The organism is Halocynthiibacter sp. (assembly GCF_049608145.1).
Taxonomy (GTDB): Bacteria; Pseudomonadota; Alphaproteobacteria; order Rhodobacterales; family Rhodobacteraceae; genus Halocynthiibacter.
Window position 1 is genome coordinate 1 of record NZ_JBMYXF010000013.1, and the last position, 56,723, is coordinate 56,723.

At 53.6% G+C, this 56,723-nt stretch carries 56 protein-coding genes (1 of these 56 running past the window's edge); 28 read left to right on the top strand and 28 right to left on the bottom strand.

Features of this window, described 5'->3' with window-relative positions:
* Window positions 1–158 precede the first annotated feature (158 nt).
* The 3 genes from ACPGUT_RS06140 to ACPGUT_RS06150 all read left to right on the top strand — a co-directional run bounded on the left by ACPGUT_RS06140 (window position 159) and on the right by ACPGUT_RS06150 (window position 2,281).
* A complete protein-coding gene (locus tag ACPGUT_RS06140; protein WP_423989560.1) occupies window positions 159–626 on the top strand; it encodes a YbaK/EbsC family protein in 468 nt (155 codons plus the stop codon).
* 111 nt (window positions 627–737) lie between these two features.
* Window positions 738–1,172, top strand: a complete 435-nt coding sequence (locus ACPGUT_RS06145; protein WP_423989445.1) for a DUF2852 domain-containing protein — start codon at window positions 738–740, stop codon at window positions 1,170–1,172.
* A gap of 266 nt (window positions 1,173–1,438) precedes the next feature.
* Window positions 1,439–2,281 (top strand): arginyltransferase, encoded by an 843-nt coding sequence (locus tag ACPGUT_RS06150; RefSeq protein ID WP_423989447.1) that lies wholly within the window; start codon window positions 1,439–1,441, stop codon window positions 2,279–2,281.
* A 96-nt stretch (window positions 2,282–2,377) separates the two neighbouring features.
* Here ACPGUT_RS06150 and ACPGUT_RS06155 read toward each other — a convergent pair whose 3' ends face one another.
* From ACPGUT_RS06155 to ACPGUT_RS06165, 3 genes are all read right to left on the bottom strand, one after another.
* Window positions 2,378–4,732 carry a TRAP transporter large permease gene (locus tag ACPGUT_RS06155; RefSeq protein WP_423989449.1) on the bottom strand — a complete coding sequence of 785 codons (2,355 nt, stop codon included), beginning with the start codon at window positions 4,730–4,732 and terminating at the stop codon, window positions 2,378–2,380.
* A gap of 16 nt (window positions 4,733–4,748) precedes the next feature.
* Complete coding sequence (locus tag ACPGUT_RS06160) at window positions 4,749–5,672, bottom strand: TRAP transporter small permease subunit (RefSeq protein ID WP_423989451.1); 924 nt, start codon at window positions 5,670–5,672, stop codon at window positions 4,749–4,751.
* A 129-nt stretch (window positions 5,673–5,801) separates the two neighbouring features.
* The gene (locus ACPGUT_RS06165) at window positions 5,802–6,884 is read right to left on the bottom strand and encodes a TRAP transporter substrate-binding protein (RefSeq protein WP_423989453.1); all 1,083 of its coding nucleotides are present in this window, start codon (window positions 6,882–6,884) and stop codon (window positions 5,802–5,804) included.
* A gap of 302 nt (window positions 6,885–7,186) precedes the next feature.
* On the opposite strand from ACPGUT_RS06165, the gene ACPGUT_RS06170 reads away from it, so the two are divergent.
* The 3 genes from ACPGUT_RS06170 to ilvN all read left to right on the top strand — a co-directional run bounded on the left by ACPGUT_RS06170 (window position 7,187) and on the right by ilvN (window position 11,088).
* Entirely contained in the window at window positions 7,187–8,236 is a 1,050-nt protein-coding gene (locus ACPGUT_RS06170; protein WP_423989455.1) for an alcohol dehydrogenase family protein, read from the top strand.
* 511 nt (window positions 8,237–8,747) lie between these two features.
* Window positions 8,748–10,514, top strand: coding sequence for an acetolactate synthase 3 large subunit (locus ACPGUT_RS06175; protein WP_423989457.1), 1,767 nt, complete (start codon window positions 8,748–8,750; stop codon window positions 10,512–10,514).
* A gap of 13 nt (window positions 10,515–10,527) precedes the next feature.
* On the top strand, window positions 10,528–11,088 hold the full coding sequence (gene ilvN / locus ACPGUT_RS06180) for an acetolactate synthase small subunit (protein ID WP_423989459.1): 561 nt from the start codon (window positions 10,528–10,530) through the stop codon (window positions 11,086–11,088).
* 100 nt (window positions 11,089–11,188) lie between these two features.
* On the opposite strand, the gene ACPGUT_RS06185 is transcribed toward ilvN, so the two are convergent.
* Window positions 11,189–11,671 carry a hypothetical protein gene (locus ACPGUT_RS06185; RefSeq protein ID WP_423989461.1) on the bottom strand — a complete coding sequence of 161 codons (483 nt, stop codon included), beginning with the start codon at window positions 11,669–11,671 and terminating at the stop codon, window positions 11,189–11,191.
* Window positions 11,672–11,972: 301 nt separating this feature from the next.
* Here ACPGUT_RS06185 and ACPGUT_RS06190 point away from each other — a divergent pair, with 301 nt between their 5' ends.
* Window positions 11,973–12,752: a helix-turn-helix domain-containing protein gene (locus ACPGUT_RS06190; RefSeq protein WP_423989463.1), complete on the top strand. Its 780-nt coding sequence runs from the start codon at window positions 11,973–11,975 to the stop codon at window positions 12,750–12,752.
* A 48-nt stretch (window positions 12,753–12,800) separates the two neighbouring features.
* Here the strand turns inward: ACPGUT_RS06190 and ACPGUT_RS06195 are convergent, their stop codons facing one another.
* Both ACPGUT_RS06195 and ACPGUT_RS06200 read right to left on the bottom strand, forming a co-directional pair.
* On the bottom strand, window positions 12,801–13,406 hold the full coding sequence (locus ACPGUT_RS06195) for an acyl-homoserine-lactone synthase (RefSeq protein ID WP_423989465.1): 606 nt from the start codon (window positions 13,404–13,406) through the stop codon (window positions 12,801–12,803).
* Between the two features lie 111 nt (window positions 13,407–13,517).
* Window positions 13,518–14,126, bottom strand: a complete 609-nt coding sequence (locus ACPGUT_RS06200; protein WP_423989467.1) for an autoinducer binding domain-containing protein — start codon at window positions 14,124–14,126, stop codon at window positions 13,518–13,520.
* Between the two features lie 125 nt (window positions 14,127–14,251).
* On the opposite strand from ACPGUT_RS06200, the gene ACPGUT_RS06205 reads away from it, so the two are divergent.
* Window positions 14,252–14,752 (top strand): autoinducer binding domain-containing protein, encoded by a 501-nt coding sequence (locus tag ACPGUT_RS06205; RefSeq protein ID WP_423989469.1) that lies wholly within the window; start codon window positions 14,252–14,254, stop codon window positions 14,750–14,752.
* Window positions 14,753–14,891: 139 nt separating this feature from the next.
* Here ACPGUT_RS06205 and ACPGUT_RS06210 read toward each other — a convergent pair whose 3' ends face one another.
* From ACPGUT_RS06210 to ACPGUT_RS06250, 9 genes are all read right to left on the bottom strand, one after another.
* A complete protein-coding gene (locus ACPGUT_RS06210; RefSeq protein WP_423989471.1) occupies window positions 14,892–15,809 on the bottom strand; it encodes a LysR substrate-binding domain-containing protein in 918 nt (305 codons plus the stop codon).
* A gap of 13 nt (window positions 15,810–15,822) precedes the next feature.
* Window positions 15,823–17,025 carry an NAD(P)/FAD-dependent oxidoreductase gene (locus ACPGUT_RS06215; RefSeq protein ID WP_423989473.1) on the bottom strand — a complete coding sequence of 401 codons (1,203 nt, stop codon included), beginning with the start codon at window positions 17,023–17,025 and terminating at the stop codon, window positions 15,823–15,825.
* Window positions 17,025–17,837 carry an NAD-dependent epimerase/dehydratase family protein gene (locus ACPGUT_RS06220; protein ID WP_423989475.1) on the bottom strand — a complete coding sequence of 271 codons (813 nt, stop codon included), beginning with the start codon at window positions 17,835–17,837 and terminating at the stop codon, window positions 17,025–17,027. Before ACPGUT_RS06220 ends, ACPGUT_RS06215 begins: the two co-directional genes overlap by 1 nt.
* A gap of 9 nt (window positions 17,838–17,846) precedes the next feature.
* The gene (locus ACPGUT_RS06225; protein WP_423989477.1) at window positions 17,847–19,463 is read right to left on the bottom strand and encodes a hydantoinase B/oxoprolinase family protein; all 1,617 of its coding nucleotides are present in this window, start codon (window positions 19,461–19,463) and stop codon (window positions 17,847–17,849) included.
* 3 nt (window positions 19,464–19,466) lie between these two features.
* On the bottom strand, window positions 19,467–21,554 hold the full coding sequence (locus ACPGUT_RS06230; RefSeq protein WP_423989479.1) for a hydantoinase/oxoprolinase family protein: 2,088 nt from the start codon (window positions 21,552–21,554) through the stop codon (window positions 19,467–19,469).
* On the bottom strand, window positions 21,551–23,224 hold the full coding sequence (locus ACPGUT_RS06235) for a thiamine pyrophosphate-binding protein (protein ID WP_423989481.1): 1,674 nt from the start codon (window positions 23,222–23,224) through the stop codon (window positions 21,551–21,553). Before ACPGUT_RS06235 ends, ACPGUT_RS06230 begins: the two co-directional genes overlap by 4 nt.
* Window positions 23,225–23,287: 63 nt before the next feature.
* Window positions 23,288–24,037 carry an SDR family NAD(P)-dependent oxidoreductase gene (locus tag ACPGUT_RS06240; protein WP_423989483.1) on the bottom strand — a complete coding sequence of 250 codons (750 nt, stop codon included), beginning with the start codon at window positions 24,035–24,037 and terminating at the stop codon, window positions 23,288–23,290.
* A 1-nt stretch (window position 24,038) separates the two neighbouring features.
* The gene (locus tag ACPGUT_RS06245) at window positions 24,039–24,776 is read right to left on the bottom strand and encodes an SDR family oxidoreductase (RefSeq protein ID WP_423989485.1); all 738 of its coding nucleotides are present in this window, start codon (window positions 24,774–24,776) and stop codon (window positions 24,039–24,041) included.
* Window positions 24,777–24,867: 91 nt separating this feature from the next.
* Window positions 24,868–26,286 (bottom strand): FAD-binding oxidoreductase, encoded by a 1,419-nt coding sequence (locus ACPGUT_RS06250; RefSeq protein WP_423989487.1) that lies wholly within the window; start codon window positions 26,284–26,286, stop codon window positions 24,868–24,870.
* A gap of 215 nt (window positions 26,287–26,501) precedes the next feature.
* On the opposite strand from ACPGUT_RS06250, the gene ACPGUT_RS06255 reads away from it, so the two are divergent.
* Both ACPGUT_RS06255 and ACPGUT_RS06260 read left to right on the top strand, forming a co-directional pair.
* On the top strand, window positions 26,502–26,990 hold the full coding sequence (locus tag ACPGUT_RS06255; RefSeq protein ID WP_423989489.1) for a DUF4112 domain-containing protein: 489 nt from the start codon (window positions 26,502–26,504) through the stop codon (window positions 26,988–26,990).
* A 124-nt stretch (window positions 26,991–27,114) separates the two neighbouring features.
* Entirely contained in the window at window positions 27,115–27,240 is a 126-nt protein-coding gene (locus ACPGUT_RS06260) for a hypothetical protein (protein WP_423989491.1), read from the top strand.
* Window positions 27,241–27,318: 78 nt separating this feature from the next.
* Here the strand turns inward: ACPGUT_RS06260 and ndk are convergent, their stop codons facing one another.
* The gene (gene ndk / locus ACPGUT_RS06265) at window positions 27,319–27,741 is read right to left on the bottom strand and encodes a nucleoside-diphosphate kinase (RefSeq protein ID WP_423989562.1); all 423 of its coding nucleotides are present in this window, start codon (window positions 27,739–27,741) and stop codon (window positions 27,319–27,321) included.
* Between the two features lie 320 nt (window positions 27,742–28,061).
* On the opposite strand from ndk, the gene ACPGUT_RS06270 reads away from it, so the two are divergent.
* The 3 genes from ACPGUT_RS06270 (at window position 28,062) to ACPGUT_RS06280 (ending at window position 31,528) form a co-directional block, all read left to right on the top strand.
* Complete coding sequence (locus tag ACPGUT_RS06270) at window positions 28,062–28,985, top strand: LysR family transcriptional regulator (protein ID WP_423989493.1); 924 nt, start codon at window positions 28,062–28,064, stop codon at window positions 28,983–28,985.
* Between the two features lie 52 nt (window positions 28,986–29,037).
* The gene (locus ACPGUT_RS06275; RefSeq protein WP_423989495.1) at window positions 29,038–30,888 is read left to right on the top strand and encodes an ABC-F family ATP-binding cassette domain-containing protein; all 1,851 of its coding nucleotides are present in this window, start codon (window positions 29,038–29,040) and stop codon (window positions 30,886–30,888) included.
* A 61-nt stretch (window positions 30,889–30,949) separates the two neighbouring features.
* A complete protein-coding gene (locus tag ACPGUT_RS06280; protein ID WP_423989497.1) occupies window positions 30,950–31,528 on the top strand; it encodes a retropepsin-like aspartic protease family protein in 579 nt (192 codons plus the stop codon).
* A 62-nt stretch (window positions 31,529–31,590) separates the two neighbouring features.
* On the opposite strand, the gene ACPGUT_RS06285 is transcribed toward ACPGUT_RS06280, so the two are convergent.
* Together ACPGUT_RS06285 and ACPGUT_RS06290 are read right to left on the bottom strand one after the other, a co-directional pair.
* Window positions 31,591–32,049, bottom strand: coding sequence for a DNA polymerase III subunit chi (locus ACPGUT_RS06285; protein ID WP_423989499.1), 459 nt, complete (start codon window positions 32,047–32,049; stop codon window positions 31,591–31,593).
* A 15-nt stretch (window positions 32,050–32,064) separates the two neighbouring features.
* Entirely contained in the window at window positions 32,065–33,537 is a 1,473-nt protein-coding gene (locus tag ACPGUT_RS06290; protein ID WP_423989501.1) for a leucyl aminopeptidase, read from the bottom strand.
* 140 nt (window positions 33,538–33,677) lie between these two features.
* On the opposite strand from ACPGUT_RS06290, the gene lptF reads away from it, so the two are divergent.
* From lptF to rsmA, 6 genes are all read left to right on the top strand, one after another.
* Window positions 33,678–34,814, top strand: coding sequence for an LPS export ABC transporter permease LptF (lptF, locus tag ACPGUT_RS06295; RefSeq protein ID WP_423989503.1), 1,137 nt, complete (start codon window positions 33,678–33,680; stop codon window positions 34,812–34,814).
* Window positions 34,811–35,962, top strand: coding sequence for an LPS export ABC transporter permease LptG (gene lptG, locus ACPGUT_RS06300; RefSeq protein WP_423989505.1), 1,152 nt, complete (start codon window positions 34,811–34,813; stop codon window positions 35,960–35,962). The genes lptF and lptG overlap by 4 nt, the downstream gene beginning before the upstream one ends.
* Complete coding sequence (locus ACPGUT_RS06305) at window positions 35,959–38,157, top strand: LPS-assembly protein LptD (RefSeq protein WP_423989507.1); 2,199 nt, start codon at window positions 35,959–35,961, stop codon at window positions 38,155–38,157. Before lptG ends, ACPGUT_RS06305 begins: the two co-directional genes overlap by 4 nt.
* A gap of 200 nt (window positions 38,158–38,357) precedes the next feature.
* Window positions 38,358–39,542, top strand: coding sequence for a peptidylprolyl isomerase (locus ACPGUT_RS06310; protein ID WP_423989508.1), 1,185 nt, complete (start codon window positions 38,358–38,360; stop codon window positions 39,540–39,542).
* 14 nt (window positions 39,543–39,556) lie between these two features.
* The gene (pdxA, locus tag ACPGUT_RS06315; RefSeq protein WP_423989510.1) at window positions 39,557–40,537 is read left to right on the top strand and encodes a 4-hydroxythreonine-4-phosphate dehydrogenase PdxA; all 981 of its coding nucleotides are present in this window, start codon (window positions 39,557–39,559) and stop codon (window positions 40,535–40,537) included.
* A gap of 1 nt (window position 40,538) precedes the next feature.
* Entirely contained in the window at window positions 40,539–41,387 is an 849-nt protein-coding gene (gene rsmA, locus ACPGUT_RS06320; protein WP_423989512.1) for a 16S rRNA (adenine(1518)-N(6)/adenine(1519)-N(6))-dimethyltransferase RsmA, read from the top strand.
* A gap of 179 nt (window positions 41,388–41,566) precedes the next feature.
* Here the strand turns inward: rsmA and ACPGUT_RS06325 are convergent, their stop codons facing one another.
* The 3 genes from ACPGUT_RS06325 to prfA form a co-directional block, all read right to left on the bottom strand.
* Entirely contained in the window at window positions 41,567–42,226 is a 660-nt protein-coding gene (locus tag ACPGUT_RS06325) for a DUF4167 domain-containing protein (protein WP_423989514.1), read from the bottom strand.
* Window positions 42,227–42,489: 263 nt separating this feature from the next.
* Window positions 42,490–43,335 (bottom strand): peptide chain release factor N(5)-glutamine methyltransferase, encoded by an 846-nt coding sequence (prmC, locus tag ACPGUT_RS06330; protein ID WP_423989516.1) that lies wholly within the window; start codon window positions 43,333–43,335, stop codon window positions 42,490–42,492.
* Window positions 43,335–44,384: a peptide chain release factor 1 gene (gene prfA / locus ACPGUT_RS06335; protein WP_423989517.1), complete on the bottom strand. Its 1,050-nt coding sequence runs from the start codon at window positions 44,382–44,384 to the stop codon at window positions 43,335–43,337. The genes prmC and prfA overlap by 1 nt, the downstream gene beginning before the upstream one ends.
* A gap of 62 nt (window positions 44,385–44,446) precedes the next feature.
* Between prfA and ACPGUT_RS06340 the strand changes: the two genes are divergently transcribed.
* Window positions 44,447–44,740 (top strand): hypothetical protein, encoded by a 294-nt coding sequence (locus ACPGUT_RS06340; protein ID WP_423989519.1) that lies wholly within the window; start codon window positions 44,447–44,449, stop codon window positions 44,738–44,740.
* Here the strand turns inward: ACPGUT_RS06340 and ACPGUT_RS06345 are convergent.
* From ACPGUT_RS06345 to ACPGUT_RS06365, 5 genes are all read right to left on the bottom strand, one after another.
* Window positions 44,681–45,106, bottom strand: coding sequence for a DUF1499 domain-containing protein (locus tag ACPGUT_RS06345; RefSeq protein ID WP_423989521.1), 426 nt, complete (start codon window positions 45,104–45,106; stop codon window positions 44,681–44,683). The genes ACPGUT_RS06340 and ACPGUT_RS06345 overlap by 60 nt on opposite strands.
* A 17-nt stretch (window positions 45,107–45,123) precedes the next feature.
* On the bottom strand, window positions 45,124–45,606 hold the full coding sequence (locus ACPGUT_RS06350; protein ID WP_423989523.1) for a hypothetical protein: 483 nt from the start codon (window positions 45,604–45,606) through the stop codon (window positions 45,124–45,126).
* Between the two features lie 94 nt (window positions 45,607–45,700).
* Window positions 45,701–46,678, bottom strand: coding sequence for an agmatinase (speB, locus tag ACPGUT_RS06355; protein ID WP_423989525.1), 978 nt, complete (start codon window positions 46,676–46,678; stop codon window positions 45,701–45,703).
* A 41-nt stretch (window positions 46,679–46,719) separates the two neighbouring features.
* A complete protein-coding gene (locus ACPGUT_RS06360) occupies window positions 46,720–47,268 on the bottom strand; it encodes an rRNA large subunit pseudouridine synthase E (protein WP_423989527.1) in 549 nt (182 codons plus the stop codon).
* A gap of 62 nt (window positions 47,269–47,330) precedes the next feature.
* Complete coding sequence (locus ACPGUT_RS06365) at window positions 47,331–48,491, bottom strand: M20 aminoacylase family protein (protein WP_423989529.1); 1,161 nt, start codon at window positions 48,489–48,491, stop codon at window positions 47,331–47,333.
* A gap of 225 nt (window positions 48,492–48,716) precedes the next feature.
* On the opposite strand from ACPGUT_RS06365, the gene ACPGUT_RS06370 reads away from it, so the two are divergent.
* The 5 genes from ACPGUT_RS06370 to ACPGUT_RS06390 all read left to right on the top strand — a co-directional run bounded on the left by ACPGUT_RS06370 (window position 48,717) and on the right by ACPGUT_RS06390 (window position 53,147).
* Entirely contained in the window at window positions 48,717–49,292 is a 576-nt protein-coding gene (locus ACPGUT_RS06370) for an outer membrane protein (RefSeq protein WP_423989531.1), read from the top strand.
* Between the two features lie 107 nt (window positions 49,293–49,399).
* Window positions 49,400–50,239 carry a nucleoside triphosphate pyrophosphohydrolase gene (mazG, locus tag ACPGUT_RS06375; RefSeq protein ID WP_423989533.1) on the top strand — a complete coding sequence of 280 codons (840 nt, stop codon included), beginning with the start codon at window positions 49,400–49,402 and terminating at the stop codon, window positions 50,237–50,239.
* Window positions 50,240–50,312: 73 nt separating this feature from the next.
* Window positions 50,313–51,329, top strand: coding sequence for a Fe(3+) ABC transporter substrate-binding protein (locus ACPGUT_RS06380; RefSeq protein ID WP_423989535.1), 1,017 nt, complete (start codon window positions 50,313–50,315; stop codon window positions 51,327–51,329).
* A gap of 430 nt (window positions 51,330–51,759) precedes the next feature.
* Window positions 51,760–52,701 carry a nucleoside hydrolase gene (locus ACPGUT_RS06385; RefSeq protein ID WP_423989536.1) on the top strand — a complete coding sequence of 314 codons (942 nt, stop codon included), beginning with the start codon at window positions 51,760–51,762 and terminating at the stop codon, window positions 52,699–52,701.
* Between the two features lie 5 nt (window positions 52,702–52,706).
* Window positions 52,707–53,147, top strand: a complete 441-nt coding sequence (locus ACPGUT_RS06390; protein ID WP_423989564.1) for a GNAT family N-acetyltransferase — start codon at window positions 52,707–52,709, stop codon at window positions 53,145–53,147.
* 57 nt (window positions 53,148–53,204) lie between these two features.
* Here the strand turns inward: ACPGUT_RS06390 and ACPGUT_RS06395 are convergent, their stop codons facing one another.
* Window positions 53,205–53,858 (bottom strand): hypothetical protein, encoded by a 654-nt coding sequence (locus tag ACPGUT_RS06395; protein ID WP_423989538.1) that lies wholly within the window; start codon window positions 53,856–53,858, stop codon window positions 53,205–53,207.
* A 49-nt stretch (window positions 53,859–53,907) separates the two neighbouring features.
* Here ACPGUT_RS06395 and ACPGUT_RS06400 point away from each other — a divergent pair, with 49 nt between their 5' ends.
* The 3 genes from ACPGUT_RS06400 to ACPGUT_RS06410 all read left to right on the top strand — a co-directional run bounded on the left by ACPGUT_RS06400 (window position 53,908) and on the right by ACPGUT_RS06410 (window position 56,351).
* Window positions 53,908–54,606, top strand: a complete 699-nt coding sequence (locus ACPGUT_RS06400) for an endonuclease/exonuclease/phosphatase family protein (RefSeq protein ID WP_423989540.1) — start codon at window positions 53,908–53,910, stop codon at window positions 54,604–54,606.
* 62 nt (window positions 54,607–54,668) lie between these two features.
* Window positions 54,669–55,940 carry a cation:proton antiporter gene (locus ACPGUT_RS06405; protein WP_423989542.1) on the top strand — a complete coding sequence of 424 codons (1,272 nt, stop codon included), beginning with the start codon at window positions 54,669–54,671 and terminating at the stop codon, window positions 55,938–55,940.
* Window positions 55,941–55,949: 9 nt separating this feature from the next.
* Window positions 55,950–56,351 (top strand): Fur family transcriptional regulator, encoded by a 402-nt coding sequence (locus tag ACPGUT_RS06410; RefSeq protein ID WP_423989544.1) that lies wholly within the window; start codon window positions 55,950–55,952, stop codon window positions 56,349–56,351.
* Here ACPGUT_RS06410 and ACPGUT_RS06415 read toward each other — a convergent pair.
* A protein-coding gene (locus ACPGUT_RS06415) for a peptidylprolyl isomerase (protein ID WP_423989546.1) crosses the window boundary here: on the bottom strand, window positions 56,308–56,723 show its 3' portion. It continues 151 nt past the right edge of the window; the window shows 416 of its 567 coding nt (coding positions 152–567); its start codon lies off the right edge, out of view — the gene reads right to left on this strand; the stop codon is at window positions 56,308–56,310. The genes ACPGUT_RS06410 and ACPGUT_RS06415 overlap by 44 nt on opposite strands.

The following is a 56,723-nucleotide window of genomic DNA, read 5'->3' on the forward strand; positions in this document are numbered from 1 at the left end:
CGGTTTTCCGGTTTTCCGGTTTTCCGGTTTTCCGGTTTTCCGGTGAAAAATGCCTATATGCCCCCTTCGTCAAGACATTAAATTCAGCCAATCCATCTGGTTTGGCTTGCGGTCACACGACCGATACGCTCAACATGCGGAAAAACACGGGATACATCATGAGCAAGAGTTTAAAACGTGTGCGCGCGGCACTTGAAGATGCTGGCGTCAACGTGGACATAAAAGAAATGTCCGAAGGCACGCGCACAGCGGCTGAGGCGGCGCAGGCCGCCGGATGTGAAATCGACCAGATTGCCAAGTCTATTATATTCGCCGGGGCTGAAACCGGTGGATTGTTTTTGTTCATCACGGCAGGCGGCAATCAAGTCGATCCGCAGAAAGCTGCCGCCCTTGCCGGGGAAACACTGATCCGCGCGGATGCGAATGATGTGCGTAAAATGACCGGCTTTGCCATCGGTGGTGTGTCGCCGGTTGGGCATCTGACCGCACCAACAACATTTTTTGATCTGCGCCTCGCTGATTTCGACGTGGTTTGGGCCGCTGCTGGCACGCCCAGACATATTTTCGCAATTTCCCCGACGGTTCTTCAGGATGTAACTGGCGTGCATCCATCTGATTTTACGTAATAAATCAGATAATGTAAAAACTATTTACATTAAGACTTGAAAGCTGCATCGGGAATGCCAATCTTGGGTATGTAAACATGATTTACATTATTCAAACAACGGAGACCCGAAATGCACACCGCAACCGCCCCCCACACTGAACAGTCAGGTAACTGGTTCTCTCGTGCAGAAGGCTGGCTGGACGCACGTGGCAAAGGGGCCTGGATCGCTGCTATGGTTCTTGGCTTTATTTTTGTCTGGCCCGTCGGCCTTGCCCTTCTTGCATATATGATCTGGAGTAAACGCATGTTCTCAGGCAACTGTTCTCACACACGTCAGCAAACCCGCCGCCATCGCAATTTCCGCAGTTCCGGAAATTCTGCTTTTGACAACTATAAGGCCGATACGATTGCACGGCTTGAAGACGAACAACGCGCCTTTGAAGACTTCATGATCCGCCTGCGTGAAGCGCGCGATAAAACTGAATTTGATGACTTCCTTGACGATCGCGCAAAACGTGCGAAAGAATCTGCTGACCTGGAAAAAGACGACCCAATCGAAGCCTGATCCTAGATCATCGCTTATCCCAAAACCCGCGGCGCTGGTCGCGGGTTTTACATGTATAGCCTTTCAATTATCCCGATAGTTTTCATAAAATCCCCCTAAACATCGACGATCTTAACCTTGCGTTAGTAAAAGTCTTGGCCTTCGTCCCTGCGCTTGTTACAATTTTTGCGATGACTGGCAGTTGTTTCACCTGACGCTGTCATAGAGATTGCATCGTGAACAACCGTCCTGCGGCACAGAGATTTCCTGGGGGAGACGACAGACAGATGCGCCATTCGTTGCCGATTGCACCACAGTTTTATGTTACGGCCCCTCAGCCCTGCCCCTATCTTGAAGGCCATACCGAACGAAAGCTGTTCACCGCCTTGCAGGGGGAACATGCGACACAACTGAATGATTCATTGTCACGCCAGGGCTTTCGCCGATCCCAGAATGTTTTGTACCGGCCGTCCTGTGCGGATTGTAACGCCTGTATGTCCGCGCGCATCCGTGTGGCGGATTTCAAACCGACCCGCAGTCAGAAACGCGTGATCAAACGCAATGATGATCTGACACGTCGGGCGACGTCCCCCTGGGCAACAGAGGAACAGTTCGATCTGTTCCGGCTCTATCTTGAGACCCGGCACGCCGATGGTGGCATGGCGGATATGGATATTTTTGAATTCGCCGCAATGGTAGAAGAAACGCCGATCCGGTCCCGTGTCATCGAATATACAATTGAAGATCCCGAAGGGAACGATGACATCCTGAAAGCCGTCTGTCTGACCGATGTGCTAGAGGACGGGGTTTCGATGGTGTATTCATTCTTTGATCCGGATCGTAACAAGCTTAGCCCTGGAACATGGCTTATTCTGGATCACATCGAAATTGCCCGGTCTGCGGGCCTGCCCTATGTTTATTTAGGGTATTGGGTGCCTGGCAGCCCAAAGATGGATTACAAAGCAAAATTCCCAGCGCTTGAAATTTATCACAATGGCACATGGAAATCCCTGGATGATCCATCAGATTTTGCCAGCCGTTTCATTCAGCATCCCCTGGCGACGGATCCGATCGCAGAACAGGTTGCACGGCTTGATCTGCCCGATGTCATGACCTCGGGCGAGATCTGATCCCCCGCCCTTTACGAAAAGACCGCCGCATACAGAAAAGCCGCCCCCCGGAGGATCCAGGAGGCGGCTTTTTCAATTCAGATGTCCTTTTCAGGATCAGTGCCCGATCAGGTTGGGCACGATTGTCACGACCGATGGGAACATCCATAGCAACCACAGCCCCAGCACCTGGATCAACACAAACGGAATGATACCGCGATAGATGTGACCGGTGGTGACACTGGCCGGCGCAACGCCGCGCAGATAGAACAGCGCAAAGCCAAAGGGCGGCGTCAGGAAGCTGGTCTGCAGGTTCACCGCGATCATGATGGTGACCCATTTCGGATCCATCGTGCCGCCGTAAATCACCGGGCCAACGATTGGGATCACGATGTAAATGATTTCAAGGAAATCAAGCACAAAGCCCAGCACAAACAGCACCAGCATCACGATCAGGAAGACGGTGAATTCATCGTCAAAGCTTTTCAGGAATTGCTGGATGTAATGTTCGCCCCCAAAGGAGATCACCACAAGGTTCAGCAGCTGCGAACCGATCAGAATGGTGAACACCATGCTGGTCACTTTCGCAGTTTCCCGCACAACAGGCGACAGAACCGCCCCACGCCACAGAACCCAGCATGCCCAAAGCAGGCCGAACATCACAGTGACCCAAGCCGCCATAGCAACCACATATGCGATCATGTCTTCCAGCGGCACTTCGGCCCGGCCAATGCGCAAATCGAAATTCACGCCCACAAGGATCATCACAACGATTGCAAAGGCTGTCACCAGAACACCACGACCCGTGCCGCCCTGATCCTGCAACTTGCGGAAGGCCGCAAGCATGATCGCCCCGCCTGCCCCAAGAGCTGCGGCAGGTGTTGGGTTGGTGATGCCACCAAGGATAGAACCCAGAACCGCCACGATCAAAACCAGAGGTGGGAAAACCACCCGGATCAGATCGTTGCGCCCCAGCATAATCGCGGCTTCCCGTGCACCGTAGATCGCCAGAACCCCAGGGATCGCCAGCCAAAGGAAGGTCACACCGGATGATGTGACCGGCGTGATAAACGCCACATCCACAGCCAGCATGCCCAACAGGCCAATGGCACCAATGATCAGCGGTTTGCGTTCGCCGTGCAGTTCAACACCACGCGCCATTGCCAGAACCAGACCAAAGAGCACAACAAACGCCATGATCCCAGCCCCAATCGGTGCAGCCGCTGCGATTTTCGCCAGACGGGTTTCTTCGATTTCATCCGCTGTCAGGGCCACAGATTCCTGTGTGCCACCGGCGGCCGTAATTTCGACCTGTTCCGCAACCGCGATGTCCCATGCCTCCTGACCATGCAGGTCAATCATGGATGCCTGACATTGTTCGCCGACATTTGTACGCAGAGACGCGCTTGCGCCAACGTCAGAATAGCTGTCAACGATGATGGTTTGTGAGCCTGATACATTGAATGTGCTCGCCGCAATCACAAAGCCGATGATGCCAAGAGGAACCGCAAGGAACCAAGTCAGACTGTGCGCACGGGTTGTCGCGCCACCGCTGGACCCTGGCACATGCACAGCAGGTGCGTGATGTGGGCGGAACATGGCGTAACCAAAGGCGTAAAGCGCATAAAGCATCGCCAGCAAAATACCCGGCAGCAGAGCCGCCTGGAACAATGTGCCCACGGAAACAACCGCGGCTTCGCCCAGATATGTCAGTGCGTCGGAACAACCGGCTTCCTGTGCGCGGGCTTCCTGTGCGGCGGAATAAAGATCGCCGGCAAGCGTGCCCAACAGAACAATCACGATGGATGGCGGAATGATCTGGCCCAATGTGCCAGAGGCCGCGATCACCCCAGTTGCCAGTTCCGGGCTGTAGTTGTTGCGCAGCATGGTTGGCAGGGACAAAAGGCCCATGGTCACAACGGTTGCACCAACGATCCCGGTAGAGGCCGCAAGGAAGGCCCCCACAACAACCACGGAAACCGCCAGACCACCAGGCAGAGGGCCAAAGACTTTGGCCATGGTTGTCAGCAGGTCATTTGCGATCTTGGAACGCTCCAGCGTGATACCCATCAGAACAAACATCAAAACCGCCAGAAGGGTTTCAATAGATTGCCCCGCAAGAACGCGTTCGTTCATCCGATTGACAATAAAGGAAATATTACGATCCAGCGCTGTTTCCCAACCGCGTGTGAACACAGGTTCTGCGATTGTCGGCAAGTCCGGATACCTAAACAGGCTGATCGTATCCGGGTGAAGCCCCGAATTGGTCAGTTGTTTATAAGCCTCGGAACTTGTGTCCACCGCCGCATGTACCAGCAGGCCGGACGAGTCCAAACCCGCAATAATTGCAAAGGAAATAACCCCGGCCCCGCCAATTGCGAAAGCCACCGGAAAGCCGGAAAGGATCCCGGCAAACAGGCTGAGGAATACGATAATCAGGCCGACTTCTACGCCATCTAGTCCAAAAAACATCTATCTCATCCCGCCCTTAATGCGTGCCTTCGTAGGCTTCTTCACCCTCACCGAGGGTGTCTTTATCGAGGTGTTTACCCTCGCTTGCTTCGCCTTCTTTGCGTTCCAGATAAGACCGCCAGAAGAAGGACCAACCGTGGATAAATACAAGGCCCGCGAATGTGACCAGCAGGATCTTGAAGAGGAAGTACATATCAAAGCCTGACGGGCTGAAACCGATGGTTTCCACATTCCAGCGAATGGCGCGGGCTTTGGTGATCAGACGATCAAGACTGTCAGAGGCGGAAGGTTTTGGCACCACCAGGTGACGCCACATGAAATACCAGCCGTACATCCAGGTCAGAACCGCCGCAGGCAGCATAAAGACCAGGGCGCCAAACATGTCGATTGTGCGTTTTGTGCGAAATTTCACGCCAGAATAGACCAGATCGACGCGCACATGGCTGCCCTGCACAAAGGTGTAAGTCGCACACAGCGTGACGATGATGGCGTTTTCAAACTTCAGCATCTCAGCCCACCAGCTGACATCTTTGTTCATGCCTTCGCCAAAGAAATAAGGGATGGTGGATGCTGTAAAGATCCGTTGCATAAAGACGATCATGATTTGCTGCAGCACCATGATCAAACCAGCCCAAGCCGCGATCCGGCCCAGCCCATTGGCCAAGCCTTCGGTGATGCGCACAAGTCGCCACATAAATTCGTTTCGGAAGATACCGATGATGGTCAGCACAAGGAAGGCTGTGAAGATCACAAAGAAAAATTCAATCGAACCACCGTAATAGATAAAGCGCATCAGCGATTGCTTGATCTCTACTTCGGGCATGTTTCCATTGATATAGGGCAGCCAAGACAGCCAGCTCCCCGGATGTGTCAGCGCATAACCAAGATTGTAAAACGCCATAGCGAGGTTCGTTAAGAACCAGGTAATGCCATCAAGCATACCTTCCCCCTGCAGTCAGTGCATAGGCCCCCGCCCATGCGTCTTTTGTTGCCCGGTAGGTCCGGGTCGAACATTGGAAAGCTCCGGGCCCGTTTCCAGGCCCGGAGTAAATTAAGCAGCCATTATGGCTTAGCCCATGATGCGGTCACGCTGCGCGCGGTATGCACCTTCGGATTTTGTCAGCCAGCCGGAAGAGGCAGACATGGAAGATTCAACAGATGCGCGCACTTTTGCGAACAGTTCGTCATCCATGTACTGGTCCAGAACTTCGCCAGTTGCAGTCGCCATTGAATCCCAAACTGCGTCAGGGAATTCGAGGGTTTTCACGCCGCCAGCCTGCAGACGCACAAGCGCTTCACCGTTGTTGGCGAGGAACTGTGCAAGGTTCCATTGGTTGGCTTCTGCGGATGCAATTTCGATGATTTTCTGATGCGCTGGGGACAGCTCATCGAAAACGTCACGGTTGGTTGCAAGGGACAGACCTGCGCCTGGCTCGTGGAAACCAGCGGTGTAGTAAGTTTTGGTGATTTCTTGGAAACCAGCTTTCTCATCCGCCCATGGGCCGATCCATTCGGTGCCGTCAATCGCGCCGGATGCCAGCGCCTGGTACACTTCGGACCCAGGAAGGTTTTGTACAGATGCGCCCAGTTTGGACAGCGCTTGGCCGCCAAGACCAGGCATACGGAATTTCAGACCTTGGAAGTCTTCAGCCGTCTGGATTTCTTTGTTGAACCAGCCACCAGCCTGTGCGCCGGTGTTACCAGCGAGGAAGGATTTCAGGCCAAAGATTTCGCCCAGCTCGTCATGCAGTTCCATGCCGCCAGCGTGGTAATACCAGTTGGACAGTTCCTGCGCGGTCATGCCGAAAGGCACAGCGGTGAAATACGCATATGCAGGGTGCTGACCTACAAAGTAGTAATCAGCCGCGTGATACATGTCGGCCTGACCAGAGGTCACAGCGTCAAACACTTCCAAAGCGCCAACAAGTTCGCCAGCCGCTTTGATTTCAACAGTCAGGCTGCCGTCGGACATTGCGTTGATAGAGTTTGCAGCGCGCTCAGCCGCGTCAAAAACGCCAGCGAGACCACGGCCCCATGCAGTAACCATGGTCAGTGTGCGGTTGCCGGTCGCGTAAGCAGGTGCGGCCAGTGTAGAAGCAGCAGCAGCGGTGCCGCCGAGTGCAGATGTTCTCAGAAATGAACGACGATCCATTAACGTCTCTCCCGTTGAATTGCGCCCGCAGCGTTTCCCGTGCGGAACTTAAGGTGCGGCGACCCTACGACGTCTCAGGCCTTCGGAAAAGCCTGAATTTCAGGCAAAACGCCGCGTCGCTTTTGATTTGCGACGCGCAACTGCGGGTTTTGGTAAGAAAATATGACCAAAACTACCGCCATTGAAATGCGATTCAATCCGTGCATTTATTTCAGAAACGACCAGTTTGTTGCTGTGATCTGGTTTTAGGGAATGCGAATCTGTTGCGTTTCACCTGATAACCAAGCTGACGGGGCTGATTCATGACTTCACTTCCAACGATAATGTCCGGCATCCTTCTTATGGGGCACGGCGGCTATGACAGATTGTGTTTCAGCGATACGATCGCCGTGCCGGATCCCGTCGCAGGTGAGGTACTGATCCGGGTGCATGCCGCTGCGGTCAACAATACCGATCTCAACACGCGCCTGGGCTGGTATTCCAAAGGGGATGCCGAAGCGGAAGATGCCACCTGGTCCGGTACCGCCTTGCAGTTTCCCCGCATTCAGGGCGCGGATGTCTGTGGTGAAATCGTTGCGGTGGGCGACACTGTTGATCCGGCCCGCATTGGGGAACGTGTGTTGATCGAACCCAGCCTGCATGAAGCCAATGGCGCCCCCCTGAGCACACCTTGGTATTTCGGATCTGAATGTGACGGTGGGTTTGCACAATATACACGTGTGGCGGCCCGCTATGCCCATCCGATCAATAGCCCGTTGAGCGCAGTCGAACTGGCGTCGTTCCCCTGTTCCTATTCAACCGCCGAAAATATGCTGACCCGGGCGCAGCTGAAGGCCGGTGAAACGGTTCTGATCACCGGGGCGTCCGGTGGGGTTGGATCAGCCGCAATTCAACTGGCCAAAGCGCGCGGCGCATATGTTATTGCGATCACCTCTGCCGCGAAGGCGGATGAGTTGCGGGCAATCGGGGCGGATGAAACCCTAGAGCGCGCCACAGATTTGCGCAAAACCCCGGGCATGAACAGTGTCGATGTGGTGGTTGATCTGGTGGCAGGCCCCGCATGGCCACAACTGCCAGACGTTCTGCGCCCCGGCGGACGATATGCCGTGTCCGGTGCAATTGGTGGGCCGATGGTCGAACTGGATGTGCGCACATTATACCTGAAAGATCTCAGCTTTTTTGGCTGTACCATTCTGGAACCCCAGGTTTTTCCAAACCTGGTCAAACTGATTGAGACAGGCAAGATCCGCCCCTTGGTGGCACAGACATGGCCATTGCAGGATATCATCGAAGCCCAGAAAGCCTTTGAAAGCAAATCCCATATAGGCAAAATCGTATTGGAAATTCCGTAAGGAGGCCCAGACCATCCGGATGGTAAAACGAACGCAACATACGGGGCCATTCGAGACACCTTCCCCCCACAATCCTTGCTTCGCGCATATTCATGGTGACCCGGGAGCAATCAACATATTGACCTTGGGCGGCCAGCCGCCTGAAATGCAGCATATGGGCAATCCGCACAAGGGCACAGCCAGAATCTGGCACGAAAGCTGACCTGATTTTGCGAAAATTCGCCCTGAAACGTAAAATTTGCAACTTTCGGAAAGATTTTTTTCACCCGAGGACACTTTATTACGCATTTTGCCTGTTGACCCCCCTTTCGCATACTCATAAAGTCCCGCCACGTAATGAAACCTTTTGGGAAGAAAACGAATGCTCGCTCTAGTGGTCATTGTTGGGAATTGGCGCATGGTCCGGTAACGGAAACCAGATTTAAAACCATGCGCCCCGGACCTGAAAAGCCCGGGGTTTTTTATTACGATTAAGCGGGCGGACCAAAGGTTCGCAGGAATGGAGAAGAAGATGAGTGGTTCTGACACCGGCCAGATGACCGGCGCAAAGATGATCGTAGAGGCCCTGAAAGAACAGGGTGTGGACACTGTATTTGGCTACCCTGGTGGTGCTGTCCTGCCGATCTATGACGAAATTTTCCAACAAAATGACATCCACCACATTCTGGTGCGCCACGAACAAGGCGCTGTGCATGCGGCGGAAGGCTATGCCCGGTCCACCGGCAAGCCTGGTGTTGTTCTTGTAACCTCTGGCCCCGGCGCGACAAACGCCGTGACCGGCCTGACAGACGCGCTGCTTGACTCCATTCCGCTTGTCGTCCTGTCCGGTCAGGTCCCGACCTTTATGATCGGCACCGATGGCTTTCAGGAAGCCGATACCGTTGGCATCACCCGCCCCTGCACCAAGCACAATTGGCTGGTAAAAGACACCGACAAACTGGCGGAAACCATCCACCAGGCGTTCCATGTTGCCACATCCGGCCGTCCGGGCCCAACCCTTGTGGATATCCCCAAGGATGTGCAGTTTGCGGCTGGCACTTATGTTGCAAAACCCAAAGCAAAAACAGCACATTACGCCCCGCAAGTTAAAGCGGATCCAGACGCGCTGACACAGCTTGCAGAATTGATGGAAAAGGCCGAACGCCCTGTGTTTTACACCGGTGGTGGCGTGATCAATTCCGGCCCTGGCGCAAGCCAGCTGCTGCGCGAGTTGGTAGATGCGACGGGCTTTCCGATTACATCCACGTTGATGGGGCTTGGGTCCTATCCTGCGTCCGGCAAAAATTGGCTGGGCATGCTGGGGATGCATGGTCTGTACGAAGCCAATATGGCGATGCATGATTGTGACCTGATGATCACCATTGGCGCGCGTTTTGACGACCGGATCACCGGCCGTCTGGATGCCTTCAGCCCGGGGTCTACCAAGGTTCAGATCGATATTGACCCGTCTTCGATCAACAAAGTTGTGCATGTTGACCTGCCGATCCTTGGCGATGTTGGTCATGCGATGGAAACGCTTCTGAAAATCTGGAAAGCCCGTGGTCGCAAAACCAATGAAAGCGCGGTTGCCCAGTGGAACCTTCAGATTGCGGATTGGAAGGCAAAGAAATGTCTGACCTACACGCCATCTGAAACCGTGATCAAACCGCAATATGCGCTGGAACGGCTTGAGGCCTTGACCAAAGGTCACGATCGTTACGTCTGTACCGAAGTGGGCCAGCACCAAATGTGGGCCGCGCAATTCCTGCAGTTTGAAGATCCGAACCGCTGGATGACATCCGGTGGTCTGGGCACCATGGGCTATGGCATGCCGGCAAGCGTTGGTATTCAGGCTGCACACCCGGAAAGCCTGGTTGTGAACGTTGCAGGTGAAGCATCCTGGCTGATGAACATGCAGGAAATGGGCACCGCGATGCAATATCGCCTACCTGTGAAACAGTTCATTCTGAACAATGAACGTCTGGGCATGGTGCGCCAGTGGCAGCAGCTGCTGCATGGCGAACGTTATTCACAGTCTTGGTCCGAAAGCCTGCCTGATTTCGTGAAATTGGCAGAAGCCTTTGGTGCGAAGGGCATTCAGGTGTCTGATCCGAAAGATCTGGATGATGCGATCATGGAAATGATCAATTATGATGGCCCTGTGATTATGGACTGTCTGGTTGAGAAACATGAAAACTGCTTCCCGATGATCCCATCAGGTGCCCCGCACAATGAAATGCTGATGGGCGATGCTTCTGTCGAAGATGCCATCGGTTCTTCTGGCGCGGTTCTGGTTTAAGAAAGGACAACACATGTCTGCACTACAAATCAAAAAAGGCACTTCTAAGAAGTCCGCCTATGATCTGAAAGACCCGAACGCGGATCTGATTGAAACCCATACACTTGCCTGCGTTGTGGATAACGAAGCCGGTGTTCTGGCCCGGGTGATCGGGCTGTTTTCCGGTCGTGGCTATAATATCGACAGCCTGACCGTGGCGGCGATTGATGAAGAAGGGCAATTGTCCCGTATCACCATCGTCACCACCGGTACGCCTGCGGTGATCGAACAGATCAAAGCCCAGCTTGGCCGCATTGTGCCTGTGCATGAAGTGCACGATCTGACGGTTGAGGGCGATTCAGTTGAACGGGAAATGGCCCTGATGCGGGTTCACGGTACAGGTGACGCCCGTGTCGAAGCCCTGCGTCTGGCGGATATTTTCCGCGCGCAGGTGGTGGACAGCACATTGGAAAGCTTTGTGTTTGAAATCACCGGCACACCGGACAAGGTTGATGCCTTTGCGGATCTGATGCGTCCGCTGGGTCTGGGTCGTATTGCCCGCACCGGTGTTGCGGCCCTGTCGCGCGGCAAATAAGTCCGCAACCATACTAAAAAGTTGGCGCCCCGGTTTCCCGTGGGCGCCTTTTCCTTTCGCAGCGGACAAACCGCCATGGTGAGTGTGTTTGCGCCCGACGTCAGCCAGGGCTTTCGCGAAAGGAATGCCGTGGTTGCTCTGCTATACTGTGTATTGCGTTGGCAGCGGTTTTCAGACGCGGTAGAAATCGCTGCCCGTTACGGTGATCTCCATAAGCGTCCCCCCTGCTCCATATTTTCACCGATTGCCCGGAGAACGTCGCGTCCACGCACTGCACATGACGTTCTCCGGACCCTTCCCGCGGTTCATCGGCGAGGAGTGTTTCTCGCGGGAATTCACAAATTTTCGTTTTATCTTCCCCCTTGGGAGCAGGTGGCATCTGAGACGTTTCTGTGACCTTATTCTGCTGTGCCTGGGATTTCAGAAGGTCAGCCAGGGTTCCCCCAAAGCCATTTTCAGCGATCAATTCAATGGATTTGGCAATGCGCCGCCCATAGGAATAGCCACATTCAAAGCGCACAAAATCGCCAACCTTCAGAGGATCTACTGGGAAATCTTCCAGACTATCTAATGAAAAGAACACCAAATCATCCTGGTCTTCACACCAGATTGCGCCACTGCCTTTCCGAACCCATAATACCAATCCCAACATCTCAACTACTCCTTGCAACGTAGATACATCTTGCAGCAAAAATTCTGGTCATGCGAGATCGTTTCATGTGACATGTTTGTTCGGATTTGTGTCATGTGTCTCAATTTCTGTTCTATTGTTTGAACAGAAATCTTGATGATAACCTATTGATGAGACAGAGCTTTCACACAAACTATGCAGTATATGAGAAAGAGATGTTTTTGTAACAGGGCAACAGAAGCCGGGTGAAATTATGAACAAAACACTATCCGCAAGCGAGACCCGAGGCATGTTTGGGCGAAATCTGAAGACCCTTATGGGGGAACATGGAAACGTCGCTGAACTGTCCCGCACCCTTGATATCAACAGAACCCAGATGAACCGGTTCCTGTCCGGAGAATCATTCCCCCGACCGGATATTCTGAAACGTATCTGTGATCATTTTGGCGTGGATGGACGCATTTTGCTGGAGCCGGTCGAAAGCATCATCACCCGCAAAGCCGGACTAAGACAATCACTTGCCCTTTACGGAAATGGTTACAATTATCACGCCAGCAGCCGCCTTGCGGATGGGTTCTATATTTTCTGGAAGATCACCTATGGCCGTCCCGCGCGCGCGCAATCTATTTTGACACAGGTGAAAACCATTGAGGGCATCAAAACGTTTTCCGGCTATATGCCAAAGGTCAGTGGCACCTATTTTATGCCGTCTGACCCGCGTGAACGGCGTTCCGGCGGTATCATCTTTCCCCAGCAGGACGGATTTTCGATGCTGGCGCTGGATTCCAACAGCAGACGCCTGTCCCTAAGTTTTATGGAATATGGCTATATGTCCCGTCTGTTTGTCGGGGCCAGCTATCTGTCGGCGGGCGGCACAGCCAACACAGTTCCATATGTACCCGTGGTTATGCAGCAATTGCCGCGCAATACCGGGGCCACCTTAAGCGCTGCACGTGAATGCCGTTTACAATCTATTGAGGACGTCCCGGACGCGATCCGGGAATTGCTGCTTGCCTCACCTATTCATGCATGATGCATTTTCCGGATCAGCTTACTGACCCGGAAAATACCAGACAAATGTTCAAGCCGCTTTCTGTGCATCCCCCCGTTTGACAGGCATAGACAGAACGGCATATTTCCGACCATCCCCCGGGTTCACATAGGGGTCTCCGATGCGGCCTGCATCATATCCAAGCTGGCGCAACGCCCGCATAAGCGTAATCGGGGAAAGTGAAATCAAGTCCGTCCCCCCCTGTGACGCCGCCGTTTGCGCAAGCCCCGAGACAATCAACGACAGGCATTTTGACCTTTGGGCATGGGTGTTCAGATCATCGCTGATCACCAGGCGTGTACATTCCCACAGCCCTTGGCTTTGCTCAGCATGGGCAAGAACAGCGGCCGGGATATCCGACAGTTTTCCGTCCACAGCGTCCTTTAGCATGTAACTGTAATTGCCCCAACGCGCTGTTGTCGGCATCACACGGGCCCCGCCCACAACCTTGCCCTTATCCACAACAAGCGAATACCAGGCCATTGGTGTATCGTATTGATCCATCTCAAACTGGTTGTCATGGGGAATGTCCCAGCCAAGCTGATCGACAAAAAAATGTTTACGCAACTGGAGATACCCCCAGAAATAATCGTTATGATTGTGTAGCTTTGTCAGGTTGAACTTTATATTATGCATCTTTCGCCTCCATATAGATGAGGTGAGTAAAGACACAACTTTGATAAATGTTAATTGAAATTCAACCTATGAGGTACACTTCTGCGCCCATAAATTTCGCAGAAAATCTGGTCAGATCAACCCGAACTGGATAGCCAATGCAGCAGCATGACTGCTGGTTTTTGCATTTAGTTTGAATTTCGCATTCTTCAAGCGCTGTTTGACCGCCCCAAGAGAAATCCCCAGATCGTCGGCAATCTGTTTCATCAACAGACCATCCTTCACCATGACCAGAACTTCCAGTTCGGCGCGGGTCAGGTTTTTTGGCGGCGCAAAGCTTTGATGGAGTTCGCCAACAATATGGTGAAGAATCCCTGCTTCTTCGGCACTGAATTCCCTGTCTGAGCGGCAAAAGCTGCCAAAACTGCGTAAACCATCGTCGTTATCCTCTAGACAACTGACAGCTACCCCGTATTTCAGACCAACAGTTTTGGCCTCCTGTAGAATCTGACGGGGATCTTCGATTTCAATTTCAGACCAGCGGATCAGACCCGTTGTCCCATAGACCCAGCGTAAAACCGGATCCTGCATCATATAGCCCAGTTTTGTGTATTTCGAGACCCATTCTTCCGGCAGAGTATTGGCTTCGGCAATTGGAAAGGCGAACCCCACGCGCACGGCAAGGTAGAAACCAGACGGAGCTAGCGTCGTTAGAAAATCAAGGTCTGCTTTATCAATCATCTAATCAAATGCTTTTTATCCATCCTAACCCTTTGGGAAGGTTCCCCCCCGGAAAGAGACATGTCATACAGCTTGGATAAGGTATTATGCCTGTGATGCAACAAAAATACACCGGACTTATAAGAATGCCTCAAGAGCTTACAGTTTCGCCACTTTTATCAGCACTCGATACGCTTTGCCCGTCTGGATATGCAATTGCATTGCACATCCGATTTTCCACACCGACCTTCCTGTTTCAGACATATGATCGGGCTTGGATTGACGTTTACACGCGCAAAGGCCTTGTAATGCAGGATCCAACCGTACACTGGGGATTCGTGAATACCGGAACTGAAACCTGGGAAAACCTAAAAGACAGTGATGATGCAGGGGTTTTAGAACAGGCCGCTGAATTTGGTCTGAAGTATGGTTTTGTGCTTGCGCTTGAGAACCAAGAATCGCGTTCAGTTGCAAGTTTTGCCCGTGAGGACCGGAATTTCACAGATGAGGAAACCAACCAGATTTTTCGCATTATGGAAAAGCTGCATGAGGTTACTCTGAATGCAGAAACCCTTAGCAAAGCCGAAATTTCTGCCCTGAAAACGCTTTCTGTTACACTGACGCACGCAGGTAGCCCGACATCGTAACTCACTCCAGACGTGTAAATGACGTAAATTTCGGTTTCTATTTACCCTGCCCTGTCGAACAAGACGGAGACCGGAATTTGCGCCTCTCCGCCCTTGTTTTATCCGGTGGTTAATATGTCAGGGCTGCAGAAACAGCGGTTCAGTCCTGTGCGTCATTCCAGTTCTGGGCCTCGCTCCAGGTGCAGAATTGTCTGATCCCTTCGACGCGCCTATGTGCACGGGGACAAACCAGATAGAACCCCGGCACATTTTCTTCCGGCAGCGACAAAAGCAGATCTTCCCCCAAAGGCGCCACCAGATTGCCAGCTTGAATATCCACTGTCGCATCATTGCGTGAAATCAGCCCGACCCCCATCGCGGACATGGTCGCCCTTCGCATGGTTGCCGCATCGTGAAATGCCAGTTCCGATGTGATTTCTGACATTTCGACATTCAGAAACTTCAGAATATCCCGCCACAGTGAATTTTGCAGAACCGGATGCAATAATCGGTGCTGCCCCAGATCTTGCGGCGTATTGATCCGCGCAGCCAGTTCCGGCGCACAGCAAATCACTTTGTGGTCCCGTAGCAACAGGCGACTGTCCAGATCCCCCCAGTCACCATAGCCCCATTGAACGGCCACATCGATGTCATCCCGTTTGAAATCAGGCGTTTCCACCATGGTTGTCATGCGCAAATCTGATTGCGGCACGCATTCGCGAAAACTTTCAAGCCGGGGCAAAAGATACCGTGTGGCAAAATATGGCGATACATTCAAAGTGATGCGGTTCTGATATTTTTTCTGCGTGACCCGCCGCACACCTTCCGCCAGTTCGTCAAAACCGGCTTCCACATAACGGCCAAGCAAAATGGCGGCGTCTGTCGGTTCAATCGTGCGGCCCCTGCGTTCAAACAGCGTCACCTGCAAAGTATCTTCTAACAGTTTGATTTGCTGACTGACGGCTTGCGGTGTGACAAGCAATTCATCCGCCGCCCCCCGGATGGATCCGTGGCGCGCGGCGGCATGAAACGCCTTAAGCGCATTTAAAGGCGGAAGTCTGAAGCGATTGGACGTCATATCAAAAGCGATATCATATCACAGCCTTTTCCAGGAAGGGTTCGTTACGCATAATCCTGTCATAGCCAATTGGGGACAGATCAAGGCTGCGATATTGCCCCCAGGTGATCCATTCCGCCACACCGCGTCCGACGGCGGGGGACTGTTGTAATCCGTGGCCGGAAAAACCGTTGGCAAAGATGAAATTCCGGACATCATGATGTGGCCCGACGACAACGTTGTGATCCAGGGTGTTAAACGCGTAGTGCCCGGCCCAGAAATTCACCAGTTTGATGGCCTCGAAGGCTTCTGAACGTTCCGACAGATCCATCCAGAGACGTTCAAATTCCTCATGGCGCACCTCAAAATCGTCCCAATCCACAGCAGGATCATCTTCAGGCACTGTTCCCGCTAGGAAATACTTGCCTTCCGGTCGGCAAAAGCTGCCGGATGGGTCGATCATCAGGGGCAGATGGCCCCCGTTCACAGAGGCACTGCCTTCGGGCGAATGGGCACAATCAAAGACAAAAAGCGAACGTTTTCTGGGTTCTACAGGGATTTCCAACCCGGCCATCGCCGCGGTTTCTGCGGCCCGCGAACCTGACGCATTTACAATCGTGCCGCACGAAATCATCTGTCCGCTTTTCAGCGCAACCCCGGTGACGCGATCCCCCTTTCGGTGGATCTTTGTCACCTCATCCATCAGGTAATCTGCGCCCTGTGCCCGGGCTTTTTTACGAAACCCGTTCATCAGGCCGGTATTTGAAAACCAGCCCTCGCCCGATTGCCCATAACTGGCCAGTTGCAGATCATCGACGCGCAGATGTGGAAAGGCCGCTTTGATCTGATCCGGTTCCCACAAAACCACATTCGCGCCCAGTGTTTTCTGCACCTCATGGTTTTCACGCAGAACCTGCACCTGTTCATCACTTGACGCCAGAAACAGATATCCGCCCTCATGAAAGTTCAGATCCGGATCTTCGCCATCCACTGCCATTACAGATGCAAATTCGCGGATAAACTGTGTCCCGAACTGACCGATCTGAACATTGATCGGATTTGAGAACTGGTTCCGGATCGATGATGAGCTGAGAGAGGTCGACGCCTGCGCAAATGTCGGGTCGCGTTCAATGATCAGGACTGAGCCATCAAAACCCGGATTTTCGGTCAGGAAATAGGCCACAGCAGACCCAATCACCGCCCCGCCGATGATCACCACATCATAGGTGTCGCGCATCAGTCGGCCCCATCATCGGGATGGCCCAATTCGCAGAACCAACCACCAATGAATTTCACGCCCGGCGCATTTGGATCCGGTGCATCTGTCTTCGCCTCCATCGCCGCGCGGAATTCTTCGGTATTGTCCTGTGGCTGAAATCCGATATGCCCGGCCTTGCTGTCATCCACAACTTTCAAACGATTGTCAGAAATCCCATGCCCGATGGTGTGCCCGAGACGTGGACAGATCAACGCGCGTTCGACATATTGCACGCAATCAGAAAAGCTTAGCCAACTCCAGAGCATGCGGCGGTCAGCTGGTTCCGGGAAGGATGAAAAAATCCGCAGGCATAGGCTTTCGATGCCAAATTTGTCCCAATACAGGCGCGACAGGCTTTCCACAAAGTTCTTGGACACACCATAGAGACTGTCCGGGCGCACCGGGCTGTCCGCATCTATGTGCCCTTCCATTTCATGGTAGCCGATCGCATGGACGGATGACGCGTAAATCACCCGTTTTACCCCGTTTTTCCGCGCGGATTCATAGATGTGGTACGATCCCCGGATATTACTGTCAAGCATGGTTTCAAAGTCCACTTCTAGCGGGGCCCCGCCAAAATGCACAATCGCATCCACATCACGCGCCAGACCCATCACAGCATCATAATCGCCCAGCTCACAGACGATCGCTTCTTCATGGGGCTGCACGTCTTCCATCTCAATCCGGTCAGAAATGCGGATGTGGTTTGCCAGATGTTTCAGGCCCTTGCGCAGCTCTGTGCCAAGACGCCCCGCCGCACCGGTGATCAGAATACGTTCAAACTGTGCCATATGAATTCCTCATTTATTATCTGTTATATAGCCCTTCAGGCGGTCATCCGCGTGGGCCTCATCATTACGTTCCTCAGCCGGACCAAAACCACCCCCACCGGGCGCTTTCAGGATCAGGCGTTTTCCGGCTGGCACATGCTGCCACCCCTTGGGGCGCAGCTTTGTGCCATCATCCAGTTCAACAACACCCTCAGCCCCGTCCTGGCCCCCATCGCGGCCCCGGGCCGGATGGTTCACGCGATCAAACATAGCCGAGAAGTCAAATTCATGCCCGTCTGCAGGGGCAATTTCGATGATCTGTCCCAGCCCGCCCCGCTGTTTTCCGGCCCCCCCACTGTCTGGACGCAATTCTTTGCGCCAGACAACGATCGGACCTGTGTGTTCCGTGGCTTCAATCGGCATCGTATGCACACCCGACGGGAACGCCGTTGCGGCCAGGCCGTCAAGCCCCGGGCGCGCACCGGTACCGCCAGAGTTAAACATCAGAACTTCCGATCTGCGCCCTTCTTTCCCGGCCTCGGGCCGCGCCGAAATATGAATATTCCACAGCGCAGCCGCCCCTTCGGCCATGATCTGCCCCGGCAAAGCCTGCGCCAGCGCCCCCAGCACAAGATCAGGCACCATATGCCCCATAACGTGACGCAACGACACGGGTGCCGGGCGATCAGCGTTTAGGATATTGGCCGGGGAAGACACGGTAAATGGGGCCAGTGACGCTGAATTATTGGGAATATACGGCGCAACCACGCATTTCACCGCATAACAGGCGTAGGCTTTGGAATAGATCAAGGGGCAGTTGATGCCCCACTTGCTTTGCCCGTCGGTTCCTGTGAAGTCGACGTGAACTTCCTCATCTTTCACAGAAAGCACCGTCGCCAATTTTACAGGTTCATCATAACCATCCACTGTCATGTCGTTCTGCCAGCGGCCTTTGGGCAGGGCTGCAATCTTTTCCAGCGTTGCCGTGCGCGAACGGCTAAAGATAAATTCCCCCAGATCATCCAGATCTGCCATGCCGGTTTCTGCCATCATATCGACAAGACGGCGATGTCCAACCTCGTTACAGGCAGACAGTGAATAGAAATCACCGACAACCTGATTGGGTTCACGCACATTGGCGCGTAGAATTCGGATCAGATCCTGGTTCACCGCGCCCCGGTCCGCAAATTTCATAATCGGGATCTGGATGCCTTCTTCGTAGACCGATTTCCCATCCGCCCCGAAACCACGTCCACCCACATCCACAACATGGGCCGTACAGGCGAAAAAGGCGACCAGTTCACCATCTTTAAAGGACGGCGCAACCATGGTGATGTCATGCAGATGGCCGGTGCCTTTCCAGGGGTCATTGGTGACGTAGCAATCTCCTTCATGCATCTCATCTCGGGGGATTTCTGCGAGAAAATGCAACACCGCTTCGGCCATTGTATTCACATGCCCCGGGGTGCCCGTCACCGCCTGTGCCAGCATCAACCCATCTGGCGTAAAGACGCCAGCAGACAGATCGCCCGCTTCGCGCACAGAGGTGGAAAACGCCGTGCGCAACAATGTCAGCGCCTGTTCTTCCACCACAGAGATCAGACGATTCCACATCACCTGCATACGAATTTCTGTAAGTCCGGACATGGCTTATGCCTCCTTCCGAATAAGTAGAATGGTGCCATCATGCTGAAGCAGCGCATCAAAGGACGAGGTCACAACGGTTGAGGTTTCCCGTTCCACGATCACGGCCGGGCCTTGGATACACTGCCCCGGTGTCAAATCACCCCGTGAAATAATTGCACTGTCACAGAGGGCATCTGATTGCGGATCAAACACCGGGCGATGGATCTGTGGCGCAACGATGGTTCCCCTGGTGGTCAGGTCATTTTGGTCCGGACGAGGGCGCAGATCGCTGGCTTTCACGGACCATGTCACAATTTCGATCTCAAGCCCGTCTAAACCATCAATTGCACGGCCAAAGAAGCGGGCATAATTTTCGCGGAACCGGTCACGGATCAGATCAATATCATCCGCGGTCAGTCTGCGATCAGGGATCGCAACCGGGATCTCCCAGCCCTGCCCCTGATAGCGCATGAACCCCGTAATCTCGCGCCTGATTTCCCCGTCACTGCCTGTTCGGACGAAACTTTCAGCTGTTTCGCACAAATCCGAAAGCATCGCATTCACCGCATCCGGATCAAAACCAGACAGGCGTATAAGACGCGAGGCCAGGGCCTCGTAGCCGAAGGGGGCTTTCAGAAACCCGATGGCGGACCCCACACCTGCACCGGGCGGGATCAAACACCTGTCGATCCCCAGCTTTTCGCACAGACGTGCCGCATGCAAAGGGGCCGCGCCGCCAAAGGCGATCATCACGTTGTCACTGATGTTTTTGCCATTCTCCACCGCATGAACACGGGCGGCGTTGGCCATATTTTCATCGACCACTTCGGCAATGCCAAATGCCGCTTCGAGCGGGGACAAAGACAATTTTGCGCCCACTTCCCCAGCAATTGCATCCATTGCGGCCTCTTTTGACAGCTGAATGGCACCGCCTGCGAAATTATTCGGATCAATTTTGCCCAGCACAACATCCGCATCGGTAATCGCAGGTCGCAGACCGCCGTTCCCATAACAAGCAGGACCAGGTTCAGACCCAGCGGATTCAGGCCCGGTCTGAATGCGCCCCATGGAATCAACCCATGCGATTGATCCGCCCCCGGCCCCAATTTCGATCATCTCAATCACAGGGATAGAGATCGGCATGCCCGATCCTTTGGAAAAACGATACGTGCGGGCAACTTCAAAACTGCGGGCCGTCTGTGGGGTGAAATCTTCGATCAGGCAAATCTTGGCTGTGGTGCCGCCCATGTCATAACTGACAACCTTTTCCAGCCCAAAACGCGCGGCCACATCGGCGGCAAAAATGGCGCCCCCCGCAGGCCCGCTTTCGATCAGACGCACGGGGAATTCGATGGCGGTTTCAACGGAAATGAGCCCACCGCCGGAATGGATCATAAACACCGGACATTTTGCGCCCTGTTCTTTCAGACGCGCCTGAAGACGGATCAGGTAATCTTCCATTTGCGGGCGCACATAAGCATTGGCACACACCGTATTAAACCGTTCAAATTCACGCATCTGAGGGCTGACTTCGGCGGAAATCGAAATTGGCATGCCCGGCAGTTTCGCGGCCAGAATTTCACGTGCGCGTTCTTCATGGGCGGCGTTCTGATAGGAATGGATAAACCCGATGGCAACCGCGCCAAAGCCCCCTTCGCGAATGTCATCAGCAAGGGCGTTCAGCCGTTCTTCATCCAGAGGCTGCAACTCATTTCCATGGGCATCCATACGACCCCCAACCGGAAAACGATCCTGACGTGGGATCAGAGGCGCGGGCAGCGTCAGGTTCAGATCATATTGTTCAAACCGATTTTCTGTTCGCATTTCAATGACATCACGGAACCCTTCCGTCGTCACCAGCGCGGTTTTTGCACCGCGCCGTTCGATCAGCGCATTGGTTGCCAGCGTGGTGCCATGGATGATGATATCGAGATCTTCAAAACCGATGCCAGCCTGTTTTGAAACGATCTGAATACCATCAAGAATAGCCTGTTCCGGAGCGGTGTAATTGGTCAGAACCTTGGTCGAAAAGATCTGACCCCGCATATCCAGGGCAACATCTGTGAAGGTTCCACCAATATCAGCGCCAAGGCGAATATCCTGTGTTGTCATGTCGATATTCCTTTCGCAATGTCACGCATTTCGCTTAGGGTCTGGCGCGGTGTCAGGGCCTCGGGCGAAATCGCAAGTTCCAGAACGGCCCCGCTGTCAGATGCCATTGCGCGTTCAAATGCGGCGTTGAAATCGGCAGTCGTTTCCACCCGTTCGGCATGATAGCCATATGATTTCGCAAGCATCACAAAATCAGGGTTTTCCAGCGTCGTACCGGACACACGATCTGGATAGGTTCTTTCCTGGTGCATGCGGATTGTTCCATAAATCCCATTGTTCAGGATCAGCACAATCGGCTGAGCGCCGGCCTGCATGGCGGTGCCAAGTTCCTGACAGTTCATCTGGAAATCACCATCACCAGCGAAACAGACGACCGTGCGTGTGGGATCGGCCACTTTTGCGGCCACCGCCGCAGGCAGACCATATCCCATCGCCCCGGATTGTGGCGCGAGAAGGCGTTGATCTGGTCCGAACTTAAAGAATTTATTCGGCCAAACCGTGAAATTCCCCGCCCCGTTTGTCAGAATGGCATCCGCAGGAAGACGCGCGCGCAAAAACGCAGTGACCTTCCCCATATCCACAGGACCGGGCAGATCTGGCAGGTCAAAGGCTGCTTTATATGAAGTGCGCGCATCTGAACGCCAGGTGCCCCAGTCACCGGATACCCTATGATCCGCCAGCCCCTGTGCAAAAGCATCAGATCCCGCGTGAATGGCAAGATCCGGCACGTAGACTTTGCCCAATTCACGATCGGACACATGCACATGGATCAGCTTTTGCACCGGGTCCGGCACCTGAAGCAACGTATAGCCATCCGTGGTCATTTCCCCAAACCGCACGCCAATCGCAAGGATCAAATCAGCATCCCGGATCAGCTGTTTGGTTGCCGGGGTCATGCCCACACCGGCATCCCCCACATAGCTTTCTGAATGGTTGTCATACTGATCCTGAAAGCGAAACGCCGCCAGAACCGGCAGGTCGGATGCTTCGGCAAATCGTTGCAACGCGGTACGGCCTGCTGTGGTCCAGCCCCCGCCCCCCATCATGATCAGCGGGCGTTTTGCATCCGAAAGTGCCGCAAGGGTGGCCTCAAGGGCCTGATGCGAAGGCGCGGCTTCTTCTGCGATCACGGGGCCGGTCAGCGCAGATACCTGCGTCATCGCTGTCAGCATATTTTCCGGAAGGGCAACCACCACAGGGCCAGGCCGCCCGGTCACTGCGGTTGTCCAGGCTCGCGAAATGATTTCCGGGATGCGATCCACGTCATCAATTTCAGTGACCCATTTCGCAACACTGCCGAAATAAGCGCGGTAGTCAATTTCCTGAAAGGCTTCGCGCCCCTTCATATCCGTGCCCACCTGCCCGACAAATAGGATCATTGGCGCGCTGTCCTGCATCGCCGTATGCACACCGATCGACGCATTGGTGGCCCCCGGTCCACGGGTGACAAAACAAATGCCGGGGCTGCTGGTCAGTTTTCCATAAGCAGCAGCCATAAAGGCGGCCCCGCCTTCATTCCGACACAGGGTAAAATCAAGCGCGCCGCGCGTGTCATAGAGTGCATCCAGCACCGCAAGATAGCTTTCGCCCGGCACGCCAAAGCTGTGTTTCGCACCAAGGGCACGCAGGCATTCCACCAGAAGCTGTCCGCCATTTCGTTGGGTCATCATATCTTCCATTCGTCTGTGTTCAGATCAACCGGCACATTTTCCGGGAGGTTTTCTGTCAGGTGTTCAGGCGTAAATATATCCACCGGAAACAATGATGTTTTCCCCGGTCATATAGGTGTTTTTCGGGCCACCGGCCATCATCACCCATTCCCCCATTTCACGCGGTGTGCCGCCACGCCCCAGGGGGCTTGCTGCGGCCAATTCATCCAGAAACCCGGCTTCACGCGCCTTGTCGGTGGCCATACCCGCAGGGGCGACGGAATTCACAAGAATGCCATCTGCGGCAACTTCCTGTGCAAAGCTTTTGGTCAGACTGACAACAGCCGCTTTTGTCGCTGCATAATGGGCGTTCTGGAGGTGGGCCTTAAAGGCATCGACTGAGGTGATGTTCACAATCCGCCCCTTTACAGGTGCATCACTGCTTTGTTCGCGAAACTGCCGGATTGCGGCGACGCAAATGTGAAACGTGCCTTTGATATTCACCGCATTTGAGGCATCCCAATCTGCATCTGTGATGTCCAGCATGGATTTTCGGGGATAGATTGCAGCGGAATTGATGACCGTATCCACGCGCCCAAGCTGCCCCGCCACCTGTTCAAACGCCGCATGTGCCGCATTTGCAGTGCGGATGTCACCTGCGGCAAAAGCTGTCTTCAGCCCCGCCGCACGGGCACTTTCAATTGCCGCTTCGGCGGCGGCGCCGTCTACGTCGATAATGCCAACTCTGCTGGCGCCAGACTCAACCGCCATATCCGCCAGCAACAGACCAAGGCCCGCACCGCCACCGACAATCACAACAGACAATCCATCCATATCAGTTTTCCTTTCGGGCAAAGCCCCCGCCGCCAACAAACTGCGCCGTGGGAAGAATATCAAAACGGGTCACATCCACATGCGCCGGCATATTTAGAACCGTCAACACCATCGACGCGACATCATCGGGCTGCAGTGCATCAAAGGCGGAATACATATCGGCGCGGGTGCTGTCGTTCAGCACATCTTTGTAAAGATTGGTTTCCACCCGCCCCGCGACAATTTCCGTCACCCGCACATGCGCGCCAGACAGATCACACCGCAATGCAGCCGCAAAACCGGAAATCGCGGCTTTGGATGCGCCATACACTGCCATATTCGGAAATGAGGCCTGACCTGCGGTGGAGCCGGTGAAAAACAAATGCCCACATTTGCGCGCCATCATGCCCGGCACGACAAGGCGCGTCAGGGCGATTGCTGCGCTTAGGTTTACTTCAAACACCGCATCAATGTCAGACTGATCCATCTGATCAAAGGGCACAACGGGCGGGATAACCCCGGCATTGTTGATCAAAACGTCGATGTCTTCGTTGTCCAGCGCTGCAGCGAGGGCCTCGCGATCTGTCAGGTCAAGCGCAAGTGGTCGCACGCCATCAATGGCCTGCATTTTCTCAAGCGCCGAGACACTGCGCCCCAATGCGATCACCTCAAAGCCAGCCCCGGCAAGAGCAACCGTTATCGCCTTGCCGATGCCGCTGGTTGCCCCTGTGACAAGGGCCGTGCGTTTCCTGTCTGTCACGTTGCGCCCCTTTCAAAAGCAAACCTGGATAATGTCACCTTACAGATGCACTGCGATCCTGAAACATCAGAAAATCCGCACATAAGGTAAGTTATTCTTGTCCTTCGCCCGCTGGGATAATCACCCCTAGGTTCATGATGCCATTGGGATCAAAAGCCGTTTTCAGCTGGCGCATCAGATCCTGTTCCACCGGGCTGCGCAGCCAATCCGCAAATTCGCCTTTACTGCGCCCCAATCCATGTTCCGCCGCGAAACTGCCGCCTGCGGCTTCTGCAGCTTCATAAATATACAGCGACAGCGCCTTTTTATGCGCGCCGAAATCAGGTTGCCCCAGAGGTGGGGACAGGTTGAAGTGAACATTTCCATCGCCCAGATGCCCAAATGGGTTAAGCCTGACGCCCGGCAGGATCCGTCGAAGTTCGGACGTCGCAATCTTCATGAAACCCGCAAGTTCCGATATCGGAACGGATATGTCATGTTTAATTTGCGGCCCCTCAAGACGTTGCCCTTCTGGCATTTCTTCCCGCAATTTCCACATGGCTGCGCGTTGGGTTTCATTTGCAGCGACTGCGCCGTCACGGATCAACCCTGTCTCAAAGGCCTGCCCCAGGCAGTCTTCCAGAAGATCTGACAGATCAATCGCAGAAGACGTCGAAGACAATTCGACCAAAAGATAGTGGGGATGTCGGGTTTCTAACGGGTATTCAACACCCCTTACGTGATGCAAAAGCATATCCAAACCCGCGTCACAGAAAAATTCCAGCGCTGAGATGAATTCACCAAGGGTCTGGCGCAGGTTTCGGCCAAGTTGCACAAGCGTTTCATAATCCTGAACCGCCAGTAATGCAGTCGCCTTGTTGCGAGCCGCCGGATACAGACGCAAAGCCGCGCGGGTGACGATGCCAAATGTGCCTTCAGATCCGCAAAATAAGCGCCGCAACTGATATCCTGCGTTGTCCTTGATCAACGGGCGCAAACCATTCCAGACCCGACCATCCGGCAGCACCACCTCAAGACCAAGAACAAGATCCTGCATCATGCCATAGCGCAACGCATGAGATCCCCCGGCGTTTGTCGCAATCAATCCGCCGATTTGCGCACTGCCCCCAGATCCAAGGTGAAGTGGGAAGCTTAGATCACTTTTCGCCAGCAGATCATGCAGATCCCCCAAAACCACCCCGGCCCCGGTGATGCATGTAAAGCCTTCGGTATCAACCGTTTCAATCTGGTTCATCCGTGACATGGACAGGATGATATGTCCGCCAGCCCCGGGAACGGCACCTGCGCAGAGGCTGGTGTTCCCCCCCTGCGGCGTGACCGGCACATCTGCAGCCTGGGCCAATCGCATAATAGCCGAGACATCTTGGGTGGTTTGCGGGCGTGCCACCCCAAGGGATTGGTGTGCATGCATTTTTAGCCAGTCTGTCTGATAGATGCCAATATCATCTGTCAGCCAGCCCTTTGCCCCCAGAAGCCGCGCCAGATCTTCCTGCAGAGAACTCAGCCCCATCATCGCCCCCCTCTATCTTCGGTTCAGGTGACACTATGACAAAGGTGGTTGGATTTACTGTTCAGAATTCCTGAAGATCAGTAAAAAATTCTTCTGCCCAGACCACATGCAGCAGCGATATACAGACCTTAGTTTTCCCCCGCGCGTTTGGTTCCTGCACCTTGAAAAACCGCCAATGCCTTTAAAAACGCGGCATCCGTACCTATATATACGGTATGATATTTGAAAATAATTCGAACAAGACGTCCGCCCACCAGACCGAAACAGTCACATCTAAACCCACATTTGACGCTGTGCACCGGATACAGCTTCCTCCGGAAACAGAGGCTGAATTAAAAACCCTTGAGAACATCGCATGGACGATGGAGAACCTGATCCCGCTGCCCGCCACGTCTGTGCGGATTGGGTTAGACAGCTTTCTGGGGCTTATACCCGTGGTTGGTGATGTTTTCACTTTGGTTCCAGCGGCTTATGTCGTTCGATCGGCTGCGCGGCTTGGCGCGTCCCGACGTTTGCTGATCCGCATGGTTCTGAATATCATGGTCGACCTGGTGGTGGGGATTGTGCCTGTGATCGGTGATATCTTTGATGCCACATGGAACGCCAGCACCCGCAATACGCAGCTTTTACGTATCTGGTTGGAGACCGGCACCATCCCAAAACAGTTGCCCAACGCGGGCCAACCAGAGCATTCCCCAGCCTAAACCCATACTAAAGTATTGTTTTAAAACGCCAACTCTACCCACGGATGATTTACTATCTAAAAAGATAACTGTAATATCGCAGGCGTACACAGTAAATCTGTTGATAAGTATTTTGGAGAAAATCATGCGTATTTTGCTTTTGAGCGCCATTGCTGCTGCAACTCTTTCAGGTTGCGCCACCAAATATCCCCCCATCGCGGTCTTCGAACCAGAAGTGATCGAATGCACAGGGGAAGACTGCGCGGGTTGATCGCCAGCGACCGCCCAAAGAAAAACCCCGTATGATCATCATACGGGGTTCTTTGTGTTTTCAGGTGATCTGAAACGATCAGCCAACCAGTTCCAGACCGGAGAAGAAGAACGCGATTTCTTCTGCAGCGGTTTCAGGTGCATCGGAACCGTGTACAGAGTTTTCGCCGATAGACAGTGCGAATTCTTTACGGATGGTGCCTTCAGCAGCTTCCGCAGGGTTGGTTGCGCCCATAACTTCGCGGTTTTTCGCGATGGCGTTTTCACCTTCCAGAACCTGAACAACGATTGGCTCAGAGATCATGAATTCGCAAAGTTCACCAAAGAACGGGCGTTCTGAATGAACACCATAGAATTGCTGGGCCTGTGCCAGGGACAGCTGAATGCGTTTAGAAGCAACAACGCGCAGGCCAGCTTCTTCGAATTTAGCTACGATCTTGCCGGTCAGGTTGCGTTTGGTTGCGTCGGGTTTAACGATGGAGAAAGTGCGCTCAAGGGCCATGTCGGTCTCTTTCAAAAACTGTTGTCCGACAGAAAGCCCCATGCCTTCTGTCATATCGCGAGCCGCATATCACGCCAAAACGATCTGGAAAAGCCCTGCAGGACGTTCAATCCGGAAAATCCGGTACATACTTGGAAATAACCAAAGCGAACGGCAAAAAATCCCCCACAAATTCCGGAATTGTGGGGGATCACTCGTTACACGCTGCAAACTCATCATTTTGAATGGCGGCGACCAATTCCGGAAACACGATGAGAATAACTATCTATTTATAATAGATTTTACTGGATTTTGAAATACAGTTAATATTAATATGACTTATGAAAAATGTTAATTTGTTGGCGCTATCCCTTCAAGATATACGCGTCTTTGTAACCGTAGCCGAAACCCAAAGTGTAAGTGATGCAGCGAAGAAGCTTTGCATCAGTCAGCCGACTGCAAGCTATGCACTGGAGAAATTACGCCGGGGTTTTGATGACCCACTGCTGATCAGATCCGGTGGTAAAATGCAGCTTACGGCGATCGGGGAAAGCATTACCAATACCGCTCTTCCGTTTCTGAATACGTTTAATAATATTGCCCAAACCGCCGTTTTTGATCCCCAGACTTCTGATCGCTCTTTCAATATTATGGGGTCAACGGCTGAACTGAAAGGCCCCTATGCGGGCTTGCCTGCAAAATTTCGCGAACGTGCGCCAAACGCTGCGTTTTGTTACCGAAGCTACGATCGTGACAACTGTATTCAACGCTTGCATGACGACATCGATGTATTCGTCGGTGCGAACCTTCCAGAAAACCCATCGATTGAGCGTCATGTGCTGCATGAATATCCAATTGTGGTGTATTACGATGCCTCCATTCGATCTGCACCTAAAACGGTGGAAGAACTCATATCTTCGGAGTTTATCAGCTATACGGACCGTCACGCCGCCATTGGGCTTGTTGACAAAGCCCTGCGGAAACAGGGTTACCCACCGCGTAAGTTCCGATTTATTGTAAACAACTTTTCTTCCTATGCGGATCTGGCTTTGGGCACCGATATTCTTGCGACGGCAAGCCTTGCGATGCGAGATTCAACCTTCTCTGATTTCGCAGTTGCTCAAATCCCTAGTCCCCTGAAAGTCCCAAAAATCCCACATTACATTGGCTGGAGCAAACGCAAAAGCAATATATCCTGCCTGCAATGGCTGGTAGACCTGTTTCGCGAATGTAATGACTGCAATCACGATAAGATCAGCATATAAGCCTTGATATTGCTGCATTGACCCGGGCCGGGACTTCCGGCACACCCCTCTTATGTTAAAGCTCGATGATATCACCTATTCCGTGGCCGGCCGAACGCTGGTTGAAAACGCAAGTGTCACTATTCCCGAAGGCCATAAAGTTGGCCTTGTCGGACGCAATGGCACAGGTAAAACCACGCTTTTCAAAGCGATTTACGGCGAAATGCCCCTGGAAGGCGGTGCAATTGTTCTGCCAAAACGCGCCCATGTCGGCGGTATCAGCCAGGAAGTTCCATCATCAGAAACCAATCTGATCGACACGGTTCTGGCGGCGGACACGGAACGTGCGTCCCTTCTGGCCGAATCTGAAACCGCCACCGATCCCAACCGCATCGCCGAAATTCAGATGCGCCTATCCGATATTGACGCTTGGTCCGCCGAAGCGCGCGCCGCATCTATCCTGCGTGGTCTTGGGTTTGATCCCGAAGCCCAGCTAAAGCCATGTTCCGCCTTTTCCGGTGGCTGGCGTATGCGTGTGGCCCTTGCAGCTGTGTTGTTTTCTCAGCCTGACCTGCTGCTGCTAGATGAACCGACCAACTATCTGGATCTGGAAGGCGCCCTGTGGCTGGAACATTACCTGGCCCGCTATCCACATACAGTGATCATCGTCAGCCACGACCGGGGTCTTTTGAACCGGGCTGTTGGCGGGATCTTGCATCTGGAAGACAAAAAACTGACGTTTTATCAGGGCAATTACGATACATTTGCAGAAACCCGGGCTGCGCGTCTTTTGGCCGCTGAATCAGAAGCTGCGAAACAAGATGCCCGTCGCGCCCACCTGCAAAGTTTTGTAGACCGCTTTCGCGCCAAAGCATCAAAGGCGGTGCAAGCCCAGTCCCGCCTGAAAATGATCGCCAAAATGCAACCGATCACCACCCCAAAAGAAGCCGCGCTGAAAAAGTTCTCCTTCCCCACTCCAGAAGAGCTTTCTCCGCCGATTATCAACATTGAAGGTGGGTCCGTGGGCTATGATGGCAAGGCAATTTTGTCGCGTCTAAACCTGCGCATTGACCAGGACGATCGCATCGCACTTCTGGGTAAGAACGGTGAGGGAAAATCAACACTTTCCAAGTTGTTATCGGGTCGTCTGAATGTCCTTGGCGGATCTATGAACAGTTCTAACAAGCTGCGTATCGGTTATTTTGCGCAGCATCAGGTGGATGAACTGTTTATCGACGAAACTCCGCTGGATCACATCCAGCGTCTGCGTCCCACGGAAACACCTGCAAGATTGCGGGCGCGTCTGGGCGGTTTTGGGATTGGCGTTGAACAGGCCGATACCCAAGTGGGCCGCCTGTCTGGCGGGCAAAAAGCACGCCTGTCCCTAATGCTGGCGACCATTGACGCCCCACATCTGCTGATCCTCGATGAGCCAACCAACCACCTGGACATCGAAAGCCGCGAAGCCTTGGTCGAAGCCCTGACTGCCTATACGGGTGCGGTGATCCTTGTCAGCCACGACATGCATTTGCTGGGTCTTGTGGCAGATCGGCTTTGGCTGGTTTCGGGGGGAAATGTCGAGCCTTATGAAGGTGATCTGGAATCCTATCGCAAATTCCTTTTGCAGCGTGAAGCCCCCGCAAAGGAAAAGAAGGCCGCAAAACCCGCCCCCAAGAAAGCCTCTCAGGAACGTATCAAAGAACTGCGTTCTGAGGTTCGCAAATCCGAAGAACGCCTTGAAAAACTTCAGGATATGGAAAAGAAACTGACAGCAAAACTGTCAGATCCGGCCATGTACGCCCCAGAACGCGCCAAAGAATACGAAGTCTTTCAGAAGAAATATGGCGAATTGCGCAATGCGCTGGAACGCGCCGAAGAACTTTGGCTGAAAGCTCAGGATAAGTTGGAAAAAGCCCAGGGCTGATCCTTGCCATTTCCGTCACCGCATATCAGATTGAAAACAAACCCAGAGGGAGACAACAATCATGAGCGGTGACGAACTGGCGCGGTTTATTTATCTTGGCATGCTGGGTCTGGCCGTGGGTGGCTGGTATGTCACGCAAAACCGGGTATCACTTGGCAAGAACGCACAATTTGCGGCCATCTGGGGCCTGATCTTTGTCGGCGTAATTGCCGCCGTTGGCCTTTGGGAAGACATGCGACGCGATACACTGATGCGTCAATACGTCAGCAGCGATGGCACGATTGAAATCCCCCGTGCAGATGACGGCCATTTCTATGCCCGACTTTACCTTGATGGTGTCCCTGTCGAATTCACCATCGATACCGGCGCCTCCCAGGTGGTTCTGACACGCGAAGATGCCCGCCGTGTCGGGCTTGATCCTGATAATCTGGCCTATCTTGGTCAGGCTTTCACAGCAAACGGTCCGGTCCGCACTGCGTCGGCCCGCGTGGATACATTCACCTTTGAAGGGCTGGTCGATCAAAGGGTCGAGGTCTGGGTAAATGATGGCACAATGCCCGGCTCTCTCCTCGGGATGAGTTACCTGAACCGTTTCAGCAAAATTGAAATCGCTGGCGGCGTGATGCGCCTGCTGCGCTGATCCGCTTTCACCTTCCTGAAATACTCCGGGGGAGTCAGCTTGCTGACGGGGGCAGCGCCCCCTTACCCTTCAGCCTTTTTCATCCAACGTCCGGCTTCCTGTGCCCAATATTGCGCCGGAATTTTGGCCCCGGTCACAGCTTTCCATTGTCGGCGTGCATGCGCCACAGCATCCGGATCAAAGCCATCAAACAAGATCATGGCCCGGTCCAACCCGGCCATATCTTCTGCCCTGATATCCGCCCCCCCAACTGACATCAGACAACTGGCCTTATTCGGAATATCATCCACCGTTGTCAGCAGAACCGGTTGGGCGGCATCATGTGGCCCGCCGGACAGACCATGGGGAATAAACGACGCTGGATCATCAACCCAAAGCCGTTGATCCAACATCTGCATCATTCCATCATGACGCCCGCGCACACATATCCGCCAACCCGCCTGACGTGCCTTACCGATCAAAATCGGCAAGACAGTTTCAAGCGGGCTTTCTGTCAGGTGATAAAAGAAAACAGAGCTCATTCAGGGCCTTACAGTTCAGACTTCGTCCATCAAACGATTCAGCGCCATCACACCCCATCCGGTTGCACCTTTCGGGGCATAGGCCGTTTCTGTCGGGGTTGATGCCACACCGGCAATGTCCAGATGGATCCACGGCGTTTCATCTTTGACAAAGCGTTTAAGGAATTGCGCCGCTGTGACAGATCCTGCAGGGCGTCCACAGGAATTGCGCATATCTGCGATTTTTGATTTCAGCAATTTGTCATACGCCGGGGACAAAGGCAGACGCCACGCCCCTTCACCTTCAGCCTCTGCGGCTTTCAGCATGGCTTTGCACAGATCATCATCATTGGCAAAAACACCTGCGTTTTCATGGCCCAAACCGATGATAACAGCCCCGGTCAGCGTCGCGAGATCAATCATACCACGTGGCTTAAACCGTTCCTGCGCATACCAAAGCACATCTGCCAGAACCAGACGTCCTTCCGCATCAGTGTTGATGACTTCAACCGTGTCGCCCTTCATGGATTTCACAACATCACCCGGGCGCTGCGCACGGGCAGAAGGCATGTTTTCAACAAGGCCCACAAGTCCAACAACATTGGTCTTTGCCTTGCGCAGTGCCAGCGTGCGCATGACCCCCGCCACAACACCGGCGCCGCCCATATCCATGGTCATTTCCTCCATGCCACCCGCAGGTTTCAGGCTGATGCCACCTGTATCAAAGACCACGCCTTTGCCCACAAGCGCGAATGGCGCATCATCTGTTTCACCGCCGTTCCAGCGCATAACGACAACTTTAGACGGGCTGTCTGATCCCTGTCCCACAGCAAGCAGTGTGCGCATGCCCAATTTTTCAAGTTCGTCTTCTTCAAGAATCTCAACATCCAGACCGATTTCCTGCATTGCGGCCAGGCGGGCCGCGAAATCATCGGTCGTCAGAACATTTGCCGGTTCATTCACAAGATCTCGGGTAAAGAACACACCTTCCGCAACGGCGGCCAGTGGTGCAGCCGCACGGGCGACCTCTTCGGGTTTGTTCACCATCACTGTGACTTCGCCTTTTTCGCTGTCGCGGGCTTCGCCGTTCTCTGTGCGATAGACGTCAAATTCATAATCCCGCAGTGCGATCCCAAAGGAAATCTCTTCTGCACGGGTGATGTTGCCGCCCAGTACAGTTAACGCGCCTTTGCCCTTCAGCTTGGCGATTTCCACCCCGGCCTTACGAGCAAGTTCCGCAGACGGACGACGATCCAGACGCACAACAACCAGCGCCTCGGCCTCCATCCCAGCAGGGAACGACATCAGCATCGCCTGAGAAGCCTTCATTTTTTCAAAGGCTTCACTTTCAGAAAAACGGGCCAACGCGCCTTTTGTCAGGCGATTCACGCGACGCGCGTTCACATCAAGACGGCCATCTTCTGCGACAAACACCGCGACACGTCCTTCCAATGCAGCAATTGCGTCAATGTCAGTTTCTTTAAAATGAATAGTGGTCGGGGTGGTCATCGGACTCTCTCCTTGCCGGACGATCATGAGGCTTTTCCCATTGCTAGCGCTGATCCGCCGAAAACACCAGATAGCAGTTTTACCTGCGCGGAATTTCGGATAATCTGCGGGTTGATTAAGGCGACTTATAAGGGGCAGTTGTGGCGCGATTCGACCGATATGTGATTTCGCAGCTGATGATTCTGTTCGGATTTTTTTCGCTGGTGTTGGTCATGGTGTACTGGGTGAACAAGGCCGTTGGCCTGTTCGACAGGTTGATCGCCGATGGTCAGTCCGCAATGGTCTTTCTCGAATTTTCGGCCCTGACCCTTCCCGCAGTCATTCAGATTGTTCTGCCTATTTCCGCCTTTATCGCAACAGTTTACACAATCAATCGCCTATCACGTGAAAGCGAACTTGTTGTGGTTCAGGTCTCTGGGTTTTCTTCATTCCGCCTGGCCCGGCCGGTTGCGATTTTCGGCCTGGCGGTTGCAGTGTTCCTGTCTTTACTGACCCATATCCTTGTGCCATCCGCAACACGGCAACTGGCCGAACGCGAAGCAGCCATCGCGCAGAATATTTCTGCGGGCTTCTTTTCAGATGGCCGTTTTTTGCACCCGGCAGAAGATCTGACGCTTTATATACGTGAAATTGAGAATTCAGGCGAAATGGTTGATTTGTTTCTATCAGATCAGCGCACGCCAGGTAGAACAATCACCTACACCGCACGTCGCGCACTTTTGCTGCGTTCTGAGGATGGCCCACGCCTGTTGATGTATGACGGTATGGCGCAGACCCTAGAGCAAGAAAACAACACACTGACAACCACGGCATTTTCAGATTTCACATATGATATCAGTGCCCTGATTGGTGGCTTTGATAATCGCGCGCCGCGTGTTGACGAACTGGGGACCGGCGATCTTCTGAAAGCCAATCCTGTTCTGCTGAAACGTACCGGCTATAGTGCGGAACGTTTTCAAACGACCGCGCATGAAAGGTTCGCACAGCCATTTCTGGCCATGGTCACAGCCCTTGTAGGTTTTTCCTGCCTTCTGCTTGGTGGTTTCAGCCGATTTGGTGTCTGGCGTCAGATCGTGCTGGCGATTGTTCTGCTGGTGATCATCAAAGCAGTTGATAACGTCATGTCAGACATTGCCTATAAAAATGGATCGATGTGGTTTCTGCTGTATGTGCCGGTTCTAACGGGGCTAGGTATCTCAGCACTTCTGCTCTGGATCTCAGAAAATCCGGCCCTGTTCCGGCGTTCTGTACGGCAATCCGCGGGGGCGCAAACATGAAACTGCATCTTTACTTTGCGAAACGTTTTCTGGTGACGTTTTCTGCAGTTTTCCTTGTATTTCTGGGTATTTTGCTTTTGGTCGATATTGCCGAACAATTGCGCAAATTCGGAAGCTACAACCTTAGCTTTGGGTCCATTCTGTCCCTGTCTCTTTTGAATATTCCAACAACACTGTATCAGATTTTGCCTCTGATCACGATCTTATCGACACTCGCGCTGTTCCTTGGACTGGCACGTTCAAGCGAACTTGTGGTTTCGCGCGCGGCAGGCCGATCTGCCCTGCGGTCGCTCATTTCCCCGGTGCTGTCTGTGTTCTGTGTCGGTGTCATCGCCGTTGCGGTGTTTAATCCGATTGTCGCGGCCACATCAGAAGAATACGAAGCCCGGTCCCGTATTCTGAAATCTGGCACAGCGTCAGCCTTGTCAATCAGTGATGAAGGTCTCTGGCTGCGACAAAGCAACCCTGCGATTGATGTCAGTGAAACAACGGAAGAATCCGACCAGCGCATTCAACAAAGTGTCATTCATGCCGAAGCCGCAAGTCTGGGTGGCACAAGCCTTGAAACCGTCAGCTTTCTCAATTTCAACACAGATGGCCTGCCCCTTTCCCGTATTGAAGCCCAAAGTGCCCTATTGGAAGAAGGCGGATGGAGCCTTAAAAACGCCAAACTATGGCCGCTTGCCACAAGTGACGGGCGTCCGGCCAATCCCGAACGTGACGCCGTGGTTCATCAGGAATTGTTTCTACCCACAACACTGACAGAAGAACAAATCCGGGACAGTTTTGCGGAACCCTCCGCCATAGCCGTCTGGGAATTGCCAGCATTCATCCAACAGCTGGAAAACGCGGGTTTCGCTGCGCGGGCACATTCTGTGTATCTGCAAAGTGAACTGGCCCTGCCCCTGATGTTGGTTGCGATGCTTTTGGTTGGGGCTGGTTTCACCATGCGCCATACACGCCTTGGGCAGACCGGGCCAATGGTTCTGATGGCGATCCTTCTGGGCTTTGCTTTGTTCTTTCTGCGAAATTTTGCTCGTGTTCTTGGGGAAAACGGTAATATACCAATTGAGCTGGCGGCCTGGGCGCCGCCGCTTGTGGCGATCATGCTGGCCATGGGGCTTTTGTTGCATATGGAGGACGGATGAGACCGCCTGAGAAAAACCACCTCTCCTGTGTGAAAGCCTTTGCGCTTGCCAGTGTGTCCGCACTGTGTCTGTCATTGTCCGCCGGTGTTTCACTGGCTCAGGTCACCACTCCGCCCCAAAGGCCTGTTTCCTCTAGCTCGGATGCAACCTATGCCAGCCTGATTGCAGATGATCTGCGTCTTGTCGGACAGGCCGGGCTTGTGGCCAGCGGCAATGTTGAAATTTATTACAATGGCGCACGCTTGCAGGCGAATGAACTGCAATATGACAAACGAACAGAAACGCTTTCGCTGAACGGCAACATCCGCCTGACTGAGGGCGAAAAAATCATCATTCTGGGGGATACGGCGGAACTGTCTGCCGATCTGCGCAATGGAGTATTGCGGTCGGCCCGTATTGTGCTGGAACAACAGTTACAACTTGCATCCAGTGAAATTGGGATTGTTGACGGACGCTACGCCCGCCTCAACAGAACTGTCGCCACATCTTGTCAGACTTGCGCTGACAGCCCCACGCCTTTGTGGGAAATACGTGCGCAATCTGTTGTACATGACCGTGATGAACGCCAGCTGTACTTTAGAAATGCTAGCTTTCATGTGAAAGGTGTTCCGGTTCTCTGGTTGCCCAGATTACGTCTGCCTGATCCGACGCTTGAACGCGCAACGGGTTTTCTTTTGCCCCGGCTGAAGTCCAACTCTCGGCTTGGGACCGGACTGAAGATCCCATATTTCATTCGGATGGGTGATCACAGGGATCTGACACTGACCCCTTGGATTTCGTCCCGGACAACAACGCTTGAGCTGCGTTATCGCCAGGCATTCCGGACCGGAGATATCGAATTAAACGGTGCATGGTCCAATGATGATCTGTTGACGTCGGATCGCTGGTATCTTTTCGCAGAGGGCAGTTTCCAGCTGCCCCGTGATTATCGTTTGGATTTTGATATCGAAACGACTTCAGACCGGGCTTATCTGCTGGATTATGGCTATTCCGACAAAGACCGCCTTGATTCCAGCATCTCTGTAACCCGTGCCCGCCGGGACAAATTCGTAAGCGCCGAACTGGTGCACTACAATTCACTGCGCAGCAACGAAACCAACAGCACGCAGCCCACAATTATTGCGAACTTCCTTTTACACCGCCGCCTAGAACCGAACTGGATCCCGGGCGATCTGGACTGGCAGGTGGAAGGTCACACGCATTATCGCAGCTCAGATACACCCGGTGATGACGGACGTGATGTATCCCGCCTGAGTGCCCGCGCGGACTGGCGCAACAGTACAACCTGGTCCAACGGCATGGTCTTTTCCACAATGGCGGGCGCCGATCTGGATTACTATGCAATTTCAGACAAAGGGCTAAATGAAGAGGAAGGTCTGTTTCTGACCGGCACATTGGGTGCAGAACTGCGCTGGCCTCTGATCCGGCGCGAACAAACCAGTGGAGCAACCCATCTGTTAGAACCAGTGGTTCAGGTGCTTTATACGGACAGCAACCGTGGCACGCTCCCCAATGAAGACTCTGTTTTACTGGAATTTGACGAAGGCAATCTTTGGTCTGACAGCCGTTTCGCCGGATCTGATCGTGTCGAAACCGGCTGGCGCAGCAATATCGGTGTCAGCTGGACCCGCCGCGCACCCGAAGGTTGGTCTTTATCCTTGGTCGCTGGCCGCATCTACCGTCAGCAAGAAAATACAGCATTTACCCTTGGATCTGGCCTTGAAGGAACCAGCTCTGACTGGCTGATTGCGGGACAGGTTCAATTGAACAATGGTCTGACATTCTCAACCCGTGCTTTGTTTGACGACCACCTGGACTTTTCACGCAACGAAGCCCGCATCAGTTGGCAGAATGATCGGCTGTCCATCGGATCGTCCTATTTGTGGATTGAAGATGCACCCGCTGAAAACCGTCCACAAACGTCGGAGTGGGCCCTTGATGGGCGTTTCAAGTTCAATGACAACTGGTCTGGTTCCGCAGATTGGCGTTATGATTTCATCAATGACCGTGCGACCCGGATCGGCATGGGGCTTGAATATAAAAATGAATGCGCCACAGTTTCCTTCACGGCGTCACGGCGGTTCACGTCAAACGATTTACTCAAACCAACGACAGATTTCGGCGTTGCGGTCGAACTGGCTGGATTTGGGGCCAACACAGGCCGCAGAGCGCTTGCGCGACAGTGCAATCGTTAGGTAAAAGAATGTAATCAGTGTGGCATCGCACTATTAATAAGCGAATTATTTCGGTTCGCTGACAACAGAAGCGGTCAAAAACACGACCACAGGGGACAATGGCAGTAAAAATGAAATTCTTTCAGCAAAGAACCGCGCAAGCCATGACAGCCACCCATTCCTTTTTTCGGAAAGGAATCGCTTTGGGGTGGGTGCTCTCCATGCTCGCCCTTCCCCAGGCCGTACAGGCACAAAACCTGTTTGCCCCGGCAGTGCGGGTCAACGATGCCGTCGTAACCAATTATGAATTGCGTCAGCGCATCACCTTTTTACGCCTTTTGCGTCAGCCTGGAGATATCGAAGCAGAAGCCCTGAAAGGTCTAGTCGATGATCGGCTGCGCGCTCAGGCGGCAGGTATTGCAGGTATTACTGTGTCCGATGCCCAGATTGCGGCGGGCATGAACGAATTTGCTGGGCGCGCGCAACTGACTGGGGAACAGCTCATCGCGGCCATTGCACAGGAAGGCGTTGCAGAAGAAACCTTTCGGGATTTCGTATCATCCGGCATTGCCTGGCGTGAACTGATCGGTGGGCGCTATGCCCCTCGGGTTCAGATCACCGAAGCTGAAATCGACCGCGCCCTTGCCTTGTCATCCGGAAGTGGCGGCGTTCGTGTTCTTCTGTCCGAGATCATCATCCCTGCCCCACCTGAACAGATCGCTCAGGCCCGTGCCCAAGCGCAACGCATCAGCCGCACTGTATCAACGCAGGCTGGTTTTGCGGCACAGGCCCGTTCAGTGTCTGCGTCCCAATCCCGGGGGCGTGGCGGGCGTATTGACTGGCTGCCGATTGGCAACCTTCCCCCCGCAATCCGCAGCCAAATCCTGGCGCTTTCCCCCGGTGGCATCACGGCCCCGATCGAAGTGCCCAATGCGATCGCTCTCTTTATGTTGCGCGCCATTGAAGAAACCGATGCCGCCGAAGCTGAGGTCGTATCTGTGGAATATGCCCGTTATATGATCCCTGGCGGTCGCAGCGCTGCGGCCCTTGCAGAGGCAACGAAAATCACAAACCGCATAGACAGCTGTGACGACCTTTACGGTGTCAATCTTGATCAAGATCGTTCCCGTCTGCAACGTGATACCTTGGCTATTGCTGATGTGCCTGATGACATTGCACTGGAACTTGCGCGTCTTGATGACAACGAAGTGTCAACCAATCTTACGGTCCAGACAGAAAACGGCCCGGAACTGGTCCTGCTGATGCTGTGTGGTCGGGTGAATGCCGTTGTAGAAGATGCTTCCCGTGAAGATATCCGTGCGCAATTGCGTCAGCAGCGTCTGTCATCATATGCGGACAGCCTGCTTGCAGAACTGCGCGCAGATGCCACCATCATCTACGAATAATGTCCGGATCTGACATGCCCGCCTTACCCATTGCCCTGACCTGCGGCGAACCTGCAGGTATAGGCCCTGAGCTTGCGGAACAAGTCTGGCAAGAGCTGCATCAAGACGGACCCGCATTTTTTCTGATCGGGGATGTGAAACATCTTCCCGGATCCGTGCCCCATGTGCTGATCGAAGACCCTTCTCAGGCCCCAGCGGCCATGGGTGAAGGTTTGCCTGTTCTGGGCATCGATTTTGGCACAAAACGTATCCCGGGTGTACCTGATCCCAGTCATGCAAAAGCTGTGATAAACACGATTGAGCGCGCTGTATTCTATGCGCAATCAGGTCAGGCCGCTGGGCTGTGCACGCTGCCAATTCACAAAAAAGCGCTGAAAGACGGCGCGGAGTTTGCCTTCCCTGGCCATACGGAGTTTCTGGGGCACCTTGGCAATGTTGATAACGTCGTCATGATGCTGGCCTCGCCTTTGTTGCGCGTGGTCCCCGTTACGATACACATCGCTTTGTCTGACGTTCCAGCCGCTCTGACAGCGGATCTACTGGAAGACACAATCCGCACCACCCACACGGGTCTTAAGCGGGATTTCGGTATTGAAAACCCGCGCTTGGCGATTGCCGGCCTGAACCCACATGCGGGCGAAGGTGGCGTGATGGGGCAGGAAGATATAGATCTGATCATCCCGGTTTTGGAAAAACTGACCCGTGAAGGCCTGGATCTGCGAGGCCCCTTGCCTGCTGACACGATGTTCCACGCCCGCGCGCGTGAAAGCTATGACGCAGCGATCTGTATGTATCATGATCAGGCCTTGATCCCGATCAAGGCGCTTGATTTTGATCGCGGCGTGAATGTCACCCTGGGCCTGCCTTTTGTGCGCACCTCCCCGGATCACGGAACGGCTTTTGACATCGCCGGAAAAGGCCTTGCAAACCCTGCTTCCACTATAGAAGCTCTAAAGCTTGCCGCCCGCATGGGTGCTGCCCGGAAGGACGCCTGATATGGCCACCATCGACAATCTGCCCCCCCTGCGCCAGGTCATTGAAACCCATGAACTGGCCGCGAAAAAATCCCTTGGGCAAAACTTTCTGCTGGATCTGAACTTGACGTCAAAGATTGCCCGCTATGCCGGGGATCTTAGCAATTGTGACGTTCTGGAAATCGGCCCAGGCCCAGGCGGTCTGACCCGCGGATTGCTCGCAGAAGGCGCCCGTAAAGTTCTGGCCGTGGAAAAAGACACCCGCTGTATTTCTGCCCTAGCTGAGGTGCAAGACGCCTATCCCGGCAGGCTTGATGTTATCAATGCGGACGCCTTGGAACTGGATGTCTCACAACACCTGCAGGCCCCGGTCCGGATCGTGGCAAACCTGCCTTACAATGTGGGCACTGAACTGCTGGTACGCTGGCTGACACCTGAAACTTGGCCGCCCTTTTGGGAAAGCCTGACGCTGATGTTCCAAAAAGAAGTTGCCGAGCGCATCACGGCCGCCCCCGGCAGCAAAACCTATGGGCGTCTTGGCATTTTGGCACAATGGCGCTGCCAATGTCAGACTGTCATGACCCTGCCACCTGAAGCCTTTTCACCGCCGCCCAAAATTCATTCCGCCGTCGTGCATCTGAAACGTCGGGAAGAGCCACTGTTTCCGGCGAACCCAAAGGTTCTGAACCGCGTCGTCGCCCAGGCTTTCAACCAGCGTCGTAAAATGCTGCGATCCGCCCTGAAAAACTTTGTGCCGGATATGGAAGACCATATCGTTGCCGCAGGCCTGAAACCCACCGATCGCGCCGAACAGGTTGATATCGAAGGTTTCTGCGCACTGGCACGCCAGATTGAACCGCATATGCGCTAAAACTTATCGCACTCTGTCAATCAGATCAGAAGCAATACGACGTAGCAGTTCCTGCTCGTGGTCTGGAGACTTCTGACCGTTCTGGAAGGCAACCAAGGCGCAAAATAAAGCATTTCTGCCCCCGCTAAAGAAAACCCCGCCTGTTTCTAGACGGGGTTTTCTTAAACTGTATTAAGTCCTCATTCAGCCGCTTCCGGGTTGTCCGGGGTTTCGTCTTCTGCGAGTTTTTTCGGGGCGCGGCGACGGGGCTTTGGCTTGGGTTCTTCAGCTGGTGCGGCTTCGCCCTCCTCCGCAACAGGCTTGCGGCGGCGGGGTTTGCGGGCCGGTTTTTCAGCCGCTTCAGGTGTTTCAACAATGCCAGAAGGCGCATCGGTGATGAATGACGGCAATTCCGGCTGTGGCGCGTCAGATGGATCAATGACGTCTGCCGGGCCAGTGACAACAGGTTGAGCCACATCAGGTTGCGGCGCGTCAGTGGCAACATCCGCACGGTTCTCGTTGCGACCATCCTGACGATTGTCATTACGCGCGTCTCGCTGGGCCTGTCGTTCACGATGCTGGGCTTCCTGCTCTGCACGGCGCGCTTCGGCTTCGCGGGTCGCATCCCCAAGCAACCGCACATAATGTTCTGCGTGCTGCTGAAAGTTTTCTTCTGCCACGCGGTCATTTGAAAGCTGCGCGTCACGGGTCAAAGCCTGATATTTGTCAATAATTTGCTGCGGTGTACCGCGCACTTTCCCTTCCGGACCAGAACTGTCAAAGACCCGGTTGATATTATTGCCGTTGGAATTGCGGTTGCGGTTGGATTTACCACGCGAGCGTTGTTTTGATGATCTCATTTTCAATCTTTTGCAAAGCTTAGGGTGTGTCTGGCCTGATATTCTAAATCTCGCAACCACAGCCGCGCGTCCTGCGTGGGGTCATCTGTAACCGGGTCAAACGATGTTCTGGCTTACAGCAAGTCAGAGCGCCTTAGGGCTCCCGCTCCTGCTGATAAAGAAGTAACCCTGCACGCCGTAAAAACACAAGGGAAAATTTGATAAAATGCGCAAAATTTGCTATTTTGAGTCAAACAGAGCCGAATAATGACGAAACAGATCGCTTACCCGGGCATTTTCCCGACAACCACCCGATCTCGGCCATCAAGATCCTGGTGGATCTGCACATCAATCAATCCAACCCGCACAAACATGCCCCGCACCACCTGCCCCTGTGTCGGTCCACATTCCACGGCCAAAAGGCCACCGGATGCCAAATAGTCACCGACCTGCGCCGTTATAACCCGATAACTGACCAGCCCATCGTTTTCCGCATCCGGATAAGGTGTCAGGGCAATATGAGGTTCATGTTCGAACACTTCAGGTTGCAGGTCCTGCATTTCGGCGGTGGTGATATAAGGCGGATTAGAGACGATCAGATCATAGCGCCCGCGCGCCTTTTGAAACCAATCAGATTGTTTAAATGACAGCCGATCAGCGACACCATGGGTCTGCGCATTTATCTGGGCAATCTCCAGCGCATCAACGGAAATGTCGAATGCCTCGCCCGACAGTTCCGGACGTTCCGCCAGAACAGATACAGCGATCGCCCCGGACCCGGTGCCCAGATCCAGCAAACGCGTTGCCGGATGCTGCAAAGCGATTTCCACCAAAAGTTCGGTTTCAGGGCGTGGGTCAAGCACCACACAGGACACATGAAAATCCCGCCCATAAAACGCCCGTGTGCCGGTGATATGGGACACAGGCACGTGACAACTGCGTCTCTCAATCGCTTTTTCAAACCGTGCACGCGCGTCGTCTGAAATATCATCCCCAAGCATCAGAGTCAGGCGCGATGCATCAACTTCTAACGCCCAGGACATCAACCGGCGCGCATCCCGCGCTGCATCGGCTATGCCTGCGGATTTCAATTCCCGCACACCCTGAAACAAGACATCCTGCGCCCGCATCAGAGATCCTCTGCCGCCAGACGCTGTGCTGTATCATCCGCATGCAGCGCGTCGATAAATTCATCCAGATCGCCTGCAATCACTTGATCCAGTTTATAAAGCGTCATGTTAATCCGGTGGTCACTGACACGTCCCTGGGGGAAGTTATAGGTGCGGATACGTTCAGACCGATCACCAGACCCGACCTGCCCTTTACGCGCCTCAGAACGTTCATCATGTAGTTTTTGACGTTCCAGATCAAAAAGGCGCGTCTTCAGAACCTGCATGGCGATTTCACGATTGCGGTGCTGAGATTTTTCAGAACTGACAACAATAATCCCTGTCGGAATATGCGTAATACGAACGGCAGAATCCGTTGTGTTCACATGCTGGCCGCCAGACCCCGAGGCCCGCATCGTATCAATGCGGATATCACCGGGATCAATGTGAATATCCACATCCACCGCCTCTGGCAACACAGCAACGGTGGCAGCTGATGTATGAATACGCCCACCGCTTTCGGTTTCTGGCACACGTTGCACACGGTGCACACCACTTTCGAATTTCAGCCGCTGAAAGACATTTTCGCCTTTTACATGCACGACCGCTTCCTTGATGCCGCCCAATTCAGATACGCTTTCTTCCAGCACGTCAAACTTCCAGCCGCGCCCTTCGGCATACCGTTGATACATGCGCAGAAGATCACCGGCAAATAGCGCCGCTTCATCACCCCCTGTACCCGGGCGGATTTCGATCATCGCCGGGCGCGCGTCCGCTTCGTCTTTTGGCAACAAAGCCACTTGAAGCGCCTGTTCTTCCACCGGCAAGCGATCTTTCAATCCTGGCAATTCTTCCTCGGCCAATTCCTTCATTTCAGGATCTTCCAGCATGGCTTCGGCTTCAGAAATATCTTCGAGCAACTGCTTATAGGCCTGAACCTGTTCCACAAGCGGGCGCAGTTCGGAATACTCACGACCAAGCGCTGCAATATCGCCCATGCCAGCGTTCATTTGCGCTTCGACATATTCAAAACGTTCGGTAATGCGGGAGAGTTTTTCAAAAGGAACCATAGATGTTCATTCTTCTATTTGGCGGATTTGGTCAAGGGCACAACCTGTGCTAAGCTATAGGCATGAGAAATATTGCCCTGATTTTATTGCTGGCGGCAATGCCTGCACAGGCAGATGTCAGTGGGCCGGGCGGTCAGGTTATTGAGTGTTATTGTACAGATACCGGTGGCGCACGACAGGAGCTTGGACAGGAAATCTGCCTATTTGTGGATGGTCGCGCATTTATGGCGCGCTGCGAAATGTCACTGAACGTGCCCATGTGGCGCGAAACCGGGGCCGCCTGTGTAACCTCCCAGCTAAAGCCGCGCGATGGCAAGCCAGTTCAGAATTCGCCGCTGGTTTACCCCGAGATCTGATTTCCCAAACCGCAGATGCCCTTGAATGTGCAGGTGATCGCCTAAGACCCAGATATTGGTCGTGTCCGGAAAGCCCCAGAAATGGGAACGGGTCACAAAACTGATGTGACCGTCTTCCACGGACCCATCTAGTAGGCGGGTCCGGGCGTTTTCCTCAACAATCCGCACCAATCGCGCAAAAGCCTCTGCTATGGGTTCATCCGGTTGGCGCACAGCCTCAAAACCGCCATCAGTACGATAATCGCCAGCCTCAGTTTTCGAGGAGGTCTGAAGATGAAAATCCGCCGCCTCATGGGGTGCATGACGCACATAAAAGCGCACGATCAAAACCGCACTTAGAACTCCAGCCAAGAGCCATGTCATCATTTTTGCATTCCTTCGCATTAATCCGTCTGTAGAGCGGTCGTTCCTGATCCAAGCTCACGGCTTCGGCGATCATGCTCAAGAAATCCAAAAATTATTATAGAAACAGCCCAATTCGCCAACAACCATGACAACACCGAATTCAGATACTGCCGCCCTACAAGCCCGATGGACTGCGCAAATTCATTTCCATTTCTGATGACTTCAGGATCATCCACAGCTCCTCCAGCAACGATTGATAAGCACCCCGTCCACAGAACGATCTTTAGGCGGTTAGCTCGAAAGTACTCAAGTAAGAAAATCAAACACACAGAACTGATCAAAAACAACGGCAGGCTTCTCAGATACCAAGTAAATCCCGGTACGGAACCCGTCGTTGCCCCGCCGTTTCCAATGATCATGAACCAGAGCGCAGCGCATGCCATGGCGCTTCCGTAATAGATCATGCAATCAATGACGAAGTCGCAGGCCAGATTGAAACTAGCGATCAGAAACCTATCCATCTCGCAGCCTTCCTAATATCCACTTTTTCGCTGGCGTTCGACCAAACTATTCACTCGGAGCAATAACAACCACCTTTCATCTATCCTCATATATTCAAAGCTCGCCTCGTGCGCGTTTGCCCCAACCATAGAGACACAGGAGTTCCGTTGCCACATGGGCCCCGGCCACGGCGGTGGCGCCGGTTGTGTCGTAAGATGGGTTCACCTCGACCACATCCATGCCCAAAAGGTTGATTCCGCGCAGATCACGCAGCATCGTCGCTGCCTGTGCGGACGTCAGCCCGCCCCAAACAGGTGTGCCCGTGCCCGGCGCGTAAGCCGGATCCAATGCGTCGATGTCAAAAGTCAGATAGGTCGGATGATCGCCCATGATTTCTTTAATCTTCGCAACCGTGGCCTCAGGGCCGATCCGGTGCACTTCGGGCGCATCAATGATGTTCATGCCCATGGGATCTGGATTATCGGTGCGAATGCCAACTTGCACGGAACGCTTGGGGTCGATCAGCCCCAATTTGATCGCCTTATAGAACATGGTGCCATGGTCAATCCGTTCCATGTCATCATCTTTCCAAGTGTCGCCATGGGCATCAAATTGCAGCAATGCCAAGGGCTTACCAAATTTCTCGGCGTAGGCTTTCAGGATTGGAAAACTGATATAGTGATCGCCCCCCAGGACCAAGCTGGCGGAACCGGCATCAAGGATCTTCGCGATATGGGCCTGCAGCGTTGCCGGAAAATCTTGGATCTTGCCGTAATCAAAGGCCATATCGCCATAATCCGCGACATTCATGTCGTTCATCGGATCAAAATCCCAGCCATAGGGTTTATCCGGTGCCTGCAAGGAAGACGCCTCGCGGATCGCACGCGGGCCAAAGCGGGTGCCTGGACGGTTGGTCACCGACTGGTCAAAGCAGATGCCCGTTACAGCGACATCCACATCCGTTAGGTCTTTGGTGTATTTGCGGCGCAGAAAACTAGGCGCACCCGCGAAGGTTAACTCATTTGACAAGCCGCGGTGGCTGTCGCGGGTAAAGGCCATATCTTCGTGGTTCTTTGCGTCTTCCAGTGACATTTCATCCCCTCCCGGATAATATGATCAAATTATTTCATCCTTTATGCGTCACGCCATGTCCCGGTTTCAAGCCCTTCAATTGTCCAGTCGCCAATTGAATAGCGAATGAGACGCAAACACGGGTGCCCAACAGCGGCGCACATACGCCGCACCTGGCGATTACGCCCTTCTGTGATGGTCAGGCGCAACCAGCTGTCTGGCACAGATTTACGCACACGGATTGGGGGATTACGTGGCCAGAGATTTTCTGGCGCACCGATCAAATCGGCTTGCGCAGGTCGGGTTATGCCGTCTTTGAGGGTCACGCCCTTCCGCAGGGATGCGATAGCGCTGGCATCAGGTGTACCTTCGACTTGCACCCAGTATGTTTTGGGTTTCTTAAATTTCGGACTGGCGATGCGATTTTGCAGTTTACCATCATCGGTCAGGACAAGCAGACCTTCACTGTCGCGATCCAAACGCCCCGCCGCATAGACCTTTGGCACATCAACATAATTGGAAAGCGTTTCGCGCGCACTGCCTTCCGTGCCTTTGTCGGTAAACTGGCTGAGAACGCCGTAAGGTTTATTCAACAAGATAACGCGGGACATGAGACGGCCTTTTAAATGTGACAGACCGAAGAACACCCCGGCCTGTCAGGTTTATACGCGATTTACGCAGGTTGTGCAGTTTCCACAAGCTTTGCGAAAAAGCTTGCGCCTACGGGGGCTACATCATCGTTGAAATCATAGTTCGGATTGTGCAGACCAGCCCCTTCGCCCGCGCCAAGGAACAGATAAGCCCCAGGACGTGCGTTCAACATATAGGAAAAATCTTCCGCGCCCATGCCGCCAATCGCGTTTGGATCGACCTTATCCGCACCCACCAGATCTTTTGCCACCTCGGTAGCAAAGGCTGTGTTTTCAGGCGTGTTCACAGTTGCCGGATAGCCGCGTTCATAGTTCAGCTCTGCTTCAACTCCGTAAGCTGCAGCCGTACCTGCTACGATTTCGCCTAGGCGTTTCTCGACCATATCCTGCACATCGGTTTCAAAAGTGCGCACAGTGCCGCCCACAAACCCGTCATCCGCAATCACGTTATCTGCAGACCCCACATGGATTTGCGTTACGGAAACAACCACTTCCTGCATGGTATAGTGGTTGCGGCTGACGATGGTTTGGATCGCATCCACCATGGCAACGGCCGCAACCAGTGGATCTTTGGTTTCCTGAGGATAGGCCGCGTGACCACCCTGCCCTTTGATCTGAATTTCAAAAGTATCAACAGCCGCCATCACAGGGCCAGGTGTTGCGGTGAAATGACCTTCTTCAAGGCCCGGGATATTGTGAATGCCGTAAACCTGACTGATGTCGAAACGATCCATGATCCCTTCATCCACCATAACACCGGCACCGCCGCCGCCTTCTTCCGCAGGTTGGAAGATCAGTGCAACGCGGCCCGAGAAATTGCGAGTTTCCGCCAGATACCGCGCGGCCCCCAGCAACATGGTTGTGTGGCCGTCATGACCACAGGCATGCATCTTACCCTCTACGGTGGATGCATGTTCCAGACCAGTAGTTTCCTGCATCGGCAGCGCATCCATATCCGCGCGCAGACCAATGGTCGGGCCGTCAGATTTGCCTTCAATGATCGCCACCAAACCGGATTGCGCAATGCCTGTGTGGATATCGGTGATGCCGAATTCTTTCAGACGATCCACCACAAAAGCCGCGGTCTCATGGCAGTCAAACTGTAGTTCCGGGTTCATGTGCAGGTGGCGACGCCAGGTTTTCATATCTTCGGCATAGGCAGCAATACGGTTGATGACGGGCATGATCGATCCTTTGATTGAGTTGGGCAGACTCAAGCTGGAAATCCCCCAGGGTGCAAGCCTGATTTCCTGTTCCCGGTATTTTCACGGCATTCACCGAATTGCTATCCGATAACACTCAACCCGTATTGGAATAACGCCGCCCTCATCGGCAGTGTTGGTCTTGTCAAAATACCACATTTACACAGAAAGACCGATTTATGACCCATTCCATACAGCGCGCTTCACATGACAACAGCCGCCCTTACTGCCCTTACATTGTCGTCCCTGCCAATTTTAGCGCAGGACAAACCCCATAACTGGCAGGGTGCCTATGCGGGGGTAAGTATCGGCCTGTCGTCAGGCAGCAGCGTTGTTAACCTTGGTGGCACCCCAGCACATACGTCCCTTGACGACAGCAGAAGTGTTGGGGTGTTCGCCGGCTATAACTTCCACCTACACAACAACATTGTTCTTGGTGCTGAAATATCTCATCGCAGTGAACAAAGCACCCTCACAGTCGGGCCAGGAATTGCCCTAGGCGCAAGTACAATGGTTCAGGCGCGCGTTGGCTATGCTATGGATAACTGGTTATTGTATGGCGTTGTCGGATCCAGCCGCGCCGATATGGCAGGTCACGCGATTCCTGGTTCATTTACGACGAAAGGCATCGTTTACGGCATTGGAGCAGATTACGCAGTTTCGGACCATTTCATTCTGGGTGCAAAATTCACCCGGGAAGAGCCTGATTTCGCGTTCGGTGGCACCACTGCATTCGATTCTAAACGCGATTCACTTGAACTGCGCGCAAGCTATCAGTTCTAAACCTCACGCTGATCTATCCCATAAGCCCGGCCCTGACAGGTTGGGCTTTTTCTTGGCAGCGGGTGATTGCTCTGATAGCGCTGAGAGAACAGTAAACGGAGCCCCCAATGACCCGCGATTATTCTGCCTCTGATGCGATTGTTCACACGAAAAACGGCGGCGTGACCCGACTGCGCGAAATCATGCGGCGCTTGCGCGACCCTGAAAATGGCTGCCCTTGGGATATTGAACAGACATTTGCGACAATTGCACCTTACACGATTGAGGAAGCCTATGAGGTAGCCGATGCGATTGAGCGTGAAGAATGGGGCGAATTAAAGGGCGAATTGGGTGATTTGCTATTTCAGTCGGTCTTTCACGCGCAAATGGCCGAGGACGCAGGCCTGTTCAATTTCGACGATGTGGCGGAAACCATGTCAGATAAAATGGTGGCCCGTCATCCACATGTCTTTGGCGATGAAAGCCGTGAAAAATCATCTGAACAACAAACAGCGGATTGGGAAAAGATCAAGGCTGCGGAACGGGCTGATCGGGCTGAAAAAGGAACGTTGGATGGGGTTGCTGTCGGACTGCCTGCATTGCTGCGTGCCCATAAATTACAAAAACGCGCGGCACGTGTGGGATTTGACTGGCCGGAAACAACCCAGGTTCTGGATAAAATCCGCGAAGAATGTGACGAGCTGGTCGAGGCCCGCGACACATTAACCCAGGTAGAAGTTGAAGAAGAAATGGGCGATCTTTTGTTTGTCATGGCCAATCTTGCCCGTCATCTGGGGGTGGAACCAGAAACGGCCTTACGCGCAGCTAACAACAAATTCACCAAGCGTTTTGAAGGCGTTGAAGCACATCTTTCATCTTTAGGAAAGCGCCCGGAAGATAGCAATTTGGAAGAGATGGATGCGCTTTGGGATCAGGTGAAACGTGAACAGCGAAAAATCTCCGACTAAATCATTCAGGTATTGACCTGACTAAATTAGTCAGATTAAAGAGGCGCAACCAAACTCTAACGGAGCGCGTCTTATGTCCGCTATCAAAACCTCCCTTTTCGCAACCACTCTGCTGGCTGTTGCAGCCCCTGCAATCGCTGAAGAAGTGAACATCTATTCCTATCGTCAGCCTGAACTGATCGCACCCTTGACCGATGCGTTCACCGCGGAAACCGGTATCGATGTCAACGTTGTGCACCTGTCAAAGGGCATGGTGGAACGCCTTGCTGCGGAAGGCGATCGTTCCCCTGCCGATCTTGTGTTCACCGTGGATATTTCCCGGTTGAATGCAGTGGTTGAAGCGGGCCTGACACAGGCTGTGGAAAGCGAAACCATGAACGCCAACGTGCCCGAAATTTACCGTGACCCAGCCGGTCACTGGTTTGGCCTGACCACCCGCGCCCGTGTTGTTTATGCATCCCGTGACCGTGTGGCTGATGGCGAAGTCACCACATATGAGGACCTGACCGACCCGAAATGGGAAGGCCGCATCTGTACCCGTTCCGGCACCAACGCCTATAATGTTGCGCTGACCTCTGCAGTTCTGGCGCACCACGGTGAAGAAGAAACACGCGCATGGCTGGAAGGCGTGAAAGGCAACCTTGCCCGCGCCCCTGAAGGCAATGACCGTGCGCAGGTCAAGGCGATCTGGGCCGGCGAATGTGATATCTCTCTCGGCAACACCTATTACATGGGCAAAATGCTGAGCAACGAAGAGCAGCGCGCATGGGCTGACTCAGTTCGCATCGTCTTCCCGACCTTTGAAAACGGCGGCACACATGTGAACGTCTCTGGTGTTGCGATGACAAAATCCGCACCAAACCGCGATAACGCTTTGAAAATGATGGAATTCCTGACGTCCCCTGCAGCACAAGAAATCTATGCAGAAGCCAACTATGAATATCCAATCGCACCCGGCACAGAAGCCGCTGAACTGGTTGCGGGCTGGGGTGAATTCACAGCTGACGGCGTGAACCTGATGGATATCGCAAATCTGCGCGGTGATGCATTGCGTCTGACCGAAGAAGTTGACTTCGACGCAGGCAACTAAACTTTACAGATCTCTCTTTTCCCTGAGAGTGCCCGCCGGATTATTTCGGCGGGCTTTATATTTTCTATGGGGGGCGTTCAAACCCTGCATATGGCACGGTCTTATGTAGATTGAACGGGCAACACAAAAACGGCCAGAGGCTCCCGCCCCCTTTTCAGCAACAGCAAAGCTGTCCCAAAGGCGTTGGGCCGGGCGCGCTTCGCGCGGGGCACCTGTTCGTCACGCTGCGATCTTTTTCCAGAACATCAATCACGTTTTCGCAATTGGGTCACCCGATCCCCCCGCAGGCCATTCATAAGAAATCCCGCGTCCCCGTCTTCCATCGCAGGCGCAGGCGCAGGATAATCTTCGCCTATATGTTTTTGTTCTCCCCCAAGGGCTGGACATTTTCTGGGTGGAAAGTCACTGTCTCCCTCTACCGGAGGGCACTATGACAGCACGTAAAATCATCATCGATACAGACCCGGGCCAAGACGATGCAGTGGCCATACTTTTGGCGCTGGCCAGCCCAGAAGATATCGACATTTTAGGCATCACATGCGTGGCAGGAAACGTCCCATTGGAGCTGACGCAGAAGAACGCCCGTATTGTCTGTGAACTGGCGGGTAAAAATGATGTAAAAGTGTTTGCGGGCTGTGATCGTCCCTTAAGGCGTGATTTGGTGACGGCGGAACATGTTCATGGAAAAACTGGCTTAGACGGGCCCATTCTTCCCGATCCACAGATGGTATTGCAGGACGCACACGCAGTTGATTTCATCATCGATACCCTGCGTGCAGAAGCGCCTGGCACCGTCACACTTTGCCCGCTGGGGCCGTTGACCAACATCGCAACAGCCTTTGAGAAAGCACCGGATATTATGGACCGCGTGCAGGAAATTGTCCTGATGGGTGGTGGGTATTTTGAAGGCGGCAACATCACCCCCGCCGCGGAGTTCAACATTTACGTTGACCCACAAGCCGCTGATGTTGTGTTTAAATCTGGAATTCATATCGTTGTTATGCCGTTGGATGTGACCCATAAAGCACTGGTCACAAAAACCCGCAATGACGCTTTTCGGGCCATCGGCACGCCCGTGGGAACGGCCGTGGCTGAAATGACCGATTTCTTTGAACGTTTTGACAAAGAGAAATATGGATCAGAAGGCGCACCATTACATGACCCCTGTGTCACGGCCTATTTGATCAGCCCAAATCTGTTCAAAGGACGCCATATCAACGTGGAAATCGAAACCCAATCAGAGCTGACGATGGGGGCGACTGTTGCCGACTGGTGGGGCGTTTCTGATCGCAAGCCAAATGCCCTGTTTATTGGGGATCTGGATGCGGATGGGTTCTTTTCACTGTTGACTGAAAGGCTGGCCCGACTGTGAACAATATGCTGTCCCTTTGCGCGCCGGATGACCGGGATCGTCTTCTGAAAATGGTCACGCAGTTTCACGAAGAAGAAGAACTGCCAACCACCGATGAAGACCGATTGTCGGGTATCGATGCGCTGTTTTCGGGCGACGTTCAAGCAGCGGCCTGGTTAATCGGGCCAAAGTCGTCTCCCGTAGGGTATATCATTGTATCGTTTGGGTTTTGCATGGCCATTGGCGGACGCGAAGCCCTGATTGATGAAGTTTGGATCCGGCCTTCTGTACGTGGGCGTGGGATGGGCAGCCAGTGTCTGGTTGCGATCCTGAAAGAGCTTACCAAGATGGATGTGCGGCGCGCCAATCTGGATGTTGCGGCAGACAACCCCAAGGCCAAGGCCCTTTACGACAAGCTGGGGTTTACCACCCATGAACGCTACCAACGCATGAGCCGCCGACTGTAGCGTCCGGACATTTAGGGATGCTTCCATCCCGTTTCTACAAAAGAAAACGACAACAGGCTATTTCCGGCGCAATCTGCGGAACCAGCCCCTGTTTTCACGCACGAATTGCGCAATCTGCCCGGTCAAGCTGCCCTGTTCCTGCCCCTTCAGCCAGGCAAACCCGGCCGCAGCCCCAATAAATGCGCCCAGCCCATCCACAATCAGATCCGCCATCGTATCTACAAGCCCGCTTTTCTGCATATTCAGGCCAAACAATTGATCCATGGCGAATTCAAACACCTCCCACAACGTGCCAATCGTGATGGCAAAACAGAACGCGAAAAAAGCCATGGCCAGTGGGGGTGCGGCGTATCGATCGCCTTCGAATAACATCAGCATAAAGACAAAACCAATCAGACCAAATCCGACCGCTGATCCCATATGCAAGGCCACATCCCACCACCAATAACGTTCATAAAAACCAAACGCTTCGCCCAAAAATATCGTTCCGAAAATGAACATGACAATCGCTGCGAAAAATCCATGAGGTAGACGGATTTCAAACCGGTTGGCAAAGAGAACCGGTAACAGAGACAGAACGAGTGTGATCAGCGCAATAAAGGCCAAGGACCAGTTGAATGTGACCAGCGCAGCCAGAAACGCCAATACCAGAAAGCCCCAGATCGCAAAAACGATCAGACTTTGTTGACGGAATGGATTAAGTTGTGACATCTGCACCTCTGCATCTGGTTTCAGGATCTTTGGCACCTATATTCAATATATGTCCCTTCGCATCGCAAGCTACAACATCCGAAAATGCATCGGCCTAGACCGCCGCCGTGATCCGCACCGCACTGCCGGTGTCATTCAGGCCTTGCGGGCCGATATTGTCCTGCTGCAGGAAGCAGACAAACGGCTGGGCGCACGCCCTGCAGCCCTGCCGCGCGATGTCATTGCGCAATTTACCCAAATGCACCCACAGCCGGAACGTGAAAAAAACCACAGCTTGGGCGCGCATGGAAATGCAATACTGATCAATCCAAATGTCAGCGTGGAAGGTATTGATTTCAAAAATCTTCCCGGGACCGAACCCCGTGGTTGCGTCATTGCGGACCTTCACACACAACAAGGCCCGATGCGTGTGGTGGGGGTGCACCTGGGATTACGACGCAAAGATCGTCTCAAGCAACTTTTTCATCTGCGCAGCCATCTTGACGCTTTGCCCGCGCGCCCCACGATCATCGCCGGGGATTTCAACGAATGGTCGGGTAAAAAGGGTCTTGAACCACTGAATGACATGCAAGTTCTGTCCCCGGGTCGCAGTTTTCACGCCGCCCGCCCAATCGCCCATCTGGACCGTATCGCACATTGCAATGCACTTACATTGCATGCCGCAGGTGTAGATAAATCCCCCTTAGCGCGCCGCGCGTCTGATCACCTGCCAGTCTGGGCGGAATTTACTGTGGATGACCACGTCTGAGCCCTTGGCCCGCCCGCGCAACCCGTGTTAACACCGTAGAAACACGCGGATCCGAGGCAGACATGACCCTTTTACAAATCAGCTCATTGTTAATCGTAATGGCAGGCGCATTTGGTGCAGTTAACTATCTGTTCCTAAAGTTGCCTTCTGCGATTGGCATCCTTGTTGTGGCGCTGTTGGCGTCCATCGGCATCCTGATTGTAGACGCTTTCGCCCCTGCCCTTGGCATTGCCGATGAGGTGCGAAGTGTCGTCCAAGGTATTGATTTTTCAGACGCATTGCTGGAAGGCATGCTGGGGCTTTTGCTGTTTGCCGGTGCTTTACACGTAAAACTGTCTGATCTACGTGGCGAATGGCGCGTTGTCTTTCTGATGGCAACGCTGGGTGTTGCGCTTTCGACCATGATCGTTGGATTCGGATTTTCCTGGATCACGGGCATGCCGCTTCTGATTGCGCTTGTCTTCGGGTCGTTGATTTCCCCGACAGATCCGGTTGCCGTTCTTGGCGTGCTGCGCGAAGCAAACCTGCGCAAGACCCTTGAAACCAAAATCGCCGGTGAAAGCCTGTTCAATGATGGTGTTGGCTATGTGGTTTTTCTTGTGCTTGTGGGTCTCGCCTTTCCCGATGCGGGCGGACATGGCGGTGGACATCACGGCGAAGAGCCATCGCAACTGGTGGCCGCGGGGCAGCTGTTTGTTCAAGAAGCCATTGGTGGCGCCCTGCTGGGCATTATCCTTGGTTGGCTGACTTTTCGCGTGATGCGCCGGATTGATGATTATTCACTAGAAGTCCTGATCACACTGGGCCTCGCCTTTGGCGGTTATTCACTGGCTGTATATCTGCATGTGTCCGCCCCGATCATGGCGGTTTGTGCGGGCCTTCTGATTGGTGACATCGGCACAAAACATGGCATGTCTGAAGAAACCCGCAAATATGTCGATGCCTTCTGGAAACTGATTGACGAGATCCTGAATGCCGTTCTCTTCCTGATGATCGGGTTTGAGGTCTTTGCTGTCGCATTCTCTTTCGACGCCCTCATCGCCAGCTGCTTTGCCCTTGGCCTGGCCCTGTTCGCGCGTTTCGCTGCGGTCTATGTGCCGGTCACTGTGCTGCGCCCCTTCCGTTCCTTCAGCCCCGGTGTTGTTCCGATCATGACATGGGGGGGTCTGAAAGGTGGGATCTCTGTCGCGCTGGCCCTGTCTCTGCCAGACAATGAATGGAAAGGCCTGATCCTGACCGCGACCTATGTGATTGTGTTGTTCTCGATCATCATCCAAGGCCTGACTGTAACCCGCGTGGCAAATCGTTTTGGCCGCGAACCAGACCTGGTGTAACTTAGCCCTATGAGTATCCTGAAACGACTTGAGGCTTCCGATCTGCGTAAGACCGGACAACGCCGGGTGATCGCACGTGTGCTGGACACAGCCCATGATCATCCTGATGTGGAAGAACTTTTCGCCCGTGCGGTCAAAGAAGATGCGGGTATTTCCCTGGCAACTGTATATCGCACGGTCAAACTGTTTGAAGAAAGCGGCATTCTGGAACGTGTCGAATTCGGAGATGGCCGCGCCCGCTATGAGGCGGCAGATCGCGAACATCATGACCACCTGATTGACCTAGAAACCGGCGAAGTCATCGAATTTGTCGATCCAGAAATCGAAGCGCTGCAGGAAAAGATCGCACAGCGCCTAGGCTATCGCCTTAAGGGGCACCGGATGGAACTGTTTGGCGAAAAGATCGAATAACCACAATAGAATGGATCGGCACAGGCCGATCCGTGAATTCGCTTTCCCCGGCATGCTCTGCGATTTTTGAAAGGGTTTCAAACCCTTCAACGACCTGACCAAACACCGCCCCGCCAAGCCCATCAGGAAAACGCGCCCCGCCCGCATCCAATTCCGGCTGATCACCATTACAGATGTAAAACCCACCATAGCTTTCACCAGGGGCAAACCGCCCCATGGCAATCGCCCCGTGGCAATGCTTCAACCCTGTCATACTGGTTGGCTCATGGGGCATGTCAAACAACTGCAATGCCGGATCATGGCCAGAGGTATCAAATCGGGGGCCGCCTTGTACTACATTGATCTTCGCCGCAGCCCCTGCTTGTGGATGGG

Coding starts and splice junctions, on each gene's coding strand:
- lptG (WP_423989505.1), top strand. CDS start 34,811: ATGAAACTGCATCTTTACTTTGCGAAACGTTTTCTGGTGACGTTTTCT.
- ACPGUT_RS06380 (WP_423989535.1), top strand. CDS start 50,313: ATGTCCGCTATCAAAACCTCCCTTTTCGCAACCACTCTGCTGGCTGTT.
- ACPGUT_RS06205 (WP_423989469.1), top strand. CDS start 14,252: ATGCCTCAAGAGCTTACAGTTTCGCCACTTTTATCAGCACTCGATACG.
- ACPGUT_RS06240 (WP_423989483.1), bottom strand. CDS start 24,037: ATGGATGGATTGTCTGTTGTGATTGTCGGTGGCGGTGCGGGCCTTGGT.
- pdxA (WP_423989510.1), top strand. CDS start 39,557: ATGCCCGCCTTACCCATTGCCCTGACCTGCGGCGAACCTGCAGGTATA.
- ACPGUT_RS06325 (WP_423989514.1), bottom strand. CDS start 42,226: ATGAGATCATCAAAACAACGCTCGCGTGGTAAATCCAACCGCAACCGC.
- ACPGUT_RS06250 (WP_423989487.1), bottom strand. CDS start 26,286: ATGGGGCTGAGTTCTCTGCAGGAAGATCTGGCGCGGCTTCTGGGGGCA.
- rsmA (WP_423989512.1), top strand. CDS start 40,539: ATGGCCACCATCGACAATCTGCCCCCCCTGCGCCAGGTCATTGAAACC.
- ACPGUT_RS06255 (WP_423989489.1), top strand. CDS start 26,502: ATGATATTTGAAAATAATTCGAACAAGACGTCCGCCCACCAGACCGAA.
- ACPGUT_RS06400 (WP_423989540.1), top strand. CDS start 53,908: ATGTCCCTTCGCATCGCAAGCTACAACATCCGAAAATGCATCGGCCTA.
- ACPGUT_RS06405 (WP_423989542.1), top strand. CDS start 54,669: ATGACCCTTTTACAAATCAGCTCATTGTTAATCGTAATGGCAGGCGCA.
- ACPGUT_RS06280 (WP_423989497.1), top strand. CDS start 30,950: ATGAGCGGTGACGAACTGGCGCGGTTTATTTATCTTGGCATGCTGGGT.
- ACPGUT_RS06345 (WP_423989521.1), bottom strand. CDS start 45,106: ATGATGACATGGCTCTTGGCTGGAGTTCTAAGTGCGGTTTTGATCGTG.
- ACPGUT_RS06275 (WP_423989495.1), top strand. CDS start 29,038: ATGTTAAAGCTCGATGATATCACCTATTCCGTGGCCGGCCGAACGCTG.
- ACPGUT_RS06370 (WP_423989531.1), top strand. CDS start 48,717: ATGACAACAGCCGCCCTTACTGCCCTTACATTGTCGTCCCTGCCAATT.
- ACPGUT_RS06410 (WP_423989544.1), top strand. CDS start 55,950: ATGAGTATCCTGAAACGACTTGAGGCTTCCGATCTGCGTAAGACCGGA.
- ACPGUT_RS06195 (WP_423989465.1), bottom strand. CDS start 13,406: ATGCATAATATAAAGTTCAACCTGACAAAGCTACACAATCATAACGAT.
- ACPGUT_RS06200 (WP_423989467.1), bottom strand. CDS start 14,126: ATGATTGATAAAGCAGACCTTGATTTTCTAACGACGCTAGCTCCGTCT.
- ACPGUT_RS06285 (WP_423989499.1), bottom strand. CDS start 32,049: ATGAGCTCTGTTTTCTTTTATCACCTGACAGAAAGCCCGCTTGAAACT.
- ACPGUT_RS06235 (WP_423989481.1), bottom strand. CDS start 23,224: ATGATGACCCAACGAAATGGCGGACAGCTTCTGGTGGAATGCCTGCGT.
- ndk (WP_423989562.1), bottom strand. CDS start 27,741: ATGGCCCTTGAGCGCACTTTCTCCATCGTTAAACCCGACGCAACCAAA.
- ACPGUT_RS06170 (WP_423989455.1), top strand. CDS start 7,187: ATGACTTCACTTCCAACGATAATGTCCGGCATCCTTCTTATGGGGCAC.
- ACPGUT_RS06225 (WP_423989477.1), bottom strand. CDS start 19,463: ATGTCCGGACTTACAGAAATTCGTATGCAGGTGATGTGGAATCGTCTG.
- ACPGUT_RS06230 (WP_423989479.1), bottom strand. CDS start 21,554: ATGACAACACAGGATATTCGCCTTGGCGCTGATATTGGTGGAACCTTC.
- ACPGUT_RS06155 (WP_423989449.1), bottom strand. CDS start 4,732: ATGTTTTTTGGACTAGATGGCGTAGAAGTCGGCCTGATTATCGTATTC.
- ACPGUT_RS06365 (WP_423989529.1), bottom strand. CDS start 48,491: ATGCCCGTCATCAACCGTATTGCTGCCTATGCCGAAGATATGAAAACC.
- prmC (WP_423989516.1), bottom strand. CDS start 43,335: ATGCGGGCGCAGGATGTCTTGTTTCAGGGTGTGCGGGAATTGAAATCC.
- ACPGUT_RS06350 (WP_423989523.1), bottom strand. CDS start 45,606: ATGGATAGGTTTCTGATCGCTAGTTTCAATCTGGCCTGCGACTTCGTC.
- prfA (WP_423989517.1), bottom strand. CDS start 44,384: ATGGTTCCTTTTGAAAAACTCTCCCGCATTACCGAACGTTTTGAATAT.
- ACPGUT_RS06390 (WP_423989564.1), top strand. CDS start 52,707: ATGCTGTCCCTTTGCGCGCCGGATGACCGGGATCGTCTTCTGAAAATG.
- ACPGUT_RS06360 (WP_423989527.1), bottom strand. CDS start 47,268: ATGTCCCGCGTTATCTTGTTGAATAAACCTTACGGCGTTCTCAGCCAG.
- ACPGUT_RS06190 (WP_423989463.1), top strand. CDS start 11,973: ATGAACAAAACACTATCCGCAAGCGAGACCCGAGGCATGTTTGGGCGA.
- ACPGUT_RS06175 (WP_423989457.1), top strand. CDS start 8,748: ATGAGTGGTTCTGACACCGGCCAGATGACCGGCGCAAAGATGATCGTA.
- ACPGUT_RS06210 (WP_423989471.1), bottom strand. CDS start 15,809: ATGACGTCCAATCGCTTCAGACTTCCGCCTTTAAATGCGCTTAAGGCG.
- ACPGUT_RS06395 (WP_423989538.1), bottom strand. CDS start 53,858: ATGTCACAACTTAATCCATTCCGTCAACAAAGTCTGATCGTTTTTGCG.
- ACPGUT_RS06165 (WP_423989453.1), bottom strand. CDS start 6,884: ATGGATCGTCGTTCATTTCTGAGAACATCTGCACTCGGCGGCACCGCT.
- ACPGUT_RS06385 (WP_423989536.1), top strand. CDS start 51,760: ATGACAGCACGTAAAATCATCATCGATACAGACCCGGGCCAAGACGAT.
- ACPGUT_RS06140 (WP_423989560.1), top strand. CDS start 159: ATGAGCAAGAGTTTAAAACGTGTGCGCGCGGCACTTGAAGATGCTGGC.
- speB (WP_423989525.1), bottom strand. CDS start 46,678: ATGTCACTGGAAGACGCAAAGAACCACGAAGATATGGCCTTTACCCGC.
- ACPGUT_RS06215 (WP_423989473.1), bottom strand. CDS start 17,025: ATGCGCGACACCTATGATGTGGTGATCATCGGCGGGGCGGTGATTGGG.
- ACPGUT_RS06160 (WP_423989451.1), bottom strand. CDS start 5,672: ATGCTTGATGGCATTACCTGGTTCTTAACGAACCTCGCTATGGCGTTT.
- mazG (WP_423989533.1), top strand. CDS start 49,400: ATGACCCGCGATTATTCTGCCTCTGATGCGATTGTTCACACGAAAAAC.
- ACPGUT_RS06145 (WP_423989445.1), top strand. CDS start 738: ATGCACACCGCAACCGCCCCCCACACTGAACAGTCAGGTAACTGGTTC.
- ACPGUT_RS06150 (WP_423989447.1), top strand. CDS start 1,439: ATGCGCCATTCGTTGCCGATTGCACCACAGTTTTATGTTACGGCCCCT.
- ACPGUT_RS06270 (WP_423989493.1), top strand. CDS start 28,062: ATGAAAAATGTTAATTTGTTGGCGCTATCCCTTCAAGATATACGCGTC.
- ACPGUT_RS06260 (WP_423989491.1), top strand. CDS start 27,115: ATGCGTATTTTGCTTTTGAGCGCCATTGCTGCTGCAACTCTTTCAGGT.
- ilvN (WP_423989459.1), top strand. CDS start 10,528: ATGTCTGCACTACAAATCAAAAAAGGCACTTCTAAGAAGTCCGCCTAT.
- ACPGUT_RS06305 (WP_423989507.1), top strand. CDS start 35,959: ATGAGACCGCCTGAGAAAAACCACCTCTCCTGTGTGAAAGCCTTTGCG.
- ACPGUT_RS06220 (WP_423989475.1), bottom strand. CDS start 17,837: ATGGCACAGTTTGAACGTATTCTGATCACCGGTGCGGCGGGGCGTCTT.
- ACPGUT_RS06310 (WP_423989508.1), top strand. CDS start 38,358: ATGCTCGCCCTTCCCCAGGCCGTACAGGCACAAAACCTGTTTGCCCCG.
- ACPGUT_RS06290 (WP_423989501.1), bottom strand. CDS start 33,537: ATGACCACCCCGACCACTATTCATTTTAAAGAAACTGACATTGACGCA.
- ACPGUT_RS06340 (WP_423989519.1), top strand. CDS start 44,447: ATGAGAAATATTGCCCTGATTTTATTGCTGGCGGCAATGCCTGCACAG.